Source organism: Thermophagus xiamenensis (genome assembly GCF_900112795.1).
Taxonomy (GTDB): domain Bacteria; phylum Bacteroidota; class Bacteroidia; order Bacteroidales; family Marinilabiliaceae; genus Thermophagus; species Thermophagus xiamenensis.
In genome coordinates this window covers 115,344-167,657 of record NZ_FONA01000009.1, presented here as the reverse complement: position 1 = coordinate 167,657, position 52,314 = coordinate 115,344, and the positions used below count along the sequence as shown (strand labels likewise).

Annotated in this window: 44 protein-coding genes and 1 pseudogene (1 of these 45 cut by a window edge); 21 read left to right on the top strand and 24 right to left on the bottom strand. The window is 41.1% G+C overall.

Annotated elements, in window-relative coordinates; translation table 11 throughout:
- Nucleotides 1-151: 151 nt before the first annotated feature.
- The 5 genes from ruvC to rplU form a co-directional block, all read right to left on the bottom strand.
- On the bottom strand, nucleotides 152-715 hold the full coding sequence (gene ruvC, locus BM130_RS07355) for a crossover junction endodeoxyribonuclease RuvC (RefSeq protein WP_010526281.1): 564 nt from the start codon (nucleotides 713-715) through the stop codon (nucleotides 152-154).
- A gap of 13 nt (nucleotides 716-728) precedes the next feature.
- On the bottom strand, nucleotides 729-1,040 hold the full coding sequence (locus BM130_RS07350; protein WP_010526282.1) for a DUF4286 family protein: 312 nt from the start codon (nucleotides 1,038-1,040) through the stop codon (nucleotides 729-731).
- Nucleotides 1,041-1,082: 42 nt separating this feature from the next.
- Nucleotides 1,083-2,354, bottom strand: a complete 1,272-nt coding sequence (gene serS, locus BM130_RS07345) for a serine--tRNA ligase (RefSeq protein WP_010526283.1) — start codon at nucleotides 2,352-2,354, stop codon at nucleotides 1,083-1,085.
- 106 nt (nucleotides 2,355-2,460) lie between these two features.
- The gene (gene rpmA, locus BM130_RS07340) at nucleotides 2,461-2,724 is read right to left on the bottom strand and encodes a 50S ribosomal protein L27 (protein ID WP_010526284.1); all 264 of its coding nucleotides are present in this window, start codon (nucleotides 2,722-2,724) and stop codon (nucleotides 2,461-2,463) included.
- Nucleotides 2,725-2,744: 20 nt separating this feature from the next.
- Complete coding sequence (gene rplU / locus BM130_RS07335; protein ID WP_010526285.1) at nucleotides 2,745-3,056, bottom strand: 50S ribosomal protein L21; 312 nt, start codon at nucleotides 3,054-3,056, stop codon at nucleotides 2,745-2,747.
- A 125-nt stretch (nucleotides 3,057-3,181) separates the two neighbouring features.
- Here rplU and BM130_RS07330 point away from each other — a divergent pair, with 125 nt between their 5' ends.
- Both BM130_RS07330 and BM130_RS07325 read left to right on the top strand, forming a co-directional pair.
- Entirely contained in the window at nucleotides 3,182-3,700 is a 519-nt protein-coding gene (locus BM130_RS07330) for a peptidase (protein WP_010526286.1), read from the top strand.
- A gap of 459 nt (nucleotides 3,701-4,159) precedes the next feature.
- Nucleotides 4,160-4,807, top strand: coding sequence for a CPBP family glutamic-type intramembrane protease (locus BM130_RS07325; protein ID WP_010526287.1), 648 nt, complete (start codon nucleotides 4,160-4,162; stop codon nucleotides 4,805-4,807).
- Here BM130_RS07325 and BM130_RS07320 read toward each other — a convergent pair.
- Together BM130_RS07320 and BM130_RS07315 are read right to left on the bottom strand one after the other, a co-directional pair.
- Nucleotides 4,804-5,544 (bottom strand): DUF6320 domain-containing protein, encoded by a 741-nt coding sequence (locus tag BM130_RS07320; protein ID WP_237706076.1) that lies wholly within the window; start codon nucleotides 5,542-5,544, stop codon nucleotides 4,804-4,806. The genes BM130_RS07325 and BM130_RS07320 overlap by 4 nt on opposite strands.
- Before the next feature lie 224 nt (nucleotides 5,545-5,768).
- Entirely contained in the window at nucleotides 5,769-7,076 is a 1,308-nt protein-coding gene (locus tag BM130_RS07315) for a hypothetical protein (RefSeq protein WP_010526289.1), read from the bottom strand.
- A 288-nt stretch (nucleotides 7,077-7,364) separates the two neighbouring features.
- On the opposite strand from BM130_RS07315, the gene BM130_RS07310 reads away from it, so the two are divergent.
- On the top strand, nucleotides 7,365-8,351 hold the full coding sequence (locus tag BM130_RS07310; protein WP_010526290.1) for a Gfo/Idh/MocA family protein: 987 nt from the start codon (nucleotides 7,365-7,367) through the stop codon (nucleotides 8,349-8,351).
- Between the two features lie 320 nt (nucleotides 8,352-8,671).
- Here BM130_RS07310 and BM130_RS07305 read toward each other — a convergent pair whose 3' ends face one another.
- Together BM130_RS07305 and BM130_RS07300 are read right to left on the bottom strand one after the other, a co-directional pair.
- Nucleotides 8,672-11,554, bottom strand: a complete 2,883-nt coding sequence (locus BM130_RS07305; protein WP_010526291.1) for a TonB-dependent receptor — start codon at nucleotides 11,552-11,554, stop codon at nucleotides 8,672-8,674.
- Between the two features lie 105 nt (nucleotides 11,555-11,659).
- Nucleotides 11,660-12,940: a beta-helix domain-containing protein gene (locus tag BM130_RS07300; protein WP_010526292.1), complete on the bottom strand. Its 1,281-nt coding sequence runs from the start codon at nucleotides 12,938-12,940 to the stop codon at nucleotides 11,660-11,662.
- A gap of 320 nt (nucleotides 12,941-13,260) precedes the next feature.
- On the opposite strand from BM130_RS07300, the gene BM130_RS07295 reads away from it, so the two are divergent.
- Nucleotides 13,261-14,172 carry a DUF362 domain-containing protein gene (locus BM130_RS07295; protein ID WP_010526293.1) on the top strand — a complete coding sequence of 304 codons (912 nt, stop codon included), beginning with the start codon at nucleotides 13,261-13,263 and terminating at the stop codon, nucleotides 14,170-14,172.
- 90 nt (nucleotides 14,173-14,262) lie between these two features.
- Entirely contained in the window at nucleotides 14,263-15,870 is a 1,608-nt protein-coding gene (locus BM130_RS07290; protein ID WP_010526294.1) for a 4Fe-4S binding protein, read from the top strand.
- Nucleotides 15,871-15,888: 18 nt separating this feature from the next.
- Here BM130_RS07290 and BM130_RS07285 read toward each other — a convergent pair whose 3' ends face one another.
- The 3 genes from BM130_RS07285 to BM130_RS07275 form a co-directional block, all read right to left on the bottom strand.
- Nucleotides 15,889-16,329 (bottom strand): acyl-CoA thioesterase, encoded by a 441-nt coding sequence (locus tag BM130_RS07285; RefSeq protein ID WP_010526295.1) that lies wholly within the window; start codon nucleotides 16,327-16,329, stop codon nucleotides 15,889-15,891.
- An 82-nt stretch (nucleotides 16,330-16,411) separates the two neighbouring features.
- Nucleotides 16,412-16,981: an L-threonylcarbamoyladenylate synthase gene (locus BM130_RS07280; RefSeq protein WP_010526296.1), complete on the bottom strand. Its 570-nt coding sequence runs from the start codon at nucleotides 16,979-16,981 to the stop codon at nucleotides 16,412-16,414.
- Between the two features lie 219 nt (nucleotides 16,982-17,200).
- Nucleotides 17,201-18,019: a 2,3,4,5-tetrahydropyridine-2,6-dicarboxylate N-succinyltransferase gene (locus tag BM130_RS07275; RefSeq protein ID WP_010526297.1), complete on the bottom strand. Its 819-nt coding sequence runs from the start codon at nucleotides 18,017-18,019 to the stop codon at nucleotides 17,201-17,203.
- Between the two features lie 100 nt (nucleotides 18,020-18,119).
- Between BM130_RS07275 and BM130_RS07270 the strand changes: the two genes are divergently transcribed.
- From BM130_RS07270 to leuB, 10 genes are all read left to right on the top strand, one after another.
- Entirely contained in the window at nucleotides 18,120-18,851 is a 732-nt protein-coding gene (locus BM130_RS07270) for a hypothetical protein (protein WP_010526298.1), read from the top strand.
- A 730-nt stretch (nucleotides 18,852-19,581) separates the two neighbouring features.
- Nucleotides 19,582-21,408, top strand: a complete 1,827-nt coding sequence (ilvD, locus tag BM130_RS07265) for a dihydroxy-acid dehydratase (protein ID WP_010526299.1) — start codon at nucleotides 19,582-19,584, stop codon at nucleotides 21,406-21,408.
- A 142-nt stretch (nucleotides 21,409-21,550) separates the two neighbouring features.
- Complete coding sequence (ilvB, locus tag BM130_RS07260; protein ID WP_010526300.1) at nucleotides 21,551-23,284, top strand: biosynthetic-type acetolactate synthase large subunit; 1,734 nt, start codon at nucleotides 21,551-21,553, stop codon at nucleotides 23,282-23,284.
- A gap of 68 nt (nucleotides 23,285-23,352) precedes the next feature.
- A complete protein-coding gene (gene ilvN / locus BM130_RS07255; RefSeq protein ID WP_010526301.1) occupies nucleotides 23,353-23,907 on the top strand; it encodes an acetolactate synthase small subunit in 555 nt (184 codons plus the stop codon).
- A 21-nt stretch (nucleotides 23,908-23,928) separates the two neighbouring features.
- Nucleotides 23,929-24,978: a ketol-acid reductoisomerase gene (gene ilvC, locus BM130_RS07250; RefSeq protein ID WP_010526302.1), complete on the top strand. Its 1,050-nt coding sequence runs from the start codon at nucleotides 23,929-23,931 to the stop codon at nucleotides 24,976-24,978.
- A 170-nt stretch (nucleotides 24,979-25,148) separates the two neighbouring features.
- Nucleotides 25,149-26,645, top strand: coding sequence for a 2-isopropylmalate synthase (locus tag BM130_RS07245; RefSeq protein ID WP_010526303.1), 1,497 nt, complete (start codon nucleotides 25,149-25,151; stop codon nucleotides 26,643-26,645).
- Between the two features lie 164 nt (nucleotides 26,646-26,809).
- Entirely contained in the window at nucleotides 26,810-28,210 is a 1,401-nt protein-coding gene (leuC, locus tag BM130_RS07240) for a 3-isopropylmalate dehydratase large subunit (RefSeq protein ID WP_010526304.1), read from the top strand.
- 75 nt (nucleotides 28,211-28,285) lie between these two features.
- Nucleotides 28,286-28,879: a 3-isopropylmalate dehydratase small subunit gene (gene leuD, locus BM130_RS07235; protein ID WP_010526305.1), complete on the top strand. Its 594-nt coding sequence runs from the start codon at nucleotides 28,286-28,288 to the stop codon at nucleotides 28,877-28,879.
- A gap of 88 nt (nucleotides 28,880-28,967) precedes the next feature.
- Nucleotides 28,968-30,515: a hydroxymethylglutaryl-CoA lyase-like TIM-barrel protein gene (locus tag BM130_RS07230; RefSeq protein ID WP_010526306.1), complete on the top strand. Its 1,548-nt coding sequence runs from the start codon at nucleotides 28,968-28,970 to the stop codon at nucleotides 30,513-30,515.
- A gap of 35 nt (nucleotides 30,516-30,550) precedes the next feature.
- Nucleotides 30,551-31,618 carry a 3-isopropylmalate dehydrogenase gene (leuB, locus tag BM130_RS07225; protein WP_010526307.1) on the top strand — a complete coding sequence of 356 codons (1,068 nt, stop codon included), beginning with the start codon at nucleotides 30,551-30,553 and terminating at the stop codon, nucleotides 31,616-31,618.
- Nucleotides 31,619-31,772: 154 nt separating this feature from the next.
- On the opposite strand, the gene BM130_RS07220 is transcribed toward leuB, so the two are convergent.
- The 4 genes from BM130_RS07220 to mutA all read right to left on the bottom strand — a co-directional run bounded on the left by BM130_RS07220 (nucleotide 31,773) and on the right by mutA (nucleotide 37,711).
- The gene (locus BM130_RS07220; RefSeq protein WP_010526308.1) at nucleotides 31,773-32,939 is read right to left on the bottom strand and encodes a TlpA disulfide reductase family protein; all 1,167 of its coding nucleotides are present in this window, start codon (nucleotides 32,937-32,939) and stop codon (nucleotides 31,773-31,775) included.
- Nucleotides 32,940-33,221: 282 nt separating this feature from the next.
- The gene (gene scpA, locus BM130_RS07215) at nucleotides 33,222-35,375 is read right to left on the bottom strand and encodes a methylmalonyl-CoA mutase (RefSeq protein ID WP_010526309.1); all 2,154 of its coding nucleotides are present in this window, start codon (nucleotides 35,373-35,375) and stop codon (nucleotides 33,222-33,224) included.
- A 46-nt stretch (nucleotides 35,376-35,421) separates the two neighbouring features.
- A complete protein-coding gene (locus BM130_RS07210; RefSeq protein WP_010526310.1) occupies nucleotides 35,422-35,808 on the bottom strand; it encodes a GxxExxY protein in 387 nt (128 codons plus the stop codon).
- Between the two features lie 40 nt (nucleotides 35,809-35,848).
- A complete protein-coding gene (gene mutA, locus BM130_RS07205) occupies nucleotides 35,849-37,711 on the bottom strand; it encodes a methylmalonyl-CoA mutase small subunit (RefSeq protein ID WP_010526311.1) in 1,863 nt (620 codons plus the stop codon).
- A gap of 302 nt (nucleotides 37,712-38,013) precedes the next feature.
- Here mutA and BM130_RS07200 point away from each other — a divergent pair, with 302 nt between their 5' ends.
- Together BM130_RS07200 and BM130_RS07190 are read left to right on the top strand one after the other, a co-directional pair.
- A complete protein-coding gene (locus BM130_RS07200) occupies nucleotides 38,014-38,754 on the top strand; it encodes a DNA-binding domain-containing protein (protein WP_010526312.1) in 741 nt (246 codons plus the stop codon).
- Nucleotides 38,755-39,485: 731 nt separating this feature from the next.
- Nucleotides 39,486-40,055, top strand: a pseudogene (locus BM130_RS07190) (DUF4374 domain-containing protein); the annotation flags it as partial.
- Nucleotides 40,056-40,124: 69 nt separating this feature from the next.
- Here the strand turns inward: BM130_RS07190 and BM130_RS07185 are convergent.
- The 4 genes from BM130_RS07185 to ispG form a co-directional block, all read right to left on the bottom strand.
- Nucleotides 40,125-41,309: an endonuclease/exonuclease/phosphatase family protein gene (locus BM130_RS07185; RefSeq protein ID WP_010526315.1), complete on the bottom strand. Its 1,185-nt coding sequence runs from the start codon at nucleotides 41,307-41,309 to the stop codon at nucleotides 40,125-40,127.
- Nucleotides 41,306-41,749 (bottom strand): DMT family transporter, encoded by a 444-nt coding sequence (locus BM130_RS07180; RefSeq protein WP_010526316.1) that lies wholly within the window; start codon nucleotides 41,747-41,749, stop codon nucleotides 41,306-41,308. The genes BM130_RS07185 and BM130_RS07180 overlap by 4 nt, the downstream gene beginning before the upstream one ends.
- Nucleotides 41,750-41,811: 62 nt before the next feature.
- Nucleotides 41,812-42,594 (bottom strand): T9SS type A sorting domain-containing protein, encoded by a 783-nt coding sequence (locus BM130_RS07175; RefSeq protein ID WP_010526317.1) that lies wholly within the window; start codon nucleotides 42,592-42,594, stop codon nucleotides 41,812-41,814.
- 146 nt (nucleotides 42,595-42,740) lie between these two features.
- The gene (gene ispG / locus BM130_RS07170) at nucleotides 42,741-44,621 is read right to left on the bottom strand and encodes a (E)-4-hydroxy-3-methylbut-2-enyl-diphosphate synthase (protein WP_010526318.1); all 1,881 of its coding nucleotides are present in this window, start codon (nucleotides 44,619-44,621) and stop codon (nucleotides 42,741-42,743) included.
- A 219-nt stretch (nucleotides 44,622-44,840) separates the two neighbouring features.
- On the opposite strand from ispG, the gene gldA reads away from it, so the two are divergent.
- The gene (gldA, locus tag BM130_RS07165; protein ID WP_010526319.1) at nucleotides 44,841-45,746 is read left to right on the top strand and encodes a gliding motility-associated ABC transporter ATP-binding subunit GldA; all 906 of its coding nucleotides are present in this window, start codon (nucleotides 44,841-44,843) and stop codon (nucleotides 45,744-45,746) included.
- 169 nt (nucleotides 45,747-45,915) lie between these two features.
- Here gldA and pdxH read toward each other — a convergent pair whose 3' ends face one another.
- Together pdxH and purE are read right to left on the bottom strand one after the other, a co-directional pair.
- Nucleotides 45,916-46,557: a pyridoxamine 5'-phosphate oxidase gene (pdxH, locus tag BM130_RS07160; RefSeq protein WP_010526320.1), complete on the bottom strand. Its 642-nt coding sequence runs from the start codon at nucleotides 46,555-46,557 to the stop codon at nucleotides 45,916-45,918.
- A gap of 12 nt (nucleotides 46,558-46,569) precedes the next feature.
- Entirely contained in the window at nucleotides 46,570-47,082 is a 513-nt protein-coding gene (gene purE / locus BM130_RS07155; protein WP_010526321.1) for a 5-(carboxyamino)imidazole ribonucleotide mutase, read from the bottom strand.
- A gap of 610 nt (nucleotides 47,083-47,692) precedes the next feature.
- On the opposite strand from purE, the gene hpt reads away from it, so the two are divergent.
- The 3 genes from hpt to obgE are packed head-to-tail and all read left to right on the top strand — an operon-like array spanning nucleotide 47,693 to nucleotide 49,828.
- Complete coding sequence (hpt, locus tag BM130_RS07145; RefSeq protein WP_010526322.1) at nucleotides 47,693-48,229, top strand: hypoxanthine phosphoribosyltransferase; 537 nt, start codon at nucleotides 47,693-47,695, stop codon at nucleotides 48,227-48,229.
- A 16-nt stretch (nucleotides 48,230-48,245) separates the two neighbouring features.
- Complete coding sequence (locus tag BM130_RS07140; RefSeq protein ID WP_010526323.1) at nucleotides 48,246-48,818, top strand: adenylate kinase; 573 nt, start codon at nucleotides 48,246-48,248, stop codon at nucleotides 48,816-48,818.
- Between the two features lie 20 nt (nucleotides 48,819-48,838).
- A complete protein-coding gene (gene obgE, locus BM130_RS07135) occupies nucleotides 48,839-49,828 on the top strand; it encodes a GTPase ObgE (protein ID WP_010526324.1) in 990 nt (329 codons plus the stop codon).
- Nucleotides 49,829-49,998: 170 nt separating this feature from the next.
- Here the strand turns inward: obgE and BM130_RS07130 are convergent, their stop codons facing one another.
- A complete protein-coding gene (locus BM130_RS07130; RefSeq protein WP_010526325.1) occupies nucleotides 49,999-51,390 on the bottom strand; it encodes an MFS transporter in 1,392 nt (463 codons plus the stop codon).
- 21 nt (nucleotides 51,391-51,411) lie between these two features.
- On the bottom strand, nucleotides 51,412-52,314 hold the 3' portion of the coding sequence (locus BM130_RS07125) for an AGE family epimerase/isomerase (protein WP_010526326.1). 333 nt of this gene lie beyond the right edge of the window; 903 of the gene's 1,236 nt are visible here — the last part of the coding sequence; its start codon lies off the right edge, out of view; its stop codon occupies nucleotides 51,412-51,414.

Genomic DNA, 52,314 nt, shown 5'->3' with positions numbered 1-52,314 from the left:
TGTATCACCGTATGTCTTCCCTCTGTCTGTACGCAAAGTTAAAAATTTAGTGAATTATTCTTTGATTAAATTTGGATTTTAACACAGTATCTAACCACTAATGACTACTTTTATGAACCAATTGTTCAATGTAATTAATGTTTTTTTTTCTTTACTTTACTCGCCCCGGGTTATTTCGAATAAATTCTTTCCAACTTTTTGGGCCACCTGTTTGTTTGGGTAGATTTTGCATTTGGAAAAAATGACAAACGGCAGCCGCTAATCCATCTGTTGCATCAAGATAATTGGGTAACTCATTTATTTGTAAATATTGTTTGAGGAAGAGAGCTACCTGCTCTTTGGAAGCATTACCGCGGCCGGTGATGGCTTGTTTAATTCTGAGGGGAGCATACTCAAATACGGGTAGGGAGCGGGACAATGCAGCTGCCATTGCCACGCCTTGTGCACGCCCAAGTTTAAGCATCGATTGGACATTTTTCCCATAAAATGGGGCTTCAATGGCCAGTTCATCGGGATGGTAGGCATCAATTAAGCCAACAACTCTTTCAAATATTTTTCTAAGTTTTAAATAGTGGTCACTATACTTCGAAAGCTTTAAAACACCTAAAGTAATTAGTTTTGGTTTCTTGCCATTTATTTCTATTAAGCCGTAGCCCATTACTGATGTTCCGGGGTCAATACCAAGAATTATTCTTTCTGCTACGGCTTTGGTCATGATTGAGTGCAGTTTATTGAACTTTCTTTAGAACCGATTCAAAATAAGTAACTTCTTCGCCAAACTGTTGTTTGAATAAATTAAATAGGGGAATTAAACCTTTTTGCAGACGGTCTAATTGAAACTCATCTTTGCAAATAAATTGAACAGAAAATACTTTCATACCTTGGTTCACCCCGGACAAAACCTCAAATACTTCATGGCTATTTCCGGGGTTAAGGTGACCGGCTAAGGGGAATAATTCTCGCTCAATCCAGCTTTCCCATTTAGAAAAATAGGATGGGTCCATGTAAAAGGATACATTAAATATATATTTGTTGGGCATGTTCCTTTGTTTAAAGGATATAATTCAGAAATATCCTTATTATTATTTTATCAATTCAGTTCCCATAAAAGGCACCAAAACTTCGGGGACGCGAATCCCTTCGGGTGTTTGATTGTTTTCCAGGATGGCGGCTACCACCCGGGGTAAAGCCAAGGCACTTCCGTTAAGGGTATGTGCCAGGTAGGTCTTTTTTTCTCCTGTCTTTTTAAAGCGAAGTTTTAACCGGTTAGCCTGATAAGATTCGAAATTGGAAACAGAGCTAACTTCCAGCCAGCGTTTTTGTGCGGCAGAAAAAACTTCGAAGTCGAAGGTTAATGCAGAAGTAAAGCTAATATCTCCACCACAAAGTTTAAGAATACGCCATGGCAGTTGTAATTTTTCAATCAGTGAGCGCACATGAGCAATCATTTGTTCCAGAACCTCATAAGAATGGTCAGGATGGGCTATTTGTACAATTTCCACCTTGTCGAATTGATGCAATCGGTTTAAGCCACGAACATGACTGCCCCATGAGCCGGCTTCCCGACGGAAACAAGCCGAATAGGCACAATGTTTTACGGGTAACTCTTTTTCTTCGAGTATTACATCCCGAAATATATTTGTTACCGGTACTTCTGCTGTCGGTATTAAATAAAGATTGTCAGCCCCAACATGATACATTTGTCCTTCCTTGTCGGGTAACTGGCCTGTCCCGAAGCCCGAATCTTCATTTACCATTAAGGGTGGTTGTACCTCCTGATAACCTGCAGAAATTGCTTCTTCGAGGAAAAAATGAATCAATGCCCTTTGAAGTTTGGCACCCCATCCTTTATAAACAGGAAAACCTGCGCCGGTAATTTTATTGCCAAGCTCGAAATCAATCAGGTTATATTTCGAAGCCAATTCCCAATGCGGTAAGGCATCTGTCAGTTGGGGAATCTCGCCTCCCGATTCAACCACTTCATTGTCTTCTTCTCCTTTGCCTTCAGGTACTGAAGAGTGAGGTAAATTAGGAAGTAATACCTGTAATTCTAAAATCTTATTTTCTACTTCAGTGAGAGTGGCTTTCAGATTTTTAATTTCATTTTTTAATGTTGTGGTCTTTGTTTTTGCTTCGTTGGCTTCATCAGCTTTTCCTGCTTTAAACAATTGACCTATTGTTCGGGATAGAGAATTTAATTCATTTTGTTTCTTATCGGCCTCGGTTTGTATTTGACGACGTTTATTGTCTTCTTCTACTATTTGAGCAATAATTCCTTGAGCATCAAAGTGCTTTTTCTTTAATCGTTCTATGACTTTTTCCTGATGTTCCCGGATGTATTTAAGTGTAAGCATATTGATAGGTGACTATTATTTGTCTTAAATGATACAATAAAAAAAAACCTGTTTCTGTTACAAAGGTAACAAAAACAGGGATTAAAAGAATATTTTAGCAAATGAGTTATTCTGAAGCAATTGGTTCAACTGAAACAAAAGATCTATTGTTTCTTTTCTTGCGAAATACGACTTTTCCGTCGACTAAAGCAAACAAAGTATGGTCTTTACCCATGCCAACATTATCGCCCGGATGGTGTTGAGTACCACGTTGTCTTACAATAATGTTTCCCGCTTTGGCCATTTGGCCACCAAAGATTTTGACACCCAATCGTTTACTTTCTGATTCGCGTCCGTTACGGGAACTACCTACTCCTTTCTTATGTGCCATGATAGTAAATTTTTTCGTGATTAACCTTCAATGTTTTCAATTTGGATTTGGCTTAAGTATTGCCTGTGTCCGTTTTTCTTACGGTAACCTTTACGTCTTTTCTTTTTAAAGACAATTACTTTGTCGCCTTTTAAATGTGACAATACTTTGGCCGTTACCTTAGCACCTTCGATAACAGGGGTTCCAATTTTTACCTCACCATCATTGTCGATCATTAATACTTGATCAAAATCTACGGTGCTTCCTTCTTTTGCCTTAAGGCGGTTAACAAAAATTTTTCGTTCCTTTTCTACTTTGAATTGCTGACCTCCAATGGATACAATTGCATACATCGAATTAAACTTTTAAGTTTCTCTCCGGCAGGTGGATCTCCACTCGAGATGCTCTTTTTTACCTACTCAGAGTATTTCGAAGCGCAAAAGTACTAACTTTTTATCTTTCTGGCAAATCCTGTTGGATGTTAATTAATAATGACACTTATCTGACCGTTCGGCTGGTAGCAGGTTATTTTGTGGTAGGGATAACTTTGGTTTATGCCCTATCCGGCATTTTTCTGCATCATAAAATGGGAGTTAAAACCATTAAGGAGACTATACAATTATCTGCCGGTTTGTCTGTTGATAGCCTTAAATTGGCCTGGACTGCGAATAGTTCGCAAAAACCGATGACTTACCTTGAAGAACGACCCGAACAAATTGTTTTTTACTTTCCCGGTGGCATGGGTGAATACAAAAAAAGTTCCGGTATAGCCAATTACGAAATTTATAAAGACCGGCCTGTGGTGCTTTTTCTCAGTCGGTTACATGAAAATCAAATTAAAGGGTGGGGAATTGTTGCTGATATCTATGCGGTGGAGTTAATATTTTTGGCCATTTCAGGCCTCTTCATGGTTCCCGGGAAAAATGGTTTTGTACGAAGAGGGGTGTGGTGGTTTTTGGCCGGTATCCTGCTTGTTGTTATCTTCAGCTTTTTGTAAACTTAGATAGTTTTCCTTTTTTTACGGTCGATTGCATCGCATCGAGGCATGTGATTGAGTCGCATCGAGGCATGCGATTGCGTCGCATCGAAGCATGTGATTGAGTCGCATCGAAGCATGCGATTGAGTCGCATCGAGGCATGTGATTGAGTCGCATTGAAGCATGCGATAGTACCGTCCCTGCCTAAAGTTGAGTGTAGGAGGTTGTAAATTCATTATGAGAGGTAGAGTATCCGGTTGAGGTTATGTCACCTCTCTTTTTATTTCCGTTATTTTAATTTATTGTTTCATTTGAGAGAAGAAAATTTAGGATTATAGCATATAAAATGCTAAATTGTTGAACGTTAATTGTCCCTGTAACGCTCATTGGTTAAAAAGGGAAGATAATGCACCCCATTTTTGAATCTGGTTATTGACGGAGGAACTCAGGTCTGAAATCGTCCTTTTAATCTAATTTCTATGATGCAAATACACACAATATCTGATAGGGGGAGGTGGTTCGAAATTTATGCCGTTGTTATTACCGGGATAGCGAAATACATACTGGTCGACTGGTTAGAATTTCGACTCTTCTATATATCCGGTGCCATAATGTTTTGGGTTTGGTATATTCTGTCACGCTACCATACGAACCGACAAATATTGATTAACTGGGGATTTCGGAGAGAGGGGTTTTTAGAAACATTTAAATTTTGTATTCCATTTGTAATATTTGCTTTAATAATTATTGGTTTTTATGAATTGGGTGTGGGAGATGGCTTTCTGGAATGGAGTCTGTTACCCATATTGGGACTTTATCCCATATGGGGTTTAATTCAACAATTTTTGATGATTGGAATAATAGCCGGAAACCTTAAGGAAATACAATCACTAAAATTCAAGGAAAAGCATCTGGTTTTAATTGTTTCTCTATTGTTTTCATTGGCGCATTTTCCTGATTATCGTCTTATGGGCTTTACCTTTATGATGGAGTTATTCTTCATCTCGGCCTATTTCCGCTGGAAAAATCTTTGGGCTTTAGGGGTGTTGCATGGATGGCTTGGCGGCATGTTTCTTTATCTGGTTTTGCATCGTAATTTATGGCAGGAGTTGTGGGTAGTCTTTTAAATATGGAAGAACCGTTTTAAATCCGTAACCTTCTTAAGCCGGTATTGAATATATAGTAAAAGCAAGGCAATTATTACCACAGCAGCCATAACTATGAGGCTCCAGTTCAAAAGGACCAGTCCTTTTTGGTAAAAGGAAATAATTCCATCGGTAAAGAGGCATAATATGCCGGCCCCAAGCATAGCATAGGCAATTACATTCAACCCCTTTTGTGTGGTGTTAGCAATAATTTTGCAAATTGTGAATATTCCCACGTAAGCTACCAGAAGTAAGGGTATGGCAAGTTTTAAAGCCCACCAGTTTGTGCCGGTTAACCAATCCAACGCCGCTAAAAGTCCGGAAATTGACAGAAAACTTAATGCCATCCAGGTGTACTTACGCTTTGATATAAGTGGAGTTATGATGATGTTAACATAAAGCACCAGGGCGATGATAAAAGGATATCGTGACCAAGTGAGGTGATTGTTTAATATGAAATCGATAACTATAGATATGGCAGCGCCCGAAAATAGAATGATGGCCGATATCTTATTAAAAATCTTTTTCTTTTGTGATATGGTAAGTTTGTGGTAATTGGACATTAATTGGTCGTCACGGCTTCGGGGATTAGTATGTAATTGTGTCTGATTGTTTAATTCGGTTACAGGCACCGGTTTTCCACATAGCGAACAATAGTTGACATTCTCTTCCAATTCTACACCGCAATATGAACATTTCATTGGTCTCTTATTTTTCATTCGTATATAATTTTTTTAACTCATTGGCCGAATGGAACTCGCATGACAAAGGATTTATACATATTCTTTTGAGACAACCCTATGTTGTCATGCTCGTTTCTTATGTTAATGGTTGTGCTAAGTTTTTAGTTTTTGTGGATATGGTTGTGTTATGTGTTAAAGGCTTTCAATTGTGCGATAATAAATATTTTAATGGCGTTAATGGCAAGTGGCCCATTAAAACTCTATTCGTTGTCTTTTTCTATCGCCTTAATGGAAATATTTTGAGATTTTAAAAAGTTTAGAAATTTATCTTCGAATTCCCATGAGGCGGTGATATTGCCAAAACTAAGTGTTAGTTTATCGTTAAACCCTATAACCGCACAACTAATCTTTAATAATTTGTTGGGAGGAGGAGCGGTTAATATAAAATGGTCAACCATATTCCCTGTTTCGGGCGGTAATTTAACTTTCCCCAAATTGGTTACTACCCCGCTATATTGACTGGTCCCTAAAGAATTGAATTTTAATTTAAGGATGAGGCTTTTAATAAACAGAGGAATACTTCTTACATAAATGCTTTTTTCACTTCCAACATTCCGCGCAATATTTTTGTTGAGTAATTTTTCATCGGTTTCCAGCTGCATTTGATGATAAACGGTTTTAAGAATTTCTTCGAAAGAATAATGTCCCAGTCGAAGGTCTATTTCCGGCATCACAAAAAGAGAAAAATTGCGCATAGTTTTGGACGGTAAGATATTCCTTAGATTGATAGGAACCTGAACGCGGAGTATCTTCTGCCGTGTTAGTAGTTTTATGGGTTTTAATTTTTCAAAGATATCCTGAAGGACGTAAAGATAAACAGCTACCAGATATACCGTGATACTTACACCTTTTTCTTTGGAAACCTTCTTAATATTTTCCATCGACAATATTACATTCATCCTTTTAAATCGATGCGACAGCTCTACCGGAAAGGGAACGTGAAAAGCTTTAGTTCGCTTTACTATGGGCGGAATATCTTCTTTAAAGTATCGTTTATAGGAATCTTCGTATTCTTCTTTCGGGATATCATTTCCGGGCAGCTTTACGGGGAAGTCTTGGGGTATGGTTGCACCACATTCTTTAGAGTATAAAGTGAGTACTGTCTTGAAAAATTCGAAGGCACCGGCGCCATCGGTTAAAGTGTGTGAAACTTCAAGACTAACTGAATTGTGCCAAACCAAAAACCTTAGCAAAAGTTCACCGTGTGAAAATTTTCGACTGCATTCCTTATCATCTGCCAGAATAGGAATATGTTGTGGCAGATGTTCCAAATAATACCAAAAAAAACCTCTTCGAAGCCTTACCAAAAAGTAGGGATATCGTTTTTCAGCCTGCAACACGGCCCGTCGGAATGGTTCCAGTTTCAATGGCTCTTTTAATACGGCAGTCATCCGGATTACAGCTGTGACGGTTTTTGTAGCAATGGCCGGAAATATTTTTGCAGCATTATCGAGTGTCAGCCAAAATGGTTTGTTGCTTTGGATATTTTGTGGTTTGGAATCTGCCATAAAAACGCTTTTATGGATAATTGTGAAAGAATTTATTCAATATCAAATTTAGAAAAAATTTAATTATTGGCAGCTCAATTGCATCAATACATATTTCATGTTAAAAAGGTTGGGCGAAAAATTTTATATTTCAGAATTGAAAAATGATACTTAAATGTGATTTCAATTTAGCTAATATTGGTTTTAGTAGGGAATTATTAAAGAAAGTATGTCCCCAAAGAAAAGATAATGTTTATAACTTAGTGAGCAGAATAATACTATATATAGGGTTAAAATAAAAATTTAGGTATGAAAAAGTTGAAAATAGGCATTTTGGGAACTTCCAATCATTATCTCAAACGTATTGTATTGCCATTACAAAAGACTGAGTATTGCGAATCATATGCTATAGGCTCAAGAAATATAGAGAAAGCTGCTGCTTTGGCCAAGGAGTTCAATATTCCCTTGTGGTATGGTTCATATGATGCCGTATTAAATGATCCGCAGGTGGATATGGTTTATATTCCTCTTCCCAATCATCTTCATAAAGAGTGGGTCGAAAAGTGTATCGATGCAGCAAAGCCTGTTCTTTGTGAAAAACCCCTTGGTATGGATGCGAATGAGGCGGAAGCTATGATTCAGAAAGCTCAGGATGCTAACGTGCCGCTGATGGAAGGTTTTATGTACCGGTTTCATCCCATGTGGCAACATGTGCGGAATATTGTTCGAACAAATCAGATAGGTTCGGTTCAGTATATTCACACCTCATTTTCATATAATAATCCTTCGCCGGGCAATATTCGCAATATAGCGGAATTTGGAGGTGGCGCCCTGATGGATATAGGCTGTTATGCTATTTCGGTTCCACGGTTTATTTTTGGCAGGGAGCCGGAAAGAGTTATGGCATTCCAGAGTAAACATCCCGACTTTGGAACCGATATGCATTCCACAGCAATTTTGGATTTCGGAGGCCCTCGTGCTACCTTTACTGTTTCTACTACTTCACAGGCCTTTCAACGGGTTGATATTGTTTGTACTTCCGGCCGAATATCTGTTCATATTCCCTTTAATACTTTTGTGGATGTTCCGGCTAAAATAACGGTTGTCGATGGTATTGGAACCCGTGAGGTGGAGTTCCCTGTCGCCAATGCATATGGAGTGATGTTCGATGCCTTTGCAAAATCCGTTATTGATGGCTCTTCTATCCCATTACCGGGCATAGATGCTATTAACAATATGAGGGTGATTGATGCAGTGCGTCTCTCGGCCCAAAAAGAACAATGGGTAACTCTTTAATGGAATCTCTGTCCTGCCTCTTTCGGGGCCTAAAGGGAGAGGCGTTTATTGCAAGGGTCTTCAACCTTTGTTCAGTCTTTCGCTCCGGCGGGGTTAAGAAGGGGAATTTAGCCAGGTTGATTCTCAGCCCCGAGGGGGCGATATAATCTAAATTTGTCCGCCGGGACTGATGATCAGTCACCGGGCTAAGTCTTAACCCGGCCCCGAAGTGGCGTAATAGAGAATTCTTGTCTCTTGCTTAACAAAAAAGAAGGACCCCCCGCGACGTACGCAAAGAGCCCCTCCCGACTTCAACAAACGGATGGAACTTTAAGTGGTTTTTAGAAACTATGGCTTAGGCCAATGCTGAATTCCCTTCCTGGGTGGTAGATGCTGTAAGGCTGTTTTTGAGCTTTGTATGATTTAAAATAGCTTTCTTGTGTTTCATCAAGTATGTTTGAAATTTTGAAGTCTATTTTAGTTCTCTTCTCTTTTCCCATTTTTTTGTTTAATGAAAAGTTTAAACTGTGGAACGGCTCAGTGTACATGTCGGGAAATACGCCGCCGCCTACAATGGTCAACGTAGAACCCTTGACGTTATAGAATAATCCTGCCGCCCAACCGGTTTCATAATTATTATAGGTAAAGCCGGCATTAATGACATAGGGCGATTGTCCGGCCATATCGCGTGTTCTTTTTATATTTTCTCCATCTTTTTCAAATTCTTTTCTTGAGAGATATTCCGAATGGGTCATGTCAATTTCAGAATGGGTAAGGGTGAGGTTGCCCGAAAGATTGAAATTTTGAAAAACCTGAGATATAAAATCGAGGTTTTTACTGAATTCGAGTTCAACACCATAGAGAGTTCCCTCACCAACATTTCTGGGTTGATATTCCGTACTTGTATATGAGGTCGAAAAACGTACCAATTCAATGGGATCATCAAATTGTTTATAAAATACGCTGGCAGAAATATTCTGTCCTTTATTCCAGAAAATTTCCCATCGAAGGTCGTAGTTGTTCATATATGTTTCCTTCAGCTTGCCATCCCAATCCTCTACGGCATAAAGTCCGCCATTAAAAATGGTATTACTAATGGGATCGATGATCTGAGCAAAAGATAATTCTTTAAATGAAGGTCTTGCTACCGTTCTGGCGTATCCTGCCCTGATGTTTTGGTGTTCTGTAACTTCATAAATCAGGTTGAGGCTAGGGAAAAAGTCCAGGGACTCGAGTACTTTATCGTTGTCCAGTATTCTGGAGCCGTTAATATCCTGTCCGGTATGTCTCATGACATAATTTTCCATTCTTAGACCTAAAATGGTTTTTAATCTTATGAGCGGATAAAATTCATTAGAGATATAAAAAGCCATATTGTTAACATTGGATTCGTAGGTGTTTGAGGGAGAAATTTCCGGGATGATATATGTGTTACCACCCTGGTCACTTCCATAGATTCTTTCCGGTTGAAGTACCAGAGAAGCATCCGGTTCATTGAATGTGAGGTTGAGGTCGGAAAACTGATAACCCATTTTTGTGATTTTGTAGTCACGTGTTTTGAAGTTGTATCCTGCACCAAATTTGACAATAGCCGGCTGAGAAAAAAGAGGGTATTCTTTTGAAAGGTCAATTTTAGCAGAAATGTTAGTTTCGTCCAGTTCGCGCCATATTCTGGAGGGGAAACCGGCAGCACCGGCACTGAAAAGATATTCATTGCCATTATGGGTAAAGGCTGTTTTTCGAATATCGGGGTCATCAGAAGCTGAAAATGTAGGAGAGATACGCCAGTCCAGTTCCCAATCATTGCCCATTAGATGGGTTCCATGGATTAAAATGTTGGTTAGTGAGCGTTGGTTATAAAATAACTGGTCGGAGGTAGCCACATAGCCTGATTGTCCGACAGCGGCACTGCTGTTGTTAATGGAGAATTTTCCGGCACTGCTGATGCCGTTTTGCAGACGCATTGCTGTTAACTGGATTTTATTTAGGTTGTTTTTATAGGCTAAACCTCCCAATATGCCAATTAAATGATGGCGTTCTCCGACGGCGCCCGACTGACGGGTTGAATAGATCATCTCATAGTTATTTTCTCCTAAAGTTTTTTGGAAATCAGCATAAAGTACCTCATCATCAAATTTATATTTAGACTTATAGGACAACGAAAAAATGTAGCCCAGTCGTGGCACATTCCCTTTATTTCCTGTTAATTCAATTTGATTTCCAAAAGAGATAGATGCACTGTAATCCAGAAGGCTGTTTTGTGTTTTGGCGGCAAGGGTAGGTGTAAATTCTTTGGTTACAAAATTGTAGATAGTCTCTGCATTTGCACTTGAAGGAACCAGTTGGGTGGTTGGTGGAATATTATCCGGCAAGGCGCGTGTTCCGTCATCAAACCCCAGAAAATCGGTTCCTCCACCATCATATGTAAGATAATCAGGGTTGAAATGAACATTGGGGTTATAAGCAGTGCTGACAGAAATGTTAAATATCTTCTTGTCCGGAAAATCCTTTGTGGTAATATTCATCAACCCACCTGTGAAATCGGCGGGAAGGTCGGCCGTGAAATTTTTGCTGACCACCATGTTATCTATGATACTGGTGGGGAAAATATCCATTTGAAGGCTATTTCGGTCGGGATCCAACCCGGGAATATCCATTCCGTTGAGGGTGGTTTTGGAATATCTGTCTCCCAATCCGCGAACATAAATATATTTTCCATCTTCAATTGTCACACCGGTTACTCTTTTAGCGGCTTCTACAGCTGTTCCGTCACCTATTAGTTCGATTTTTGCTGCCGAGATGCCGTCGAGCATGACCGATGATTTGGCTTTTAGTGTATTTAGGGCCGCATCGGTATTACGGATAGCGCTGGCTGTAACCACTACGTCCTGAAGTTCGACAGTGCTTTCGGTTAGATTAAGATTGTTTAATACAGTTACTTCGCCTGCTTTAACCTCTACATCTTCAATATTTAAAGGCTGAAATGAGATAAATGAAAGTTGCAGTGTGTAAGTTCCGGGTGCCACATCCAAAGAAAATTTACCATCCAGGTCGGTGGCTGTTCCGGTAAATGGATCTTTAATTACAACGCTAACACCTACCAATGTTTCGCCGGTGGATCCATCATATACAGTTCCTCTTATTGTTCCTTTTTGTTGTGCGTGTGCAGTTAGGGTAAAGAGCAAAAACAGAGCAGCAATAATAAAAGGCTTCATTTTGTTCATCCGTTTGTTTTTGTTGAATTCGTTTTTTCTGGCAATAAAGAAACAGACTTGCTTAGCTCTTTTTTGAGTGCAAGTCTGTTGGTAATTGATTTTATGGTTGGATTGTTACCATGCAACTATAGAGTTTTCTGACCATGTCCATCCATCAAATACTGAGAGGTCAATATCGCCGGGGATGGCTGGTTCTGTTCCGGCCGTGATACCATCCATGGTTCCGTCAATATAAGCAGTCACATCGGTAACATTTAGAACTACATTTTCGAAAGAAGTCGTTACTCCGGCCAGGAAATCATCCGGCATTGAATATACAGCAATAACATCTCCATTGTCATCTTCTTTATCCTGAAGGTTCAGTGTTTGACCTTCATTTATATAGTTAAAGAAAACATTTATGAAATGGACATTGGTTTCGGGGTCGAGGTTGGCCAAATCTTTAGATGAAGCATCTTCAGTATTGGCAATCACATAGCCATTTTTAAATGTGTGATAACCATACTCTTCAATAACCGATTGGTCACTTTTGTCGCCTTCAATGCCATCCAATTCAAAAACATGGCCTGCAGGAGAAATAACCACAAAGTTTTCGCAGGTTCCGTTCCAACCCTGGTCGGTATCCAATCCGTCATCGCCAACATTCCAAACTACTACGTTTTTTACACTTACTGTCCCACCAAAGAATTCTATGCCATCATCCTGGTTGGCTATAATTTCAATGTTTTCGATAACTGTTTTATTTCCTACACCCCCCAGTGAAAGGCCATTAATTTCATTTCCTTCACCGATATTGGCGCCCCCATGACGAATTGAAACGTACTTGAAGATTCCTGAACTGTCTTCCGGGTCATCACCACCATACTGTCCGTTGGTGTCGCTACTGGGAATACCTTCAATTTGGGCTGTTGTACTTCCCGAGACAGATATGGGCGCATTCCCCAAAATCAATACTCCACCCCAAAGGCCATTGGCATCAGGATCCAGGTTGGGGCTACTGTAATCACCATTTGCAATGCTTTCATAATCAATTTCGTCGGCTACTGAAGTGAAAATGATGGGTTTTTCAGGAGTTCCTTCGGCATCGATTTGTGCCCCTCGTGCAACAATTAAAGCTGAAGCGTTTGCCCCGGTTCCAACTTCACCTTTGATAATTGTTCCTTCTTCTATAGTGAGTTTAGCACCGTTGGTAACAGCTATTCTTCCCCCTAATTGGTAAATTTTGTCATTGGTCCATGTTGCGTCTGATGTGATGTTTTCGGTGACCAAAACAAGACTGTCGTTGTTATCGGTATCATCTCCGTTGTTATCGTCATCATCGTCGCTACAAGCGTTAAAAGAGATTGCTACACTCATTGCAAGTAGTAAGCTCATTAATTTAAAACGATTCTTCATTTTCATTTTGGTTTTTAGATTGTTCGTTTGTTTTTGTCTTATCCTTTTTTTTGATATTACAAATGAACGAGGCTATTATTGCTTGTATCTTAAGCAGTTTTTAATAAACTGTTAATAAAATGATTGAACGCTTAATATTAAATTAACCCGCGGAAGAACTTTGGCACTTGGCTTAGAAAAGATTTGGTGAATTACGTTTTGTGTTTATTTAAATCAACTATAAATTAATGTGTTGCTGGTGTAAATTTGTTTACTTGTTTTTATATTTATCGTTGTTTCCCATTGGATTATAGAAATTGTTAATCACAAAGGAGGTTCTTATGAAACGACGAGAATTTTTACTTAAAAGTGTGGGAGCAGGTGTGGCCGGTCTGCTTTTTTCTGATTTTGGTGGACTGAATGCCATGGGCCTTTCGGCCAGCGAAGGAGAATATGATTTGGCAGCAGTTAGAGGCGGTGAAGCACCTGATATGTTTGAAAAAGCGATGGAAGCTTTGGGCGGTATGAAAAGATTTGTAAAGCCTGGTCAGAAGGTGTTGGTTAAACCCAATATAGGATGGGATGTTCCGCCGGAAAGGGCTGCCAATACCAATCCGGAGCTTGTTGCCAAAATTATTTCCAGTTGTTTTGATGCCGGTGCTTCAGAAGTGGTGGTGTTTGATCACACCTGCGATCAATGGGAGCGTTGCTACCGGAATAGCCAGATAGAATCTTCGGCCAGGAAAGCAGGTGCTAAAGTGGTTCCGGGAAATAGCGAATCTTTTTACCGTGAAGTTCCGGTGCCGGGCCGGCGGTTAAAGCAAACCAAAGTTCACCGCGACCTATTGGAGGCCGACGTTTTTATTAATGTTCCGGTTTTAAAGCATCATGGGTCAACAACTGTTTCGCTATCCATGAAAAATTTGATGGGGGTTATATGGGATCGTCGGTATTACCATGGAAATGATTTAAGTCAATGCATTGCCGATTTTTTGACTTACCGAAAACCTGATCTGAATATTGTTGATGGATATCGCATGTTAACACGAAAAGGGCCCCGTGGGGTTTCGGAAGCAGATGTTGTAGGACTAAAGGCACTTATTGCCGGTCGAGATATTGTGGCTGTTGATGCTGCTGCTACTTTAATGTTTGGTGAGAAGCCACAGAATATTAAACATATATCTATTGCCGACGAAATGGGATTGGGAACCATGAACCTCGAAAACTTATCTATAAAAAGAATTAAAATGTAGTGTTTGGGAACAAGGATGCGCTTTAAGACCGTATTAAATATTTAGTCCTTGCCAAAGAGAGCTTTTGTTTTTAATTAATAGATGACAAAAATGTCCCTGTATAAAATTTTAAAAAGAAGTCGGGTAATAATAGCATTAATATCATTTATACTAATACTTTCTTTATTTGTAGATATCTATGAATGGATACCTGTAGGTGGATATGATAAAGTTACTTGGTTGCAGTTTCTTCCTTCGGTTTTGCATTTTTTTGCTGTTTTCTCTCTTGCATCGGCAGGTGGTTTCTTGGTCGTTGTGTTGATAACTTTAATTAGTGGTCGGATTTATTGTTCAGTTATTTGTCCATTGGGCATCTTGCAGGATATAGTTAATTACATAGCCAGGTGGAGGTCAAAGAAAAAACGATTTTTTAAGTTTCATAAAGCAGTTCCCATATTAAGGTATGTGCTTCTGAGTGTGACGGTATTTGCCGTCATAGCAGGGTTGGGTTGGCTTGTTACTTGGCTGGATCCTTACAGCATAGCGGCCCGGACTTTTACGTACTTATTAAAACCATTGGTTGTTTGGTTTAACAATGATATAGTAGTTCCTCTATTCCAGAAATTTGAGATTTATCTGTTTTATCATCAAAATTTGCTGGTGGCAAGCATATTGCCGGCAGTTATTACTTTAGCCGTAATAATAGCAATTGGATATTTTGCCTGGAAGCACGGCCGCTTATTTTGTAATACCATTTGCCCGGTGGGAACTTTATTGGGTGAAATATCCCGTTTTTCATTTTTTAAGGTTCAGTTTGATAAAAATGTTTGCACGCGCTGTGGAAGATGTGCGGGAGTGTGCAAAAGTGAATGCATAGATATTAAAAACTATACGGTTGATACAACAAGATGTGTGTCGTGCTTTAATTGCCTGGCTATTTGTCCTGAAACAGCACTCTCTCTTCGCCCGCATAAAAATATTACTCAAAATAAGACTTCTAAAGAAAAGGGTGAGCAGCAAGATAAATTAGCTCATGATTCAAACCGTCGCAAATTATTGATTGCAGGTCTGGTAATGCTTTGCGGGAACCGAATCTATGCCTTGAAAAAAGAGAAACTGCCTGAACAACAAAAACATCTTGTCAGAAATAAAAAGGACCATCCTGTGGCACCACCCGGGGCAATTAGTATAAAGCGGTTTAACGATATTTGCACCGGATGTTCCTTATGCATAGCGGCATGTCCGACGGGAGTATTACAGCCTGCTTTGACTGAATATGGTCTTACAGGCTTCATGCAACCACATATGGATTATTCCACCTATTTTTGTAATTATGATTGCAACAAATGCGGCGAGGTGTGTCCCACCGGTGCTATTTTACCTTTGGCTTTAGAAGAGAAACAACTTACCCAGATGGGAAAGGCAGTGTTCGTCCGTCAAAATTGTGTGGTATATACCGATGGAACTGTTTGCGGCGCTTGCTCTGAGCATTGTCCAACCAAGGCTGTTAGTATGGTACCTTATAAAGATGGTTTACGCATCCCACACGTTGATCAATCCATTTGCATCGGTTGTGGGGCATGCGAATATCCTTGTCCGGTTCCCGAACCCTATAAAGCCATTTATGTGAATGGTAATGCTGTTCAGCAAAAGGCAAAATCACCCTATGATGAAGCAGATAAGCCTAACGTAGTGCCGGAAGATGATTTCCCATTCTAACTTTCGCTTGAATTAAGGTTATCGGGGAGTTTCAAAATTATTAATTGCCTTTCGCCATTCATCAGGCAATGGGAAAGATGTTCCTGTACTTCTTCTAAAACACGACATTACAGATTTGCACACAGAAAGGGGTTGGTCGGTACCTTCCTCTATTAGCCATTGGTGCATTTTTAGGCTTCTGTTTCCAAGGTCAACTACGCTTGTAAGCACATAAATGGATTGTCCCAGAAAAATTTGTCTGAAAAAATCCGTTTCTGTGTGTACAACCACCAGTTGATCATCACGAGCAGGATCACCCGGAAGCCAACCTAATACATCTCGCATATAATACATACGCCCCAAATCATAATAGTCGTTGTAAACACCATTGTTAATATGTCCAAAACCATCCACATCACTAAATCGCATCTGAACGGGTAGTTTATGTCGGAAATCTATTGTTTGTGAGATGTTTTTCATAACCTCTTTTCAAATATTATTTTTGAGTTTGCTTCCGGAACTCTTGTTGTTAATCTAAATTAATCTAACTCTTTAACGGCTTTTATTCACGTATTATCTTTACTTGTCCGTCTACACCCAGCTTAATTATCCCTGACGGGGCAGAATTAATTTGCTCATCCTGACGGTATTTTACCACATAATCCACCCCGTTAAGGATTTCTTTACTGATTTCCCGAAAATTTTTTGGTGAAGGGTTTCCACTGAGATTGGCGGAAGTAGAGACCAATGGTTTACGAAATTTCCGGCAAAGGGTCTTTGAGAAGGATTCTTCGGTAACGCGTATGCCAATGCTTCCATCTTCGGCTAACAGGTTTTTTGCCAGATTTTTTCCTTGCGGGTATATAATGGTTAATGGTTTATCAGATAATTCAATAAGGTCATAAGCCAACTCCGGGACTTCCTGTACATAGAAATTTAATCGTACCGCATTATCTATCAGTACCAGCATACTTTTGTGGTCGTCACGTTTTTTTAGATTGTATATCTTAGAAACAGCTTCTGCGTTGGTGGCATCGCAACCTATCCCCCATATGGTGTCGGTGGGATATAGTATTATGCCTCCGTTTTGAAGTACTTCAATCGATTTGTTTATATCTTCCAGAAAGTTCATTTTATTCTTTGGATGTTTCCGTACAAAGTTAATTAAATGGTTGCTAATCGATTAAAATTAAGTGTTTATCCTTTGGTTGAGAGTAAGAATGAGGGTGTCTAAAAAGATAATATTCCTTTGCAGTATAGGGAATTTTGGCGCAATTTTAAAGAATCTGCACCGCCTGCCAAAACTTTTTAGACACCCTCATCTTATATTTCGAGAGTTTATAATTTATTATTAAACAGCAACGTTGAAATCACGTAATGCATCATTTAAAGAAGTTTTCCTATCCGTCGATTCTTTCCGTTTTCCGATGATTAAGGCCGCCGGGACCTGATATTCGCCGGCCGGAAATTTCTTTGTATAGCTTCCCGGAATAACAACCGACCGTGGGGGAACATATCCTTTATATACAATAGGTTCAGAACCACTGACATCTATTATTTTGGTAGAACCTGTTAACACAACATTGGCCCCTAAGACAGCCTCTTTCCCTACTCTGCATCCTTCTACTACAATACAGCGGGAGCCAATAAAGGCATGATCTTCAATAATAACCGGGGCAGCCTGAACAGGTTCCAGAACTCCGCCTATGCCAACACCTCCGCTTAAGTGAACCCCTTGGCCTATCTGGGCGCAGCTGCCTACTGTGGCCCAGGTATCAACCATTGTTCCGGTGGCCACATAGGCACCTATATTTACATACGACGGCATCATAACCACACCCTTTTCTATGAATGAACCATAACGAGCGATGGCATGCGGAACTACACGAATGCCTTTGGCCTCATAATCATGTTTCAGTGGAATTTTATCGTACCATTCCAGAGGTCCTACTTTGATGGTTTCCATTTTTTGTAATGGGAAATATAAAATAACAGCCTTTTTTACCCATTCGTTTACTTTCCACTGATCCCCATCAGGCTCAGCTACGCGTAACTCCCCTTTGTCCAGAAGAGATATAACTTCGTTTACAGCTTCTCTTGTTTCACTGTTCTCCAGTTGAGACCTGTCGTCCCATGCCTTTTCGATAATTAACTTTAAATTTTCTCTCATAGGTACAGTTTTTGTTTCAACCGTAAATATAATTTTTAATATAATATTGTTTTTGGATTAATCTTAATCTTGGGAACCAAGTTTTTAATCGGACAAATTAATGAAGAATTTTTTACTTTGGAAATTTATCCTTTTCTTTTCCGTCTTGACTATAGCATTAACCGGCCAGGAAAATCAACAAATTAAAATATCAGGTTACGTTTATAACGCAGAAACACATAAGCCTTTACATTTCGCCCAATTGGTTAGTTATAAAACATATCTTTCTTACACTACAGATACTATCGGTAAATTTAATATTTTGTTAGGTCGAAGCGATTCTTTAAAAATTGTTTCCATGGGTTTTGAAGGAGTTGTGGTTAAGGCCGAAGATTTTCTAAAAACGGAAGGCCCGGATACAATATTTTTAAGCCCTGCATCTTATCTCCTTAATGAAGTTTTAATTAATCCTCGCGAGCCTTCCATCCACTTAAACCTTCCGGGAAATATTGGCGCTAATGTTGACCCCGATGCAGAACCCGATCGTTTTATACCCAAACCTTCAGTTGGATTGATTACCAGTCCTGTAACGCTTGCCTATTCGGTTTTTAGTAAAAGAGCGAAAAAAGAACGAAAATTAAAGAAGGAAATGGCTGACAATAGGCAGAAAGCAGTATGGCATTCCATATTGTTTTCAGATAAGTTGGAGCAATGGACAGGGTTAAAAGGGAAGGAATTAGACGATTTCATTATTTATTGTAATACCCGAATTTCAGTTTCTGGTTCCGATAATGAGCTATCTATCCAAAGAAAAGTCATGGATTTATTAGAAAATTATAAGAGACAAAATTAAATGTCCAATTCCTTTTATTTAGAAACGTCAATCCTTTATTGGCTATATGGATACCGAGCTTCATGATAATACCGATTTACTATTGTGGGCAAATTTTTCATGTTCGTTTTATTGTATAAGTGAATATGTATGCAAAATTTTTGAAAGAAGAGATTATACGAGTAAGGGAAAAATAACAGACGTAGAGGTCGTTAGGATGCTTATTATATAAGGTTTTTAGCGGAATGGTAGGGTTCATTCGGTTTGGTTTCGCTTTATTTAATGGTTAGAACAAATAAAAAAATAAATGAACATAATCGAATTTGGTTTGTTTGCTATTCATTCGGAGTTTTCTTGTTTTTTGAATTTTCACAAAAACAATGAGATAGAATTAATTTGGCGGGATGTTTTTTCTATAAAAATATGTTTGTTCAAAAATAATAATCTTTAAAACTATGATATTATTAGCAGTATTGTGGTAAAATCCATAAAATTGGAAGAAAAAGTGAATTTTTTATTACAAAATGCTTGATTGTAATTTGAAAATATATACATTTGCAAAGAACAAATAAATTTGAACATGAATATGAACCTTTTTCTATCACTCATTCTCGTCAATATTATTATTCTCGTGGGACAACCAGGCAGAAGTGAGAATGGTGTATAGCTAAATAAATCCAACGAAATTTTAACCCCTCTCACTTCTGCGTGAGAGGGGTTTTTAATTTAAACAGGAAAAATACAGCGGATAATGAAACGAACTTTAAGAAGCGACACAACAACCCAAGGTCGCAGGATGGCCGGAGCAAGAAGCTTATGGCGTGCTAATGGCATGAAGGAGTCTCAGATGGGAAAACCATTAATTGCCATAGTTAACTCCTTTACTCAATTTGTGCCCGGACATGTTCATCTTCACCATATTGGACAAGAAATAAAAGAAATTATCGAAAAGCAAGGCTGCTTTGCTGCAGAGTTTAATACCATAGCCGTTGATGATGGCATCGCCATGGGGCATGACGGAATGTTATATTCGCTTCCTTCCAGAGATCTTATCGCCGATAGCGTAGAGTATATGGTTAACGCCCACAGGGCCGATGCAATGATCTGCATAAGTAATTGCGATAAGATTACTCCGGGTATGCTTATGGCAGCCATGCGTTTAAATATCCCCACCATTTTTGTTTCGGGTGGTCCTATGGAGGCCGGAAATAGCAATGGTAAAGCGCTTGACCTTATAGATGCAATGGTTATGGCGGCCGATGATTCTGTGTCTGATGAGGAAGTTTTAGCTGTCGAACAGAATGCTTGTCCTACATGCGGTTCTTGTAGTGGTATGTTTACAGCCAATTCAATGAACTGTTTGAATGAAGCAATTGGATTAGCCTTGCCTGGTAATGGTACTATTGTTGCAACCCACGTCAATCGGAAAAGACTTTTTGAAGAGGCTGCCAACAAAATTGTTGAACTTGCCTGGCGATATTATCGCGATGGTGACGATTCTGTGCTCCCTCGTTCGATTGCTACCCGACAAGCCTTTATGAATGCCATGACGCTTGATATAGCCATGGGAGGTTCTACCAACACCGTTTTGCACCTTTTGGCCATTGCTCATGAGGCAGGTGTCGATTTTACCATGGAAGATATTGATCAACTTTCTCGAAAAACCCCTGTATTAGCAAAAGTTGCACCCAATAGCCATTATCATATAGAGGATGTAAATCGTGCCGGTGGTATCTTGGGAATCCTGGCAGAGTTGGCTCGCCATAATTTAATAGATACCAGCGTTGGAAGGATTGACTACCCCACATTGGCCGAGGCTCTGAAAGAACACGATTTAAGAAGCGCATCGGTTACCGATATTGCTAAAGAAAAGTACAAAAGTGCTCCTGCCGGCTTTCGTAACCTGAAATTGGGTTCGCAAAATGCCGTGTATGATGAGTTTGATCTTGACCGGCAAAATGGTTGCATAAGAGATGTGGAACATGCCTATTCTAAAGATGGTGGACTGGCTGTTCTTTTTGGCAATATCGCCAAAGATGGATGTATCGTTAAAACCGCCGGGGTGGATGAATCAATTCTTCATTTTGAGGGGACCGCAAGGGTTTACGAATCACAAGACAGTGCATGTGAAGGAATACTTTCCGGTGAAGTGAAAGCAGGAGATGTTGTGGTCATAAAATATGAAGGCCCCAAAGGAGGACCAGGGATGCAGGAAATGTTGTATCCCACATCTTATATAAAATCACGTCATTTGGGTAAAGAGTGTGCCCTGATTACGGATGGTCGCTTCTCCGGCGGTACCTCAGGTTTGTCGATAGGACATATTTCACCAGAAGCAGCCGCAGGGGGAGAGATAGCGCTCGTTAAAACCGGAGATAAAATCATTATTGATATCCCTCAACGCAGTATCAATGTTGATATTTCTGAGGAAGAACTGGAGAAACGTCGCCAGCAGGAACTCAATAAAGGAACTGAAGCCTTTAAACCGTTATCCAGGAACCGATATGTGTCAAAAGCGCTTCAGGCTTATGCATCAATGGTTTCATCGGCCGACAAAGGTGCCGTTAGATTGATTTAATAGCTTAAAAGAAGAGGAACAACTTGCCCTTAACCAATTGCTTGTTCTTCTGCTGAAAAACAGTGTATTATATTCTTATTTAAAATAAGGAGAGCAGGTTTTTTTAAGTTAATTTTTATTAAAAATGTAACCTAGCATCGCCATGGAAACACAATCACAATTACTGATGAAGGAGAAAACCACAAAAACAACAAGGATGAGTGGCTCAGAAGCAGTGATACAATCTCTGCTCAGAGAAGGAACATCCATAATTTTTGGATATCCCGGAGGGGCTATTATGCCTATTTATGATGCTCTCCACGATCATCAAAAAGAACTCCACCATGTATTGACCCGACATGAACAAGGGGCACTACATGCGGCAGAAGGATATGCAAAAGTTACCGGAAAAGTGGGAGTCTGTTTTGCCACCTCAGGGCCCGGAGCAACAAATACCGTTACCGGTTTGGCAAATGCCATGATGGATTCTACACCGGTGGTATTAATAACCGGTCAGGTCGTTTCTTCTCTGTTGGGTACTGACGCTTTCCAGGAAACGGATGTGGTAGGCGTAACACAGCCTGTTACTAAATGGAATTATCAGGTACGACGTGCCGAAGATATTCCTGCTGCCATTGCCCGCGCTTTCTATATTGCTCGTTCCGGGCGCCCCGGACCGGTTGTTATCGATATTACCAAAGATGCTCAAATTAATCAACTGGATTTTTATTATGAGCCCGTAAAGAGCATTCGGAGTTATACCCCTGAATACCCCGCTGATTTGGCGCAGATTGAAGAGGCAGCTCGATTAATCAATCTGTCCAAAAAACCGTTGGCACTGGTTGGACAAGGGGTTATTATTGGCAATGCCGAAAAAGAACTTCTTGATTTTCTCGAAAAATCTGGTATCCCTGCTGCCTGGACTCTGTTGGGGCTGTCGGCTGTCCCTTCTGACCATCCCCTTAATGTGGGCATGCTTGGTATGCATGGTAACTATGGACCAAATATTAAAACCAATGAGGCAGACTTAATCGTGGCCATCGGGATGCGCTTTGACGATAGGGTGACCGGCGATCTTTCCAGATATGCTACCAATGCCAAAATAATTCACATGGAAATTGACCCTGCCGAAATAAACAAAAATGTACATGCCGATGTTCCTATTCTTGGAAATGTTAAAAAGACCCTTCCCTTGCTTACCGAAAAGATTGTTAAAAACGATCATTCGGATTGGCTTAAAGAATTTGAAGCCTGCCAGCGTGTAGAATATAACAGAATCATTGAAAAACAACTTAATCCTATTGAAAAGGGAATTACTATGGGTGAAGTGGTGGCCAAAGTTTCTCAAGCTTTCGATAATGATGCCATTATGGTCACCGATGTTGGGCAACATCAAATGATGGGGGCACGATACTTTAAGTTTAAACAAAGTAGAAGTGTTGTTACTTCCGGAGGCCTTGGAACAATGGGCTTTGGACTTCCCGCTGCTATGGGAGCGAAACTCGGGGCACCCGATCGGCAAGTGTGCGTGTTTGTGGGTGATGGTGGCCTGCAAATGACTATTCAAGAGTTGGGCACGATTTACCAAACACAGATACCGGTTAAAATTGTGTTACTTAATAATAATTTCCTTGGGATGGTACGGCAATGGCAGGAACTCTTCTTTGACAAACGATACGCCTCTACCGAATTAATTAATCCCGATTTTCAGACCATTGCCAAAGGTTATCATATCCCTTCGCTTAAAGTTTCAGAACGCCAAGATTTGGATGAGGCAATTCAAAAGATGGTTGAAGCTGATGGACCTTTCTTATTAGAAGTGATTGTGGAAAAAGAAGGCAATGTATTTCCGATGGTTCCTGCGGGAGCTTCTGTGTCAGATATTAGGCTTGAATAAACCTTTGGATTTGTCGGAACTTTTTCCAAGTTATTCAGGTAATTTTTATTCATTAAATGGAAAACAAAATGACAACACAAGAAAAAGAAGAGTTTACACTCTCAATATATTCGGAAAATCATGTTGGGCTGCTCAACCAAATCACTACGGTTTTTACGCGCCGTCATATAAACATTGAAAGTCTGACTACTTCAGAGTCGGCTATTGCTGGCATCCATAAGTTTACAATTGTTGTGTTTGCCACAGCCGATCAGATTAAAAAATTAGCCAAGCAAATAGAAAAACGAATCGACGTACTCAAAGTCTTCGTCTTCCGTGCCGATGAGATTATTCATCAGGAAATCGCCTTGTACAAAGTGTCTACCGGTTCATTACTCGGAGGTAATGAAATTGAAATGCTGGTCCGTCAATATGGAGCACGTATCCTGGAAATTACGCCCGAGTATACCGTAATTGAAAAAACAGGGCATAAAAACGAAACGCAAGAGTTGTTTGAAAAACTTGAACCTTATGGCGTTTCTCAATTTGTTCGTTCTGGTCGTATCGCTATCACAAAGTTGAAGAAGGAGCTGCTAGAATCTTATCTTAAGAAACTTGAAACCGATGCTATTCAATTAAACTAATTCAATAACAAATTTTTTATCATGGCAAAAATCAATTTTGGTGGAACTGAAGAAAATGTGGTGACCCGCGAAGAGTTCCCATTGTCTAAAGCTCAGGAAGTATTGAAAGACGAAACCATCGCCGTTATCGGTTATGGTGTTCAAGGCCCGGGACAATCCTTGAATCTTAAAGACAATGGCTTTAACGTTATTGTTGGACAACGAAAGGACTCAAAGAGTTGGGATAAGGCTATTAAAGATGGGTGGGAACCCGGAAAAACTCTTTTCCCAATAGAAGAAGCGTTGGAAAGAGGAACCATTATTCAATATCTTCTTTCCGATGCGGGACAAATAGCTGTTTGGCCAACGGTTAAAAAGCACCTTAAACCCGGGAATGCCCTGTATTTTTCTCATGGGTTTGGTATAACCTATAAAGAAAGAACCAATATCATTCCGCCCAAGGATGTGGACGTTATTTTGGTGGCCCCTAAAGGTTCGGGAACCAGTTTGAGAAGAATGTTCCTTGAAGGCCGTGGACTTAACTCCAGTTATGCTATTTTCCAGGATGCCACCGGAAGAGCTTTTGAAAGGGTCATCGCTTTAGGTATTGGTGTCGGAAGTGGATATCTTTTTGAAACCACCTTCCAAAAAGAAGTTTATAGTGACCTTACCGGTGAGCGGGGTACTTTGATGGGAGCCATTCAAGGCCTTTTTGCTGCTCAATATGAGGTGCTACGTGCTAATGGACATTCACCTTCCGAAGCTTTCAATGAAACAGTGGAAGAACTCACTCAAAGTCTTATGCCTTTGGTGGCCGAAAATGGTATGGACTGGATGTACGCCAATTGCTCAACTACGGCACAGCGTGGCGCTCTCGATTGGTGGAAAAAATTCAGAGATGCAACGCTACCTGTATTTAAGGAGTTGTATAGTGAAGTAGCTAAAGGCAACGAAGCTCAACGGGCTATTGATGCTAATAGTCAAAAAGATTACCGGGAAAAACTTGAAGAAGAACTTAAAGAGCTTCGAGAGTCCGAAATGTGGGCTGCCGGCGCTGTTGTGCGTACTCTTCGTCCCGAAAATCAAAAATAGGTTTGGATTAAACAAAATTCATTGCTAAATGGTTATCGGTTGAAAACTTATTCTCTTATTTGTCAGCCGATAACTGTTTTAATCCTAAAGAATTGGAATTAAAATAGTGGAATATTATCTTAAATATTAAACCTAAAACCGGATTAATCCGGACTGAAAACTAAAAATCCATGAGTAACAGAGTCTATATTTTCGACACCACACTGCGGGATGGCGAACAAGTCCCGGGTTGCCAGCTGAACACTATCGAAAAAATTGAGGTAGCCAGACAGCTGGAAAAACTCGGCGTCGATATTATCGAAGCCGGATTTCCGGTCTCCAGTCCGGGTGACTTTAACTCGGTGGTCGAAATATCAAAAGTCTTAAAGGACACTACTATTTGTGCATTATCCAGAGCTGTCAAAAAAGATATTGAAGTGGCCGCCGATGCTTTGAAATATGCAAAAAAGGGGCGAATTCATACCGGTATCGGAACTTCATTTTACCATATCAATTATAAATTAAAATCTAATCCTGATGAGATTATCAAAAAAGCTGTGGAGGCGGTAAAATTTGCCCGTAACCTGATCGATGATGTGGAATTTTATGCCGAAGATGCAGGTCGTACCGACAATGAATATTTGGCCCGGGTGGTTGAGGCGGTTATCGATGCCGGGGCTACTGTTGTTAATATTCCGGATACTACGGGCTACTGTTTACCACAGGAATATGGTGAAAAGATTGCTTTCCTGATGAATCATGTGCCAAACATCGATAAGGCTATTATTTCTACTCACTGTCACAATGATCTTGGGATGGCTACCGCTAATTCCTTGTCGGGCATTATTAATGGTGCACGCCAGGTAGAAGTTACCATTAACGGTATAGGTGAGCGTGCCGGGAATACCTCTCTTGAGGAGGTTGTGATGGCCATTAAGTGTCATAAAGACCTCGACTTTGAAACCAATATCAATACGCGGGAAATAATGAAGAGTAGCCGCCTGGTGTCCACGCTAATGCGGATGCCTGTTCAACCTAACAAGGCAATTGTAGGCCGGAATGCCTTTGCACACTCTTCGGGTATTCATCAGGATGGTGTTCTCAAAAACCGGGAAAATTATGAAATTATTGACCCCGCAGAAGTTGGGGTTAAAGAATCTTCCATTGTACTGACCGCCAGAAGTGGTCGTGCCGCGTTAAAACATCGTTTGCAGGTTTTGGGATATAATCTCGAAAGCGATGAATTGGATGAAGTATATCAACGCTTTTTGGATCTCGCGGATAAAAAGAAAGATATTACCGATGAAGATCTTCAGATACTGGCCGGAAGAGAGCAGAGTCACAAAGACAAGCCATTGCAATTGAAGCTCCTGCAGGTTGTTTGTGGAAAATCAACGGTGCCAACAGCTACGGTTCAGATTAGCTTTAATGGCGATGTTTTTACCGAAACAGCTTCCGGTAACGGTCCTATTGATGCTGCCTTTACGGCTGTAAAAGCTCTTATTAAACGGAGAGTACGGCTTGAAGAATTTCTCATTCAAGCTATTACACGTGGCAGCGATGATTTGGGGAAAGTTCATGTTCAGGTTGAACATAAAGGGCAAACTTATTATGGTTTTGCCGCTCATACCGATATCATAACAGCTTCGGTTGAAGCCTTTTTAGATGCGGTGGGCAAAATTGCCTAACTATATCTTTAGTCATATAAAAGTTGATTAGTTCACAGGATTGATGGAACTCGCATGGCAAGGATTAATACACTCTCTTTTGAGTTAACTTTTCATTGTCATGCCTGTTTCATCCTGATAAATATTCAGAATAATAATTAGTAAACCCTTAAAAATAAAATACCTTGGCAGGAAAAACTTTATTCGAAAAGATATGGGAAAAGCACGTGGTAACAACCGTAGAAGGTGGTCCCAGCGTGCTGTATATCGACCGTCATTTTGTTCATGAGGTGACTAGTCCTCAGGCTTTTGATGGTCTTAGAAATCGAGGGATAAAAGTCAGACAGCCTCAAAAAACGGTGGCTACTGCCGACCATAACATCCCAACATTGGGGCAGGATCAGCCTATAAGGGACGAATTAAGCCGTTTCCAGGTGAATAAATTGGCCGAAAACTGCAAAGAATTTGGTGTGCCTCTTTACGGACTTAACCACCCATGGAATGGAATTGTACACGTTATCGGCCCCGAACTTGGCATTACGCAGCCCGGAATGACCATCGTTTGTGGTGATAGCCATACCTCTACTCACGGTGCATTTGGAAGCATTGCCTTTGGCATAGGAACCAGTGAGGTGGAGATGGTGCTTGCTACCCAGACACTACTTCAAAACAAGCCCAAAACCATGCGCATTAATATTGAGGGTGAGTTAGGTAAAGGTGTTATGTCAAAAGACATCGTCCTTTACATTATCTCACAAATTGGAACCGGAGGGGCTACCGGGTACTTTGTAGAATTTGCCGGCTCTGCCATTCGGAGCCTTTCCATGGAGGCGCGCATGACCATTTGTAATATGAGTATTGAGATGGGGGCAAGAGGTGGAATGATTGCTCCGGATGAAACAACCTTTGAATATATCAAGGGAAGAGAGTTTGCGCCCAAAGGTGCCGACTGGGACAAAGCCGTTGAGGCCTGGCGTCAGTTGCCTTCTGACCCCGATGCGGTTTTCGATAAAGAATTAACCTTCCGGGCTTCGGATATTGAGCCAATGATAACCTATGGGACTAACCCGGGTATGGGCATCGGTATCAGCAAATCTATTCCGAATACTGAAGATATTGAAGAGGCTACGCGGCCTACTTTCCAAAAGTCGCTGCAATATATGGAATTTAAGCCCGGTGAGCCCATGCTTGGGAAAAAGGTAGACTATGTCTTTGTCGGTAGTTGTACCAATGGTCGCATTGAAGACCTCAGGGCCTTTGCACAATTTGTCAAAGGAAAGAAAAAGGCGGATAACGTAACTGCCTGGATTGTGCCTGGTAGCCGTCAGGTTGAGGCTCAGGCAGAAAAGGAAGGTCTTAGGAAAATCCTTGAGGAGGCCGGATTCGAAATGCGGCAACCAGGATGTTCTGCATGTCTTGCCATGAATGACGACAAAATACCCGAGGGTAATTACGCTGTTTCTACATCCAACCGCAACTTTGAAGGTCGCCAGGGTCCCGGTGCCAGAACCATGCTTGCCAGCCCTATTACTGCTGCTGCAGCTGCTATTACCGGAAAAATTACCGACCCCCGCGATTTCTTATAATTTTTTACCGGTATCATTTAATGATGCCGGGCTGATTTCAATTTAATATTAGATACAAATTCAAAAGACATAAATATGCCAATAGAAAAGTTTACCAAATTGGTCTCTTCTTGCGTCCCCCTTCCAATAGAGAATGTGGACACAGATCAGATTATACCTGCCCGATTTCTGAAGGCTACTACCAGAGAAGGTTTTGGAAACAATTTGTTCGCCGATTGGCGTTATGATAAAAGCGGTAACCCAAAAGAAGATTTTGTGCTGAACAACCCCAGGTATTCAGGGAAAATATTGGTTGCCGGCCAGAATTTTGGAAGTGGTTCCAGTCGCGAACATGCTGCCTGGGCTATTGTAGGGTATGGCTTCAAAGCCGTAGTGTCCAGCTTTTTTGCTGATATCTTTAAAAACAATGCCCTTAATAATGGTTTATTGCCTGTCCAGGTTTCGAAAGAATTTCTTCAAAAACTCTTTCAGGCTATAGAAAAAGAGCCTGCAACAGAAGTGGAGGTGGACCTTGAAAACCAAACCATTCGGATTTTACAGGAGGGCATAGCCGAATCGTTTGATATCAATCCTTACAAGAAAAAGTGTCTGCTTAACGGATTTGATGATATCGACTATTTGTTAAGTATAAATCATGAGATAGAAGCCTGGGAAAAAGAACATGCTTGATAACAACTTGATTATGTAGAAGCTGAGTATTAATTTTTGGGGCACTCTGAATTTTTTCTTTAGAGCGTTCCTTTATCAACAAGAGCCGATGAGAACCATAGAAGTGATGGATACCACCCTTCGGGATGGTGAACAAACAACGGGTGTTTCATTTAATGATGCCGAGAAGCTGACTATCACCCGATTGCTGTTGGATGAGGTAAAGGTTAATCGCATAGAGGTGGCCTCGGCCAGAGTCTCCGAGGGAGAACGAAAGGCGGTCCAACGTTTGACAAAATGGGCCAAAGATCATAATTGCCTGGAAAGAATAGAAGTACTTGGATTTGTTGACGGTACAACCTCTCTTGACTGGATCAATGATGCGGGAGGTAAAGTTATTAACCTTTTGACAAAAGGATCTCTTAAGCACCTTACCGGGCAGCTTCGCAAAACAAAAGAAGAACATTTGGCCGATATTGTTTTTGTGATTAAAGAAGCTGAGAAACGTGGGATAACCGTAAATGTTTACCTTGAAGACTGGTCTAATGGGATGCTTAATTCTCCGGATTACGTGGAGTTCATGATTAATGGAATTGGGAAAACTTCCGTTAAGCGAATCATGCTCCCTGATACTCTCGGAATCTTAAATCCGGATCAAACTTACGAATTTTGCAAAACCATGACCCAAAAGTTCCCCGATATTCATTTTGATTATCATGCACATAATGATTATGATTTATCGGTTGCCAATGTATTTTATGCTATCAAAGCCGGTGTACGGGGAATTCATACCACAGTAAATGGTTTGGGTGAACGAGCCGGGAATGCCCCTTTGGCCAGTGTGGTGGGTATTTTGAATGATCATCTTAAAGTTCCAAATACTATTGATGAGAGTAAACTCACCAAGATTTCACGCATGGTTGAAACTTTTTCCGGGCTGAGAATTCCTGCCAATAAACCTTTGACGGGCGAAAATGTATTTACGCAATGTAGTGGGGTGCATGCCGATGGCGACAATAAAGATAATCTCTATTTTAACAAGTTGATGCCCGAGCGTTTTGGACGTGTTCGCCGATATGCTCTGGGGAAAACTTCGGGGAAAGCCAATATTAAGAAGAACCTTGAAGAATTAGGAATTGAATTGGGGCCTGAAGAGATGAAAAAAGTTACCCAACGTGTCATTGAATTGGGGGATAAAAAAGAAAATGTTACGCCGGAGGATTTGCCCTATATCATTTCCGATGTCTTGAAAACTGAGCGGATTGATAATCATATCAAGCTTAAAAATTATCACTTGGCCATTGTTCAGGGATTAAAACCTGTGGCTACTATTTCCCTTCAGATTGGAAAAGAAGTTTATAATGAGACTTCAGTGGGGGATGGTCAATATGATGCTTTTATGAAAGCTTTGTGGCGCATTTATGAGAAATTAGGAAAAGAACATCCTACTCTTATCGATTATTGGGTTTCTATTCCTCCTGGCGGAAAAACCGATGCTTTGGTTGAAACGGTTATTACCTGGGATTATAAGAATCAGGAATTCAAAACCAGAGGATTGGATGCCGACCAAACCGAGGCTGCTATTAAAGCTACTATGAAAATGCTCAACATCATCGAGAATAAAGAAAATGGATTAATAATTAATAGTAAATCCTAAATTCTTAGGTCCAAACAAAACATTAATTGAATAAAATGAAGTTAAATATTGCTGTGTTGCCCGGTGACGGTATCGGGCCTGAAATAGTTGAACAAGCCAAAAAATCTCTGGATGCTGTTCTAAAGAAGAAAGGTCATGAAGCCAATTATACTGAAGCACCGGTAGGGGCTGTTGCTATAGATCAAACCGGTGACCCTTACCCCGAAGAAACGCATCAAATTTGTATGAATGCCGATGCCGTCCTTTTTGGAGCCATCGGAGACCCTAAATATGATAACGATCCCAAGGCCAAAGTACGTCCGGAGCAAGGTCTTCTGGCCATGCGTAAAAAACTTGGTCTTTATGCCAATATTCGTCCGGTGACTACTTTCCCTTCATTAATTCATAAATCACCTTTGCGCTCCGACCTGGTTGACGGTGCCGATTTTGTTGCTATTCGTGAATTAACAGGGGGTATTTATTTTGGGCGTCCTCAAGGACGGTCAGAAGACGGTCGTACCGCCTATGATACCAATGTTTATACGGTGGAGGAGATTGAACGCATTACTCGCCTGGCTTTTGACTTTGCCATGAAGCGCCGGAAGAAATTAACCGTTGTCGACAAAGCCAATGTTTTGGCCACATCACGTCTGTGGCGCGAAACGGTACAAGCCATTGCTCCCGATTTCCTCGAGGTTGAGGTTGAATATATGTTTGTGGATAATGCTGCCATGCAAATTATCCAATGGCCAAAGCGTTTTGATGTGATGTTGACTGAAAATATGTTTGGGGATATCCTGACCGATGAGGCTAGTGTTATTACCGGTTCTCTGGGGCTTTTGCCTTCCGCTTCGATTGGAGTGCATACCTCCGTTTTCGAGCCCATTCATGGTTCTTATCCTCAGGCAGCCGGAAAAAATATTGCCAATCCGCTAGCTACTATTCTCTCAGCCGCCCTTATGCTCGAATCGGCTTTCAACCTGAAAGAAGAAGCTAACATGATTAGGACGGCGGTAGAGGCTTCGCTCGAACAGGGAAAAGTGACAGAGGATATCGATAAATCTAACGCTCTCTCAACTTCGGAGGTGGGAGATTGGATTGCTGAGTATATTACCTCGATGTAATGGTTTTAACGAACTCATATTTATATAAAAGCACCGGCAGTCAAAAAATGAAAATCTGACTGCCGGTTTCTTTTTTATGTTTTAAGATTGAGATGTTTGAATCTTTTACTCCAATCCGGAGCATAGGATAATTTTTATTTATGCATTAAACAAATTATAATGCTTCCTCAATTTTTTCTTCCAGTATGCTTCCAAACAGATTTTTCCCAATTATATCACCATCGCGGCTTATCAAATAATTGGCAGGGAGTTGTTTGACGTTATATACCCTGGCCGGGTAAGAATCGGTATACCTTAAATCACTAACATTTATCCAGGGCAGGTTATCATTAATAACGGCATTTTCCCAAAGAACCTTACTCCGGTCAAGAGACACCTGGTATATTTCAAAGCCCCGGTGATGATATTTTTCATAAACCTTTTTTAAATGGTCATTAGCCCGACGTGATGCCTCGTTCCAGGATGCCCAAAACGATAAAAGGACGACTTTCCCTTGTAGTGAAGATAGAGCAATTTCCTCGCCGTATATATTTTTTTCACTAATTTCAGGGATTGTTTTTTCGGCTTTAGATTCAAGTTCTTTAAGTATTTGGACCTGTTTTTCCTGGACTTTGGCACTTAATACGTAGTTGTAAAGTTGTTTTACTCTTGGGGATTCAGGATACAGAAGGTTTAGACTGGTGGCTATAGTGGCAAAATAAACCTGCTCTTTTTTATCCATCACATTAAGAACCATTGTGTTATCGCTCAATCGTTGGAATAAAGCATAATAACTGGCAAAAGAGCGCGGGTTATCCATTACAAAGGTTCCTATGAAATTTTTATGCTTATCAATCGCTTCTTTTAGTTGACGGGCTATCTCGCTTTTTTGGTAGGTAACATCATCATTGGGCAAGGCCTCATATATTTCCATGAGACTATCTACCGTATGGCGTAAGCTTTTAAGCCTTTGATTTAATATCTGAATCTTTTTTGAGCCAATGGAACCTTCAAGGGTATAAGTGTCTTCTAAATTTTTCCCCTCAGCCAAAATATTGACATGTTCGGTAGTGTCAAGCAAAAGTGTTATGAAATTACTGGGGGATAATCTTAAACGGAAAAAAGTTGGTACTTGCAACCGTTCTCCTTTAAACGAAAATTTTCCTTTATGATTTAAGACTACACTATCAATAGGAAAATCTCTGTCTAATTGCATCTTTTCCAGGAACAGTGTTTTCCCTTCAGCGCCGGTTATGGTTCCTTTTATTTGATATTTATTCTGATTGCATCCCGAAAACACTGTAACGAGAACAACAAATGCGATGAAATAAACCCTTCTCATTGATATCTATTGGTGTTATTAATTTTGTTTGAATGTTCTATTGTGTTGTCTTTAGTATAACGAGGTTCAAAGATAAATCTTATTTTTTATTCCTATAAATTTTATCTAAGTTATTGGCCAAATGGACTTCGCATGGCAGTGGTTTCCGCATGTTCTTTGGGTGGTTAGTTTTCCTTCCATTTGCCTTTTATGGGTTGTTAAAAAGGTAATAATAATAAAAAACCTGCCGGGTGTTATTACCGGCAGGTATATGGTAAAAAGAAGATTTTTAAAGCATATCAATTATTCTTCATAACTCTGAAGCAAAAGCTTCAGGATTTCGATGGCAGCACGTGATACCGATGATCCCGGGCCAAAGATTCCGGCAACACCACAGTCGTACAAAAACTGATAATCCTGGTGGGGGATTACCCCGCCGGCAATAACCAGGATATCATCACGACCCAGCTTTTTCAATTCTTCTATTACCTGGGGTACCAGAGTTTTGTGCCCGGCAGCCAAAGAAGAAACACCCAAAACGTGAACATCGTTTTCTACGGCCTGGCGAGCAGTCTCTGCCGGCGTCTGGAACAAGGGACCCATGTCCACGTCGAAACCTATGTCGGCATAACCGGTGGCCACTACTTTTGCTCCGCGGTCATGACCATCCTGCCCCATCTTGGCAATCATAATACGGGGTTGACGACCCTCTTTTTCGGCAAATTCACGGGCCAAGGCACGAGCTTGTTCAAATTCGCTGTCATGTCCCGCTTCTGATGAATATACACCATTTATTGACCGTATCACTGCTTTATACCTCCCAACAACTTTTTCACAAGCATAAGAAATTTCACCCAACGAGGCACGTTTCTTAGCGGCTTCTACTGCCAGTTCCAGCAGGTTTCCTTCACCGGTTTCAACGGCTTTCGTGATGGCTGCCAGTGCTGCCTGTACTTCTTCTTCGTTGCGTTCGGCACGCAGTTTCTTTAACCTTTCAATCTGTGCGTTCCGAACGGCCGTATTGTCTATTTCAAGAATATCGATGGGATCTTCTTTTTCAAGGCGGTAGCGATTGGTACCTACAATGACTTGTTTGCCGCTGTCTATTTTAGCCTGAGTGCGGGCAGCAGCCTCTTCGATACGCATCTTGGGAAGACCAGTCTCGATGGCTTTCGCCATACCACCCATCTCTTCAATTTCCTGGATGTGCGCCCACGCTTTTTCAGCCAGTTCCTTGGTCAGCGATTCTACATAATAAGAACCGGCCCAGGGATCGATAGCCTTTGTTATCTGGGTTTCTTCCTGAATGTATATCTGAGTGTTACGAGCAATACGTGCCGAAAAGTCGGTAGGCAGAGCAATAGCTTCATCCAGGGCATTGGTATGAAGCGACTGTGTGTGTCCCAGAGCTGCAGCCATAGCCTCGATACAGGTACGTCCCACGTTGTTGTAAGGATCTTGCTCCTGTAATGACCACCCGGATGTTTGCGAGTGAGTCCGCAAGGCCATGGATTTGGGATTCTGGGGATTAAACTGCTTAACGATTTTTGCCCATAGCATCCGTGCGGCGCGCATCTTGGCAATCTCCATGAAGTGATTCATGCCGATAGCCCAGAAAAACGATAAGCGCGGTGCAAAGGCATCCACATTCAAGCCAGCTTTAATACCGGTTCGTAGGTATTCCAGTCCGTCGGCAAGGGTATAAGCCAATTCCAAATCGGCGGTAGCACCTGCCTCCTGCATGTGATAACCCGATATAGAGATGCTGTTGAATTTGGGCATGTTTTTCGACGTGTATTCGAAAATGTCGGCTATGATGCGCATTGAGAATTCGGGCGGATAAATATAAGTGTTACGCACCATGAACTCCTTCAGGATATCGTTCTGGATGGTACCGCTCAACTCTTCCAATTTGGCACCTTGTTCAAGTCCGGTAACGATATAAAAGGCCATGATGGGCAATACAGCACCGTTCATGGTCATCGATACCGACATCTTATTTAAAGGAATACCATCGAAAAGCACTTTCATGTCTAAGATAGAATCGATGGCCACCCCTGCTTTTCCTACGTCGCCTACCACGCGCTCATGGTCTGAGTCGTAACCGCGGTGGGTTGCCAGGTCAAACGCTACCGACAGACCTTTCTGTCCGGCAGCCAGGTTACGACGATAGAAGGCATTGGACTCTTCGGCTGTGGAAAATCCTGCATATTGACGAATTGTCCACGGACGCATGGTATACATGGTCGAATAGGGTCCGCGAAGATAGGGAGGAAGTCCGGCAGCATAATTCAAATGCTCCATTCCTTCCAGGTCTTCTTTCGAATAGACAGGTTTCACCGGTATTTGTTCCGGCGTTACCCAATCCTTTTTAATGGAATGCTGTTGCTCCCAGGCTTTGGCATCAAACGAAAGCCTGTCGCTTTTGTAATCTATTTTTGAAAAATCTGGTCTCATAATGACTGTTTTTTTAACGCAGAGACGCTAAGACGCTGAGTTATCTTCAAAGATTGTTGACTTTACGGTAAATGCCTTTATGTAATACAGGAACATTAAAATTGATTAATAATCCGAGTCTCTTTTTGGCCAGCTTTAAATATGTGACCAGTTGAACTTCATGAACCGGATGAATTTCTTCTACTGCTTTTAGTTCCACTACCACTTCCTTTTCAACCAACAGGTCAATGATAAACTCTTTGTTTAAGGTTCGGTTTTTATATGTCAAAGGCAAATGAACCTGTTCTTCAACCAATAATCCCTTACTCCTAAGTTCATGAACAAGACAGGCACTATAAACCGACTCCAGCAATCCGGGACCCAGTTCTTTGTGAACCTCTATAGCCCCTCCTATAATTTGTGAAGAGATTTTATTTAATGCCTCTCTGGTCATCTCTATAATAAAAACTCTGCGCCTTTGCGTCTTAGCGTTTTTATTGGATGTTCAACATTTTATTAAACTTCTGCAAGGTTTCCAGTACGTTAGAACGAATGTTGATGAAATGCTCAATGCCTTGAGCCTTCAGGTCATCAGCACAGGCGGGAGCGCCGGCCACAACTAAGATGGCTTCGCCATTCAACGCCTTAAAGGTGGCGGGAGCGGCTTCGGCATATTCATCATCCGAAGAACAAAGCACAACTATGTCTGCTTCGGCTTTTTTGGCTGCTTCAACACCTGCTTCTATTGTTTCGAAGCCCAGGTTATCGATAATTTCATATCCTGCACATCCGAAGAAGTTACCCGAGAATTGGGAACGTGCCAGTCGCATGGCCAGGTTGCCGTAGGTGAGCATAAATACCCTGGGCCGTTTGGCAGCCTTCTCGGTGGCCAGTCGAAGGGCTTCAAACTCTTCGGCACCACGATATAGTTGGATGGGCTCGATATCCGTTCCTTCGGGCTGTTTAGAAAAGACTTGTGATTCATTAATTTCGGACGCGACAGATTCCTGTTGGTTGGGATATTGGTTGGTTCCCACTAATACCTCTTTGCGTCGAGCCACGTCATTTTTTCTTTTTGCAGATGTTTCTTTTATCTGAGCCTGAATAAATCCGGCTTTAAGAGCTTCAAAATATCCACCTTTGTTTTCTACTTCGATAAATAGTTTCCAGGCTTCATGAGCAATGCTGTCGGTGAGGTTTTCAATATAATAGCTTCCGGCAGATGGGTCTACGATTTTCCCGAAATAAGCTTCCTCTTTAAGAAGCAGCTGTTGATTACGGGCAATCCGTTCACTGAAATCATTGGGGGTTCTGAAAACTTTATCGAAAGGTAATACCGTCAGAGAGTTGGTTCCTCCTATTGTAGCACTCATGGCCTCTGTCTGAGTGCGAAGCATATTTACATAGGGGTCGTAAATAGTTTTATTCCATTCCGACGTTTCGCAATGGGTGTGCATTTTGGTCACCTCTTTGCCGGTGGGATTGTAGGCATCAACAATTTTGGCCCAGAGCATACGTCCGGCGCGAAGCTTGGCGATCTCCATAAAATAGTTGCTGCCGATGCCAAAATTGAATCGGATGCTTTGAGCGGCATCATCTACGCTTACCCCTTTGTTGGTCAGTTGTGCCATGTATTCATTGGCCAGGGATAAACCAAAGGCCAGCTCCTGAACAATGCTGGAACCTGCGTTGCCAAAGTGTTTGGCATTAACGCTTATAGTCTGGAAAAGGGGCATTTCAATGCCATCTTTTACCAAACCGGCAGCATGGTTGTAAAGCTCATCTACCGAAACACAGGCTTTGCCGGTAACGGTTAAACTTCCTAGCGGGTCAAAATTCAAAGAGCCTTTAACCGTTTTCAGGTCTACCTTTTTTTCGGTGAACAACTCCTTCAGGATACCCAGAAGTTTTTGATTACCATGAGTGGTGGAGAAGTTAAGTTCTACGCTTCCCGGGTCAATATCCCGAAGCAATTCGGAAATATTCTCTTTCGAAATTAAGGCTTCATCGGAAATGATAAAGCCGATAGCATCTACACCTTTTTTGAGAATATCCAGCGCTTTAGCGTGCGCCGTTTTTACATCCTGTACAACGATGTCCTGACGGACCAGCCACTGATTGTCGGTTTTGGTCCCACGAACATAGGGATATTCGCCGGGGAGAGTGTCCAGATACTCCAGCCCTTTCAGGTCTTCCTCTCTGTAGAAAGGACGAACCTTAAATCCTTCATTGGTTTTCCAAACGAGCTTCCTGTCAAAGTCAGCTCCTTTGAGGTCCGCTGTTATTTTTGCCATCCATTCCTCTGTCGTAACAGGTGGAAAATCATTAAACAGCGGCTGATTTGATTTATCTGCCATAACGTAACTGTTTTTTTGTGCTAGTTATCAAGGGGCAAAATTAACGAAATTATTCTGGAATTAGGAACAAAGCCGCTGTGTTTGTGGCATGTTGTTGAGCAGGTGGAAATGTTTTTAAATTGTATGTACCATTTTTTTTATAATATTAATTCAATGTTTTTATTTTGTTATGACATGTCGTTGGAAGTGAAATGAGATTGACCAACTTAAGTTTGCCTGAAATTTTTTATGTGGTTAGTTAATAGTTTAATCTAAGTGATATTTGTGCTGGAAAAATATTAACCCTTAAAATAGGTTGCATTATGTCTGGCAAGATTTTGCATAGCATAAAAATTAAGCTGTATCCCAGTCATTTGACCAATAATGATAATGACTTTTTAGCCCGGGTTGATCCTGAAAGGACTCTTTGTACCCGCGATGTTTGTGTCGCAGCTGTTACACGTGGTGGTGCCGATGCTACCCCTGAGGTTATGGAAAAGAATGTGAACGACTTTCTTAAAGAGATGGCCTACCAGTTATGCAACGGTTTTTCGGTTAATACAGGTTATTTCTATGTTTCTGCGAGTGTGAGAGGTGTTTTTAAGGGCGATATGGATACCTTTGATCCCGAACGGCATCTTGTATACTTTCAATTTAGGCAAGGGCCCCAACTCCGCCAGGAAAGCAAAAATATACGTGTTGAAACGATGGGTGTGGCAGATACAGGGTCTCAGATTTTTGAAGTGATAGACGTGAGAACCGGTTCGGTGAACGACCTGGTGACACCGGGATTTAACCTCCGAATCAGAGGTTACCGGCTAAAAATTGTCGGGGAACACCCTGAAGTTGGATTGCGCTTTGTCAATATCGATAATGGCGATGTAATACCGGTGGATGATATCGATATTGTTACCAACAGGCCTTCCGAGCTAATCATATTAACGCCCCGCCTTCCTGAAGGAGCCTATAAACTGGAACTGGTAACCCAGTTTTCGGGAAATACCTCAATATTACTGAAAAATCCGAAGAAAGCTCAGTTCGATGGTGTGCTGACAGTCAGATAATCCTCCCCCGGTTGGTTTGTCTCTAAAATTACGCATTTTTTAATTTATTGGTTTGCCGAAGATAAACCTGGTGCTTAGGCATGGTCGGGGACTCAAATACCTGTTTTTTTCGTAAAAAATTTATCTAAATAATTGGTCAAATAGAACCTAAAGTTGGTGGTTAGTGATCGGTCATTAGTGATTAGTGGATTGTCGTCAGTTTAAAATTTATAGATAGGAATTTAACCACTACTAATAACTAAAAGCAGTTAACTAATCACTAATGACTTTTTCTGCCTTTGGACTTTCTTTTTTTAATAAATTCTCATTTGGGAATAATCTCTTCATCGCCGGTAACGGTTCAATCCCTTGTTTTTCCTCGCTAATTGTATTTGGTTTATTTCTGACGTTGGAAAAGGTTATTTCCATTAGTAAGAAACTACCTTTTCCAGGTATCGGAAAGGGTTTGTTCCAATTACCGGAAAAACCTTGTTCCACAAAATGGAAAGGCACTATTCCATAAAAAAGAAAAGTTAGTTCTAAGCTGTTTATGCCGAATAATTGGCCATGCCAGGGATGATTGGTTTCCTGCAGTTGAGGTTTTCTTCAATGGTTTAAAGTACCGGTCGGCAAACTTAGGTAGGAACTCACTGCTATAGGTTATAGAACCCTGGTCTTTATGATTGCATAATTAATACAGTCATTAAGTTTTCGTCATTTAAGGATTAGAAAAAGATAGTGGGCGTACCGGATTTGTTGCCGGACAAAAATACTCACAGGGAGAAACCGGATTAGAAGTTGTTGACGATGGTGACCTTTATGTTTTTTCATCAGGACAGACCAATTATGACAATGCTGATGTGCTAACCATTCCTTCAGGTGTTCTGAAAATTAATAAAGGAACTTTTTCCTTTGACGAAGATTATTTCTTTAATATTACAGAAGCTTCCGAGGGTCATAATCTTTTCAGAGCTTATTATATGGGGGGAACTACTTTTATCTTATCGATGTATCCCGGGACCAACAGCAATGCAACATTTGGTGTTGATGCAGATCGTTTTGCGGTAATTGATGTAGCTACTCAATCTTTTGAATGGGTTTCCAATTTCCCTGTTGCAGAAGGTGGCGAGGATGATCCTTTCTATGTTGGAAGCCCTTATATTGATACCGAAAATCAACAACTTCTTGTACCGGTTACGCTCTCAAGTGGTGAACACTACTTGTACATTATTGATCCTGAGGAAGCTATTGCTGAGCAATCGTCTCAAGTTATTGCTGAAAGTGTGAAAGCGGTAGGAATCCTTGAGGTGAATGAGGATTAAAGTTTTTTATTTTTAAGGGGAAAAAAGCTTTATTCGCCGGCTGGTGAATAAAGCTTTTTGTGTTAATGACTATTTGTTAAATACAATAACAGTACTGATGGCACAATGGTCCGATAGTTTCATAGTTTGTATTTCATTCGTATATTTTTTATTTATCTCATTGGCCGAATGGAACTCGCATGGCTTAATAAAATTTATACATGTCCTTTTGTGGTAAAAAACCGCCATGCTCGTTTCATCAGTTTTTATTGATTGGTAGGTGACCGAACTTTGGGGTAGCAGCTTTAAATTGGTAAAAATATAGTCGAGCTTCCGGTTCCAGAAGTGATGGGCCGATGTAGAGTGTGTGAAGAAAGGCTGATTGTTGCTTTCATAAAGGGATAATGGGATTGCGGGATTAAAACGGTTGTAAAAGGGCCGCATCCACTCTTCCTCACCCGAATAGTCGTCGGCTTCGAATTCGCCTTTGCAGGCCGAGTCGGGAAATCCTTTAACTTTATGGGTTCCGGGAGGTAAGGTGTTAAAGTCGCCGCCTATAATAAAAGGAAAGCCATTAATGTCGAGGCTGTCGAGATAATTATAAACGATGTCCAATTGTTTCTTTTTGGTGCCGTCGGTAGAATAAGCCGCGAGGTGTGTGGTGAGCAGGTGGATGGTATCACCACCTATGTTGGTACACACATCCAATAAGTTTCTGCGAAGGTAAAAGTAGCGAACCAAAAAGTTTTGTTCCTGAATCAACGGGAGGGCCAATCGTTTAGCCGAAAAAAGAGGTGTTACCGAAAAGATGGCACTGCCCGAGTTTATTTTTCCCAGACCGTTGGAAGGTATATAGTCGGCTTTCCACTGAGGTGTGTAAACAGCGTAGTTAAAGTGGGTGTTGGCAAGAATCCATTCCACCTGATTTATGTATGCACTGCGTTTACTGTTTATATCAATCTCCTGAACAAAGAGAATGTGGGGTTTGATGGTTTGGATGAATTGGGTGATTCCTTCCAGGTTAGCGAACACTTCCGCAGAATCCATTATTACACGTTGCCCGTGACAATCAAAAAAGAAGTCAATTCGCCCGCCACCAAATTTGATGTTCCATGTCATTACTTTAATAGTATCGCCTGAATAAGACTCTGAGGTTTGGCAGTTATCTGTCCTTTTTGAGTAATAGTAAACATCGTTTTCGCTTAAATGTGTATGAAAGGGATCACAGCCGGCAACTATTAGCAACAGGGCAATAGAAAGGATGGCTAATTTCATCGCTGAATTAAAAAGATTCCTATGATTAACATGATGATTCCTGCAATTCGACTTAAAGATACAGGATGGATAGCTACATTAAAATAACCGAAGTGGTCGATTACGGTAGCTACTATTAATTGTCCGGCGATAGATGCCGCAAGCATAGTTGTAACCCCGATTTTGGGGATTAGTAAAACCACCGATGTAACAAACATGGCGCCTATAACCCCTCCTAAGAAGAGGTGCCATGGCACCATCCTGAGCTCATTTACTGTTGGCATGGTGGTACGTAGAATAACATTCAACATAATAAGTACAATGGTACCTACCACAAAATTAGTGAGCGAGGCTTGTAACGGATGTCTCAAAAAAGAAGAGAGTTGTGCATTGATGCTTCCCTGAATGGACAGAAATCCTCCAACTAACAATGCAATGATTACAAAAATATACTTGGTCATGGTCCGAAAATTTTCATATGATTCGGGTGCAATTTACAACCAAGCATTAAAACGGACAAATATCACTTCTTTGTAAAGAAAGACATTTGGTTGTCGAAGTTTAAATAGTATTCTCCTTTGCTCAGGTCAGCAATGTTTACCGTATCACTAACACCTTTAAATACAATTCGGCCGTAGATATCATAAATTTCATAGAGGGTCGCCTTGGTGAAGACAAGTTTTTCACTTACCTTATTGGAAAGCACCTCGACGGGAGGTTCGTTGTTGACGAAAATAACTTCGGGAGATAATTGCCTTCGATTGAAAGAATCGGTTTGCCGAACCCGAAAACGATTTTCACCACTATGCAGCGGAACGGTTAATTCATATTCGTGTTGTCCCGGAATTCCTTTACCTTCTACTTCACCGACCTGAACCCACTTGTTCCACCTGTATTGTTCAACGATATATGGAAGGACACCTGATTCTTTAGTTGTAGTCCATTTTAACCGACGGTTTTCTAATTTTATGTCAATGGTTTCGAATGTTGCTTTGGCAGCTATTACATCGGGATTTATCACAACAGGATGACATCCATCCTTATGTTTCAATACGATATGTACCGGTGAGCCAATTGAAAAGTTATAGACCGAAAGGTCAATTTCGAACGAACTGGAGTTGATCTCATCGCTACTGGTCATTCCATTGACCATTACTTCATAAACACAATATCCAACCCCTGAATCAATGTAAGGATTTTTGACATACAAATTGTCGCCCTGGTAGGTGCCTTTTAATTCCAATTCTCCGGCAAATCCCATCAGTGTAGAAAGGCATATAACAACGAACAGGCAAAATGATTTCATGGAACTGGAAAAGATTATTTTGGGTTAACTGATTAACTCTTTGATTAGTGCAAGTTAACCATAATAACCACTACCTACAAAAAGGATAGATGCCACCGGCCCAACTTTTACATGTTCGTCTTAATTTTTTTGATAAACAGATGTTTTTATTCAATGGGGTCGACCCAGTCACCATACGATTTAATTAATTTAATCAACTCATTTACGGCTTGCTCTTCAGGAATACTCTTTTTTATTAATTCCCGATTACGGAAAAGAGATATTCGTCCGGGTCCGGCACCCACATATCCGTAGTCGGCATCGGCCATTTCGCCTATCCCGTTAACGATACATCCCATAATTGCAATTTTTAATCCTTTGAGGTGGCTGGTCTTTTTCTGAATCTTTTCAGCGGTTTTCTGCAAGTCGAACAGTGTTCGTCCGCAGCCGGGGCAGGATATGAATTCTGTTTTAGTGAACCGAACCCTTGATGCCTGAAGTATTCCAAATGATGTTTGAATTGCCTGAGATGTAGTAATATTGGGTGTTGACAAACACAATCCATCGCCATAACCGTCGAGGAAGAGTAGACCTTTATCTGCTGCGGCTTTTAACTGGAAATCTTTAAGGTTTTTATCTTCGTAATAACCATGAATGATAACCGGGTGAGAAAGTCCCAGGTTTTGCATGGTCATGAAAAAAGCTCTTTGTTCGGCCGTAGAATTAATGTTATTGGATTTTAATAGCAGAACAGTGTCCTTTTTGCTACGGAGCCGGTTTGCATTATGGCTGTTTAGGTCAGGGTAAGTTAGCTCAACAAATACCGGTCCATCAAAATGGTGCCATTCTTCATCGATTTTGAATAGGGGAATGGTGCCGGGTTTGTGGCCAAATTTATTAGATTGGTGTTCAACCACAAGGCGGGTGTTATGCAAATTTTCTGGCAGGTGGTTTATTTGATTGGAATGGCAAATAATAACTTCAGGTAATGTGTGAAATTGAAGAAGTTCTGGTGGTACATTTCTGATATCTGCCGCAACGGCCACCACATTTTCGCCGCCAATAGTTTCTACCTGGTGGGTTTGACGTTTTACATATGAACAAGGAGAATAATGTTGCGGGTTTGTTTCAGCAACAGGCGGATGATTGGCTTTTTTACTGATATAATGAACCAATGATTTAGCGACGGGAATTTCATTTTCGGGAGGTTCGGTAAGAGAAACACGAAGGGTGTCGCCTATGCCATCGATGAGCAGTGCCCCAATTCCAACAGCCGATTTAAGGCGACCATCTTCACCACTGCCTGCTTCTGTTACACCCAAATGTATCGGGTATGACATGTTTTCTTCCCCCATTCGGTGAACCAGCAGGCGAACGGTATGTACCATTACCCGGGTGTTGCTGGATTTTATACTCAAAACCACGTCATTAAAATTCTCTTCGCGACATATACGGAGGTATTCCATACATGATTCGACCATTCCTTCGGGAGTATCACCATATTTAGACATAATACGGTCAGAAAGGCTGCCGTGATTAACACCAATACGTATGGCCGTGAAGTGTTTTTTACATTGACGGAGGAATGGAATTAACTTTTGTCGGATTTGTTCTAATCCTTCCCGGTCTTCTTCACTTCCTGCTTCGATGTGTCTGAACTTTTTGGCACCGCCAGTGAAATTGCCCGGATTTATGCGTACCTTTTCTATCAGTTGTGCGGCGATATCAGCCGCCGAAGGGTTGAAATGGACATCAGCCACGAGAGGGACTTCACATCCCAACCGAGTGAGAGACTCTTTGATGCTTTTCAGGTTGAGTGCTTCACGACGGCCTTGTGTGGTAATGCGCACCAATTCGCCGCCGGCACGTGCAATTTTAAGCGACTGTTCAACAGTAGCGGCGGTGTCAAGCGTGTTGGTGGTGGTCATGGATTGAACTCTTATGGGCGAATCGCCACCAATTGTAACGTTGCCCACCTTTACAGGTGCCGTCTTATTGCGGCAATATTGAAAATATGATTGGCAAAAGTGATATTTTTGATTTTGCATCAAAGAAGTGTTATTTATAGGTTGACAAAATTAATAACTTTGTCGGGATATAAATTCTTTCGTATAAAATTAATCTAAGTTATTGGCCGGATGGAACTCGCATGACCTAAAGTTTATACATGTTCTTGTTGTGACACACCTATTTGGTCATGCTCGTTTTATTTAGATAGTTGATAAAGGAAATAAATTTGGTTTTGTGTAAGTTGAAAAATAAGTGAAATGTCGATACAAGTAAAAGGAGTAACAAAAAATTATGGAAGTCAAAAGGCACTAGATAATGTTAGTTTTGAAGTTCCAAGCGGGCAGATAGTTGGTTTTTTGGGACCTAACGGTGCAGGAAAATCTACGATGATGAAAATTATTACGGGTTATTTGCCGGCAACGTCGGGTACGGTAATGGTCTGCGGGCTTGAAGTGGGGAAAAACAATCAGGAAGTACGAAGAAAAATCGGTTATTTGCCGGAGCATAACCCGCTGTATGTTGATATGTATGTTGCCGAATACCTGATGTTTGTGGCGGATATTTATAAGCTTGGCAATAAGAAAGAACGGGTTGAAGAGATTATTGCAATGACGGGTCTTACTGCTGAACGCCACAAAAAAATAGGTTCTCTTTCAAAAGGGTATCGGCAACGTGTAGGATTAGCGCAGGCTTTACTCCCTGACCCGGAAGTGTTGATTTTAGATGAGCCAACTACTGGGCTTGACCCTAATCAGATTGTAGAGGTTCGGAACCTTATTCGTCAATTGGGGAAGGAGAAAACCGTTTTGCTTTCTACGCACATCATGCAAGAGGTGCAAGCTATATGCGAAAGGGTGATTATTATCAATCGGGGTACTTTGGTTGCTAATGAGAAATCGGACAATTTAGAACATCGTCTTAAACAGAATCAGCAAAAAGTATTTGTTGAATATGATAGAAAAATTGCGCCCGAAAAGTTGAATGCCATTTCCGGGGTGGTAGAGGTTATGCCCAAAGACAATGGTTGGTTGGTTACAGCCAAGGCCGATGAGGATATCCGTCCTGCTCTTTTTAAGCTGGCAGTAGACAATGACCTGATTATACTCACCTTAACCGTAGAACATCAATCTCTGGAGGAAGTCTTTCACTCTCTAACCTCGTGATATGGTAAAATGAAGTGAGTGTGACAAAAGTTGCCATGCTCGTTTCATTGGGCTATGCTCATGTCAGGCTTTTAGGTCTTGACATGAACATAGCCTAATGGGATAAGGAGAATGAGCGTTGGCTCTGTTATGAACTAATTACATTGGTTCATTTTGTAAACCAACCTCATTATGGTGCCAATCGTCGAATAACCCATCCATTGGGAGTTAGGTAATATTCAAATCGGTCGTGCAATCTGTTTGGTCCCCCTTGCCAGAATTCAAATCGGTGCGGAATAAGAATATATCCACCCCAGTGCGGTGGTCGGGGAACCGGTTGTCCTTCGAATTTGGCTTTAAAGGTCTCAAACCTATCTTCGAGCGCCTTCCTGTTTGTGATAAATTCACTTTGTGGTGAAGCCCAGGCGCCTATTTGACTGTCTCTGGGTCGCGAGCTAAAATATTCGTCCGACTGCTGTTCAGAAAGTTTTTGTACCACACCTTCAATTCTAACCTGTCTTTCCATTTTTGGCCAGAAAAAGAGAGCCGAAGCTTTGGGGTGAAACAAAAAGTGGGCACCTTTACGGCTTTGATAATTGGTGTAAAAACAAATGCCTTTATCTGTAACTCCTTTCATCAAAACAATGCGCTGTGAAGGCTGTCCTGTGACATCCACACTGGCCAGAGACATGGCTGTGGGTTCGGTTTGTTCGGATGATATGGCCTCTTGTAACCAGTTTTTTAGTTGTTCAAGAGGCCATGGATGAAGGTGCTCTCTGTCCAGTGTTAGTCTGCCGTAATCTTTGCGAATTTGGTAAAATTTACTTTCCAAAACAGGGAATGATTAATTGGTTTTGTAATCAAACTTAATGGTTGCCAGTTCCTGATTTGCTTTTTCTATTTTTTGAGAGAGAGAGGCCTTATATGTTTCTACCTTCTGATAAATATTTTTATCCCCTGTTCCCAAAATCTGGGCCGCCAGAATACCGGCATTTTGCGCTCCGTCTAAACCAACCGTAGCTACGGGTATGCCGGGAGGCATTTGTAAGATTGAAAGTATAGAGTCCCACCCGTCGATAGAGATAGAGGCTTTTATGGGCACACCAATGACAGGAATTGGTGTCAGTGCTGCAATGACTCCGGGCAAATGAGCGGCACCTCCTGCGCCGGCAATGATGACGCGTATTCCTCTGCCATAAGCTTCACGAGCAAATTGCATGACCTGGTCGGGCGTTCTATGGGCCGAAAGGGCATTAATTTCAAAAGGAATTTGAAAATCGTTAAGAACTTTGGCAGCTTTTTCCATTACCGCCAAATCGGAAGTACTCCCCATAATAATGCTCACTAATGGATTCATCGATGTGTTTGTTTTTGGTTTAATATTATGTAATTTGTGTAAAAGGTTCTTGTCACTGATTGTATAGCGATGTACTGATTTATAGTAATAGTTTGATATTTGCGATGTTAATTGTTTTTTTGCAAAACTACGAACATTAACCATTAATTATCCCTATCTGTTCAAATTTTTATACTTTTGCCTCCTTTAAAGAAACTGTTTTACGCTGTCAAAAGATTTCGGCGGGAAGATTTGAAGGGACATTCCGGTGATAGTGCAGGCCTAATAAAATGTTTGTTAAATTTGAATGAGGTAAGTTAGAATTTCATTCGTATATAATTTATTTAACTCATTGGCCGAATGGAACTCGCATGGCTTAATAAAATTTATACATGTCCTTTTGTGGCAACAGCCGCCATGCTCGTTTCATCCGTATAAAATTTTTTAAGTTATTGGTTGGATGGAACTCGCATGGCATAATTAAATTTATACATGTCCTTTTGTGGCAAAAGTCGCCATGCTCGTTTCATCGGGTGATATGGTTAATGGTTAATGTGGAAAGCAGATCCCGGCCCATTGAAAGTAGTGAAAATTGTAAAGCTGATATTATTTTGAATTTAAAAAACAACTAATGAAACGTATCCAATTGTTAGATAAAGAGTTTGTCCTTTCAATTCCTGCCAGTGACATAAAAAGGGCTATTTGGGATATGGCCATGAAAATCAATCGTGATCTTCATGACAAGAATCCACTAATGGTATGTATCCTTAACGGTTCTTTTATGTTTTCTGCCGATTTGATGAAGCTTATTGAATTTCCATGTGAAATAAGTTTTGTTAAGCTTTCATCCTATCATGGAATGGAGAGTACAGGTGAAGTGAAGCAATTAATTGGGTTAAACGAAAATGTTGAGGGCCGTACCGTTGTCCTGCTTGAGGATATTGTGGATACTGGCGTAACCATTGATAATTTGGTGAGACAATTAAAGACGCAGAATCCTGCTGATGTAAAGGTTGCCACTCTGCTTTTTAAACCCGAAGCCTGCACAAGAGATATTAAACTCGATTATGTTGGTCTCGAAATCCCAAATGATTTTATCGTTGGATACGGTCTCGACTATGATGGTTATGGTCGTAACTTACCTGATATTTATACTGTTGTAAAATAAAAAATATTACGCTACTATGTTAAATATTGTAATTTTTGGCCCTCCGGGTTCAGGGAAAGGAACACAAAGTGAAAAGATTATTGCCAAATATGGTTTGGCACATATCTCTACGGGCGATATTTTACGTCAGGAGATAAAAGAAGAAACCGAACTCGGAAAACAAGCCAAGTCATATATCGATCAGGGAGAACTTGTTCCGGATGCAACCATAATCGATATGCTTGAAAAAAAGTTGGAAACGTTGAATAATGAACAGGGAGTGATTTTCGATGGTTTTCCACGAACAGTTGATCAGGCCGGTGCATTGAAAAAGATGCTTCAAAAGAGAGGGGAAGATGTGAATGTTATGCTTAATTTGGAAGTGGGGCGTGAGGAACTTATTCAGCGTTTGCTTAAACGTGGCGAGGTTTCGGGCCGGTCGGATGATAATCTGGAAACTATTGAAAAACGTATTCATGTCTATGAAGAACAAACATCCCCGGTAATTGAGTTCTATAAAGCGGAAGGAAGTTATCATGCCATTCCCGGCGAGGGAAGTATCGATGAAATTTTTGAACGCATTAGTAATGCGATTGATAGTGTCAAGTGATTTAAACTAATTAAATTAACATGTCGGGATCGAATTTTGTTGACTATGTAAAGATTTTCTGTCGTTCCGGGAAAGGAGGGGCAGGGTCACGTCATTTGCGGCGCGAAAAGTTTGTAGCCAAGGGAGGTCCCGATGGAGGTGATGGTGGTCGCGGAGGGCATATTATCCTGCGCGGCAACCGAAATACCTGGACATTACTTCACCTGAAATATCAACGGCATGTCTTTGCCGGAAATGGAGAACCCGGTGGTAAACAAACCTCTACCGGGGCCAATGGTAGAGATGTTTATATCGATGTTCCGCCGGGTACCGTTGCCAAAGATGGAGAAACAGGTGAAGTGTTGTTTGAAATAACCCACGACAAAGAGGAGCGCATTTTGGTGCATGGCGGTAAAGGGGGGTTAGGAAATGTTCATTTTAAAAGTGCAACGAACCAAACGCCGCGTTATGCACAACCGGGAGAACCGGGAAAAGAGATGACCGTTATTCTGGAGTTAAAAGTGTTGGCAGATGTGGGTTTGGTAGGCTTCCCCAATGCCGGTAAATCAACCCTTTTGTCGGTGGTGAGTGCTGCTAAACCCGAAATAGCCAACTATCCTTTTACCACGCTTGTGCCCAACCTTGGCATCGTGAAGTATAGGGATTTTCGTTCATTTGTGATGGCGGATATCCCCGGTATTATTGAAGGTGCACACCAGGGTAAAGGCTTGGGATTGCGGTTTCTCCGACACATCGAGCGAAACTCTATTCTTTTGTTTATGGTTCCTGCCGACAGTGATGATATCCACAAAGAGTATAAGGTGTTGCTTAATGAACTGCGTCAATATAACCCTGAACTGCTGGATAAAAAGCGATTGCTCGCCATTACCAAAGCTGATTTAATTGATGATGAGCTTCAAGCCGAAATAGAACAAGACTTGCCGGATATCCCCAGGGTTTTTATCTCATCAGTTACGCAAAAAGGTATCGCAGAGCTAAAGGATATGATCTGGAAAGAATTGGATAGTTGAAGGGGATTAAGATGGCTCGTCCAATGGGACGTCAGGCAAGGGATGCTTTCATCCGGGAGAGCGGTGTCACATCTCTTGGTTTAAGATGGTCGATAACAGCGTAAAGTAAAAAAGGGGGCAGTGCCCCCGTTAACAGATATTTCCTCTTTAAGCGTAATAATTTTCTTAAATCATAGATTCTCTTCTTTGCGTATTTTTTCCAATTCGGTCATAATCTTCTTCATTTTTTGATCGCTTAACTGATAAAAGATCATTGTAGCACCTGAGATGAGGGCAGCAATACCCGGAATAAAACTAATCATATATTTGATGCCATTAATGGTTTCGGGTGTCTGATCTACATTGGCTTCGAAGCCAAAGAATGCCAGGAGCCACATGGTGACGGCACCACCCAATGTCCAACCCAGTTTTTGTGACATGCTGGATGCTGAAAATATCAAGCCGGTTGCCCGACGTCCGGTTTTGTACTGGGAATAATCGGCCGCATCAGCATACATCGACCACATTAACGGGAAGATGATGCCGGCGCAAAAGCTGATTAAAGCCTGAAGAAGATAGATGAATAAATAGTTTTCGCGATTACAGAAGTAAAACAAAGAGCTTAATAACGCTGCCAGAAACATTGCATAGATAAAAGTTCTTTTTTTACCGATGGTTGCCGAAACCGGTTTCGCCATCATTACGCCTATCATATTGGTCGCCTGCCCCAGAAAAAAGTATAAGGTACTGTAGGTAAAGGTTGCAGAAGAGATGGAGAGAGCTGTCTCATCAATAACATAATACTTAAAATAGTACATGGCCACACCATCGCGTACCGAGTTAAATATGAGTGTCATGACTCCTGCCGCCAGAACGATGAACCAGGGGATGTTTCCGAAAAGGTTTCTAAGATCTTCCCTAAGGCTGTTTTGTTGCCCTTTGGGAGGTTTAATGCGTTCGCGTGTCCAGGAAAAGGTCATCAGAAAGAAAATAACAGCCAGTATGCCGATAATGGTCATGGTAAGTTGATAGGCTTCATCGGTATCTACGTTGATGGTATTGTCGAAGAAGTCGACCAAAGGTTGATAAACAGCGACAACGAGGAGACTGCCGGCGAAAGCGAAGACCATCCGGTAGGAAGCAAAGGTTGTCCGCTGGTCGGGATCGGCAGTCATTACTCCCAGCAAACTTGCATAGGGTACATTGATGGCGGTATAAGCCATCATCATTAGCGTATAAGTAATATATGCATAGGCAATTTTCCCGTTAACGCTCATATCAGGGGCCGAAAATAAGAGCACACCTATGATGGCAAAAGGACCGGCCACCCATAACAGCCAGGGGCGAAACTTTCCCCATCGTGTATTGGTGCGGTCCCCGATAATTCCCATGATGGGATCGTTGGCCGTGTCCCAGATTCGGGTGACCAGAAACATGGTTCCTACTGCGGCTGCAGGGATTCCGAAAACATCTGTGTAGAAGATGGCCAGATAAAAAGTGAAGATCTTCCAGTACATGGATGATGCAGCATCACCAAAACCGTAACCTATTTTCTCTTTTAATTTGATGGCAGAAGGGCTCATATCTTCCAAAAATTTTAAATATTATTTGCTTTGATTGGCGACTATTGGATACGACGCATCAATATTTCTTATCCGTTTCATGCTCTCTAATAGTGCTCTGGTGTTATGATAGGGGCATTTCCAAAAACCTGCTTTTAATTCCGAGGGTAGGGGGTTGCCATTATCGTTGATTAACTCATGCCATTCACCATGTTTGTAATCAATTACATATCGTTTGATATATTCCCATACTTTCAGAAATAGGTCAAAATAGTCTGCAATACCTGAGTGTTCAAAAGCATCCAACAGTCCTACAAGGGCTTCGGCCTGCACCCACCAATGACGTTCTTTGAGCCATTGGTTCTTTTTAAAGTCATGTTCATAATAGAGGGAATAATCGGGTGCCATACCATCTTTAATTACAGCATTCACCATCTTCAATGTTTCCTTTTTAGCTTCGTTTATCAGTGCCTTGTTCCCTGTCAAAATTGCTGCTTCATTAATCAGCCATGCGCCTTCGATGTCGTGTCCGAAAGAAACAATGCCTGACTGTACTGTCCAGTCGTTGCTGAAAAAGAGATTGAAATGGTACGACTGTTTGTCCAATATCTTTTCAAGGAATATGCGTAGCAGAGCTGTCAACTTATTTTTTAAATTATTGTCCGGCCATATTCCCAAAAGATTTGAATAAGGTTCCAGGAGATGGAGATGGGTATTCATACTTTTGGGTAAGTTGGCGTCTTTGTCGCTCAACCTCATGTCCTTCAATGTTTTCCATTCTCGAGAGAGGGCTTCCAGGTATCCCCCGTATTGTGGGTCAAAACTGTGTTTCTCAATTAAATGAAACAATTGGATGGCCATATCCAGACTTTCATGTTTACCCGAAGCTTTATAATATTCAGAAAAAGCATAGATACCAAACCCTTGACCATAAATCTGTTTCCG

Coding starts and splice junctions, on each gene's coding strand:
- ruvC (WP_010526281.1), bottom strand. CDS start 715: ATGACCAAAGCCGTAGCAGAAAGAATAATTCTTGGTATTGACCCCGGA.
- BM130_RS07350 (WP_010526282.1), bottom strand. CDS start 1,040: ATGCCCAACAAATATATATTTAATGTATCCTTTTACATGGACCCATCC.
- serS (WP_010526283.1), bottom strand. CDS start 2,354: ATGCTTACACTTAAATACATCCGGGAACATCAGGAAAAAGTCATAGAA.
- rpmA (WP_010526284.1), bottom strand. CDS start 2,724: ATGGCACATAAGAAAGGAGTAGGTAGTTCCCGTAACGGACGCGAATCA.
- rplU (WP_010526285.1), bottom strand. CDS start 3,056: ATGTATGCAATTGTATCCATTGGAGGTCAGCAATTCAAAGTAGAAAAG.
- BM130_RS07330 (WP_010526286.1), top strand. CDS start 3,182: ATGTTAATTAATAATGACACTTATCTGACCGTTCGGCTGGTAGCAGGT.
- BM130_RS07325 (WP_010526287.1), top strand. CDS start 4,160: ATGATGCAAATACACACAATATCTGATAGGGGGAGGTGGTTCGAAATT.
- BM130_RS07320 (WP_237706076.1), bottom strand. CDS start 5,544: ATGAAAAATAAGAGACCAATGAAATGTTCATATTGCGGTGTAGAATTG.
- BM130_RS07315 (WP_010526289.1), bottom strand. CDS start 7,076: ATGGCAGATTCCAAACCACAAAATATCCAAAGCAACAAACCATTTTGG.
- BM130_RS07310 (WP_010526290.1), top strand. CDS start 7,365: ATGAAAAAGTTGAAAATAGGCATTTTGGGAACTTCCAATCATTATCTC.
- BM130_RS07305 (WP_010526291.1), bottom strand. CDS start 11,554: ATGAACAAAATGAAGCCTTTTATTATTGCTGCTCTGTTTTTGCTCTTT.
- BM130_RS07300 (WP_010526292.1), bottom strand. CDS start 12,940: ATGAAGAATCGTTTTAAATTAATGAGCTTACTACTTGCAATGAGTGTA.
- BM130_RS07295 (WP_010526293.1), top strand. CDS start 13,261: ATGAAACGACGAGAATTTTTACTTAAAAGTGTGGGAGCAGGTGTGGCC.
- BM130_RS07290 (WP_010526294.1), top strand. CDS start 14,263: ATGTCCCTGTATAAAATTTTAAAAAGAAGTCGGGTAATAATAGCATTA.
- BM130_RS07285 (WP_010526295.1), bottom strand. CDS start 16,329: ATGAAAAACATCTCACAAACAATAGATTTCCGACATAAACTACCCGTT.
- BM130_RS07280 (WP_010526296.1), bottom strand. CDS start 16,981: ATGAACTTTCTGGAAGATATAAACAAATCGATTGAAGTACTTCAAAAC.
- BM130_RS07275 (WP_010526297.1), bottom strand. CDS start 18,019: ATGAGAGAAAATTTAAAGTTAATTATCGAAAAGGCATGGGACGACAGG.
- BM130_RS07270 (WP_010526298.1), top strand. CDS start 18,120: ATGAAGAATTTTTTACTTTGGAAATTTATCCTTTTCTTTTCCGTCTTG.
- ilvD (WP_010526299.1), top strand. CDS start 19,582: ATGAAACGAACTTTAAGAAGCGACACAACAACCCAAGGTCGCAGGATG.
- ilvB (WP_010526300.1), top strand. CDS start 21,551: ATGGAAACACAATCACAATTACTGATGAAGGAGAAAACCACAAAAACA.
- ilvN (WP_010526301.1), top strand. CDS start 23,353: ATGACAACACAAGAAAAAGAAGAGTTTACACTCTCAATATATTCGGAA.
- ilvC (WP_010526302.1), top strand. CDS start 23,929: ATGGCAAAAATCAATTTTGGTGGAACTGAAGAAAATGTGGTGACCCGC.
- BM130_RS07245 (WP_010526303.1), top strand. CDS start 25,149: ATGAGTAACAGAGTCTATATTTTCGACACCACACTGCGGGATGGCGAA.
- leuD (WP_010526305.1), top strand. CDS start 28,286: ATGCCAATAGAAAAGTTTACCAAATTGGTCTCTTCTTGCGTCCCCCTT.
- BM130_RS07230 (WP_010526306.1), top strand. CDS start 28,968: ATGAGAACCATAGAAGTGATGGATACCACCCTTCGGGATGGTGAACAA.
- leuB (WP_010526307.1), top strand. CDS start 30,551: ATGAAGTTAAATATTGCTGTGTTGCCCGGTGACGGTATCGGGCCTGAA.
- BM130_RS07220 (WP_010526308.1), bottom strand. CDS start 32,939: ATGAGAAGGGTTTATTTCATCGCATTTGTTGTTCTCGTTACAGTGTTT.
- scpA (WP_010526309.1), bottom strand. CDS start 35,375: ATGAGACCAGATTTTTCAAAAATAGATTACAAAAGCGACAGGCTTTCG.
- BM130_RS07210 (WP_010526310.1), bottom strand. CDS start 35,808: ATGACCAGAGAGGCATTAAATAAAATCTCTTCACAAATTATAGGAGGG.
- mutA (WP_010526311.1), bottom strand. CDS start 37,711: ATGGCAGATAAATCAAATCAGCCGCTGTTTAATGATTTTCCACCTGTT.
- BM130_RS07200 (WP_010526312.1), top strand. CDS start 38,014: ATGTCTGGCAAGATTTTGCATAGCATAAAAATTAAGCTGTATCCCAGT.
- BM130_RS07185 (WP_010526315.1), bottom strand. CDS start 41,309: ATGAAATTAGCCATCCTTTCTATTGCCCTGTTGCTAATAGTTGCCGGC.
- BM130_RS07180 (WP_010526316.1), bottom strand. CDS start 41,749: ATGACCAAGTATATTTTTGTAATCATTGCATTGTTAGTTGGAGGATTT.
- BM130_RS07175 (WP_010526317.1), bottom strand. CDS start 42,594: ATGAAATCATTTTGCCTGTTCGTTGTTATATGCCTTTCTACACTGATG.
- ispG (WP_010526318.1), bottom strand. CDS start 44,621: ATGCAAAATCAAAAATATCACTTTTGCCAATCATATTTTCAATATTGC.
- gldA (WP_010526319.1), top strand. CDS start 44,841: ATGTCGATACAAGTAAAAGGAGTAACAAAAAATTATGGAAGTCAAAAG.
- purE (WP_010526321.1), bottom strand. CDS start 47,082: ATGAATCCATTAGTGAGCATTATTATGGGGAGTACTTCCGATTTGGCG.
- hpt (WP_010526322.1), top strand. CDS start 47,693: ATGAAACGTATCCAATTGTTAGATAAAGAGTTTGTCCTTTCAATTCCT.
- BM130_RS07140 (WP_010526323.1), top strand. CDS start 48,246: ATGTTAAATATTGTAATTTTTGGCCCTCCGGGTTCAGGGAAAGGAACA.
- obgE (WP_010526324.1), top strand. CDS start 48,839: ATGTCGGGATCGAATTTTGTTGACTATGTAAAGATTTTCTGTCGTTCC.
- BM130_RS07130 (WP_010526325.1), bottom strand. CDS start 51,390: ATGAGCCCTTCTGCCATCAAATTAAAAGAGAAAATAGGTTACGGTTTT.